General features: G+C 37.1%; 53 protein-coding genes (2 of these 53 cut by a window edge). 37 read left to right on the plus strand and 16 right to left on the minus strand.

What is annotated here, in order from left to right:
* A protein-coding gene (gene adhE / locus QV06_RS03080) for a bifunctional acetaldehyde-CoA/alcohol dehydrogenase (RefSeq protein WP_065236899.1) crosses the window boundary here: on the minus strand, positions 1-1462 show its 5' portion. The gene continues 1154 nt to the left of window position 1, outside the view; 1462 of the gene's 2616 nt are visible here — the first part of the coding sequence; it begins with the start codon at positions 1460-1462; its stop codon lies beyond the left edge, outside the window.
* Between the two features lie 245 nt (positions 1463-1707).
* On the opposite strand from adhE, the gene QV06_RS03085 reads away from it, so the two are divergent.
* The 5 genes from QV06_RS03085 (at position 1708) to aroE (ending at position 4471) form a co-directional block, all read left to right on the plus strand.
* Entirely contained in the window at positions 1708-2061 is a 354-nt protein-coding gene (locus QV06_RS03085) for a DUF4870 family protein (RefSeq protein WP_065236900.1), read from the plus strand.
* Between the two features lie 71 nt (positions 2062-2132).
* A complete protein-coding gene (rraB, locus tag QV06_RS03090) occupies positions 2133-2534 on the plus strand; it encodes a ribonuclease E inhibitor RraB (RefSeq protein ID WP_065235181.1) in 402 nt (133 codons plus the stop codon).
* A 2-nt stretch (positions 2535-2536) separates the two neighbouring features.
* Positions 2537-3091 carry a DNA topoisomerase family protein gene (locus QV06_RS03095; protein ID WP_065236901.1) on the plus strand — a complete coding sequence of 185 codons (555 nt, stop codon included), beginning with the start codon at positions 2537-2539 and terminating at the stop codon, positions 3089-3091.
* On the plus strand, positions 3075-3638 hold the full coding sequence (locus tag QV06_RS03100; RefSeq protein ID WP_065236902.1) for a Sua5/YciO/YrdC/YwlC family protein: 564 nt from the start codon (positions 3075-3077) through the stop codon (positions 3636-3638). The genes QV06_RS03095 and QV06_RS03100 overlap by 17 nt, the downstream gene beginning before the upstream one ends.
* An 8-nt stretch (positions 3639-3646) precedes the next feature.
* Positions 3647-4471 carry a shikimate dehydrogenase gene (aroE, locus tag QV06_RS03105; RefSeq protein ID WP_065236903.1) on the plus strand — a complete coding sequence of 275 codons (825 nt, stop codon included), beginning with the start codon at positions 3647-3649 and terminating at the stop codon, positions 4469-4471.
* A 111-nt stretch (positions 4472-4582) separates the two neighbouring features.
* Here aroE and QV06_RS03110 read toward each other — a convergent pair whose 3' ends face one another.
* Positions 4583-4873 carry a BrnA antitoxin family protein gene (locus QV06_RS03110; RefSeq protein WP_065236904.1) on the minus strand — a complete coding sequence of 97 codons (291 nt, stop codon included), beginning with the start codon at positions 4871-4873 and terminating at the stop codon, positions 4583-4585.
* A complete protein-coding gene (locus QV06_RS03115; RefSeq protein ID WP_065236905.1) occupies positions 4860-5126 on the minus strand; it encodes a BrnT family toxin in 267 nt (88 codons plus the stop codon). Before QV06_RS03115 ends, QV06_RS03110 begins: the two co-directional genes overlap by 14 nt.
* Positions 5127-5360: 234 nt before the next feature.
* On the opposite strand from QV06_RS03115, the gene QV06_RS03120 reads away from it, so the two are divergent.
* The 6 genes from QV06_RS03120 to QV06_RS03145 all read left to right on the plus strand — a co-directional run bounded on the left by QV06_RS03120 (position 5361) and on the right by QV06_RS03145 (position 17232).
* Positions 5361-7100: a ShlB/FhaC/HecB family hemolysin secretion/activation protein gene (locus QV06_RS03120; RefSeq protein ID WP_082985026.1), complete on the plus strand. Its 1740-nt coding sequence runs from the start codon at positions 5361-5363 to the stop codon at positions 7098-7100.
* A gap of 11 nt (positions 7101-7111) precedes the next feature.
* Complete coding sequence (locus QV06_RS03125; protein ID WP_065236906.1) at positions 7112-12427, plus strand: filamentous hemagglutinin N-terminal domain-containing protein; 5316 nt, start codon at positions 7112-7114, stop codon at positions 12425-12427.
* Between the two features lie 29 nt (positions 12428-12456).
* Entirely contained in the window at positions 12457-15798 is a 3342-nt protein-coding gene (locus QV06_RS03130; protein ID WP_065236907.1) for a hemagglutinin repeat-containing protein, read from the plus strand.
* Between the two features lies 1 nt (position 15799).
* Positions 15800-16162, plus strand: a complete 363-nt coding sequence (locus QV06_RS03135; RefSeq protein ID WP_065236908.1) for a hypothetical protein — start codon at positions 15800-15802, stop codon at positions 16160-16162.
* A 128-nt stretch (positions 16163-16290) separates the two neighbouring features.
* Positions 16291-16575, plus strand: a complete 285-nt coding sequence (locus QV06_RS03140; protein ID WP_156541933.1) for a hypothetical protein — start codon at positions 16291-16293, stop codon at positions 16573-16575.
* A gap of 288 nt (positions 16576-16863) precedes the next feature.
* A complete protein-coding gene (locus QV06_RS03145; RefSeq protein ID WP_065236910.1) occupies positions 16864-17232 on the plus strand; it encodes a hypothetical protein in 369 nt (122 codons plus the stop codon).
* Between the two features lie 551 nt (positions 17233-17783).
* Here QV06_RS03145 and QV06_RS03150 read toward each other — a convergent pair.
* From QV06_RS03150 to fmt, 6 genes are all read right to left on the minus strand, one after another.
* Positions 17784-18314, minus strand: coding sequence for a TIGR00645 family protein (locus tag QV06_RS03150; RefSeq protein WP_065236911.1), 531 nt, complete (start codon positions 18312-18314; stop codon positions 17784-17786).
* A 15-nt stretch (positions 18315-18329) separates the two neighbouring features.
* Positions 18330-18731, minus strand: coding sequence for a large-conductance mechanosensitive channel protein MscL (mscL, locus tag QV06_RS03155; RefSeq protein WP_065236912.1), 402 nt, complete (start codon positions 18729-18731; stop codon positions 18330-18332).
* A 96-nt stretch (positions 18732-18827) separates the two neighbouring features.
* On the minus strand, positions 18828-20270 hold the full coding sequence (locus QV06_RS03160) for a TrkH family potassium uptake protein (RefSeq protein WP_065236913.1): 1443 nt from the start codon (positions 20268-20270) through the stop codon (positions 18828-18830).
* Positions 20271-20284: 14 nt separating this feature from the next.
* Complete coding sequence (gene trkA / locus QV06_RS03165) at positions 20285-21661, minus strand: Trk system potassium transporter TrkA (protein WP_065236914.1); 1377 nt, start codon at positions 21659-21661, stop codon at positions 20285-20287.
* 11 nt (positions 21662-21672) lie between these two features.
* Complete coding sequence (gene rsmB, locus QV06_RS03170) at positions 21673-22992, minus strand: 16S rRNA (cytosine(967)-C(5))-methyltransferase RsmB (RefSeq protein WP_065236915.1); 1320 nt, start codon at positions 22990-22992, stop codon at positions 21673-21675.
* A gap of 2 nt (positions 22993-22994) precedes the next feature.
* Positions 22995-23954: a methionyl-tRNA formyltransferase gene (gene fmt, locus QV06_RS03175; RefSeq protein ID WP_065236916.1), complete on the minus strand. Its 960-nt coding sequence runs from the start codon at positions 23952-23954 to the stop codon at positions 22995-22997.
* A gap of 192 nt (positions 23955-24146) precedes the next feature.
* Here fmt and ftsB point away from each other — a divergent pair, with 192 nt between their 5' ends.
* The 24 genes from ftsB (at position 24147) to napF (ending at position 44750) form a co-directional block, all read left to right on the plus strand.
* Entirely contained in the window at positions 24147-24428 is a 282-nt protein-coding gene (ftsB, locus tag QV06_RS03180) for a cell division protein FtsB (protein WP_065234957.1), read from the plus strand.
* On the plus strand, positions 24425-25138 hold the full coding sequence (gene ispD / locus QV06_RS03185; protein ID WP_065236917.1) for a 2-C-methyl-D-erythritol 4-phosphate cytidylyltransferase: 714 nt from the start codon (positions 24425-24427) through the stop codon (positions 25136-25138). Before ftsB ends, ispD begins: the two co-directional genes overlap by 4 nt.
* A gap of 2 nt (positions 25139-25140) precedes the next feature.
* Positions 25141-25623 carry a 2-C-methyl-D-erythritol 2,4-cyclodiphosphate synthase gene (gene ispF, locus QV06_RS03190; protein WP_065236918.1) on the plus strand — a complete coding sequence of 161 codons (483 nt, stop codon included), beginning with the start codon at positions 25141-25143 and terminating at the stop codon, positions 25621-25623.
* 36 nt (positions 25624-25659) lie between these two features.
* Entirely contained in the window at positions 25660-26400 is a 741-nt protein-coding gene (gene surE, locus QV06_RS03195; RefSeq protein ID WP_065236919.1) for a 5'/3'-nucleotidase SurE, read from the plus strand.
* Between the two features lie 6 nt (positions 26401-26406).
* Positions 26407-27033: a protein-L-isoaspartate(D-aspartate) O-methyltransferase gene (locus QV06_RS03200; RefSeq protein ID WP_065234953.1), complete on the plus strand. Its 627-nt coding sequence runs from the start codon at positions 26407-26409 to the stop codon at positions 27031-27033.
* The gene (locus tag QV06_RS03205; protein ID WP_065236920.1) at positions 27030-27605 is read left to right on the plus strand and encodes a YqaA family protein; all 576 of its coding nucleotides are present in this window, start codon (positions 27030-27032) and stop codon (positions 27603-27605) included. The genes QV06_RS03200 and QV06_RS03205 overlap by 4 nt, the downstream gene beginning before the upstream one ends.
* Positions 27606-27624: 19 nt before the next feature.
* Entirely contained in the window at positions 27625-28827 is a 1203-nt protein-coding gene (gene nlpD, locus QV06_RS03210) for a murein hydrolase activator NlpD (protein ID WP_065236921.1), read from the plus strand.
* Between the two features lie 128 nt (positions 28828-28955).
* A complete protein-coding gene (gene mioC / locus QV06_RS03215; RefSeq protein WP_065236922.1) occupies positions 28956-29405 on the plus strand; it encodes an FMN-binding protein MioC in 450 nt (149 codons plus the stop codon).
* 384 nt (positions 29406-29789) lie between these two features.
* Complete coding sequence (gene mnmG, locus QV06_RS03220) at positions 29790-31679, plus strand: tRNA uridine-5-carboxymethylaminomethyl(34) synthesis enzyme MnmG (protein ID WP_065236923.1); 1890 nt, start codon at positions 29790-29792, stop codon at positions 31677-31679.
* Positions 31680-31686: 7 nt separating this feature from the next.
* Positions 31687-32316, plus strand: coding sequence for a 16S rRNA (guanine(527)-N(7))-methyltransferase RsmG (gene rsmG, locus QV06_RS03225; protein ID WP_065234948.1), 630 nt, complete (start codon positions 31687-31689; stop codon positions 32314-32316).
* A 217-nt stretch (positions 32317-32533) separates the two neighbouring features.
* Positions 32534-32869: an ATP synthase subunit I gene (locus QV06_RS03230; RefSeq protein WP_245174231.1), complete on the plus strand. Its 336-nt coding sequence runs from the start codon at positions 32534-32536 to the stop codon at positions 32867-32869.
* Between the two features lie 31 nt (positions 32870-32900).
* Positions 32901-33710: a F0F1 ATP synthase subunit A gene (gene atpB / locus QV06_RS03235; RefSeq protein ID WP_065234946.1), complete on the plus strand. Its 810-nt coding sequence runs from the start codon at positions 32901-32903 to the stop codon at positions 33708-33710.
* 55 nt (positions 33711-33765) lie between these two features.
* Positions 33766-34020: a F0F1 ATP synthase subunit C gene (gene atpE / locus QV06_RS03240; protein WP_013746002.1), complete on the plus strand. Its 255-nt coding sequence runs from the start codon at positions 33766-33768 to the stop codon at positions 34018-34020.
* Between the two features lie 57 nt (positions 34021-34077).
* Complete coding sequence (gene atpF / locus QV06_RS03245) at positions 34078-34548, plus strand: F0F1 ATP synthase subunit B (protein ID WP_065234945.1); 471 nt, start codon at positions 34078-34080, stop codon at positions 34546-34548.
* Positions 34549-34560: 12 nt separating this feature from the next.
* Positions 34561-35094, plus strand: a complete 534-nt coding sequence (gene atpH / locus QV06_RS03250) for a F0F1 ATP synthase subunit delta (protein ID WP_065234944.1) — start codon at positions 34561-34563, stop codon at positions 35092-35094.
* Positions 35095-35106: 12 nt separating this feature from the next.
* A complete protein-coding gene (atpA, locus tag QV06_RS03255) occupies positions 35107-36648 on the plus strand; it encodes a F0F1 ATP synthase subunit alpha (RefSeq protein ID WP_065236925.1) in 1542 nt (513 codons plus the stop codon).
* A gap of 27 nt (positions 36649-36675) precedes the next feature.
* The gene (gene atpG, locus QV06_RS03260; protein WP_065236926.1) at positions 36676-37542 is read left to right on the plus strand and encodes a F0F1 ATP synthase subunit gamma; all 867 of its coding nucleotides are present in this window, start codon (positions 36676-36678) and stop codon (positions 37540-37542) included.
* A 20-nt stretch (positions 37543-37562) separates the two neighbouring features.
* Positions 37563-38936 (plus strand): F0F1 ATP synthase subunit beta, encoded by a 1374-nt coding sequence (gene atpD / locus QV06_RS03265; protein ID WP_065234941.1) that lies wholly within the window; start codon positions 37563-37565, stop codon positions 38934-38936.
* Between the two features lie 38 nt (positions 38937-38974).
* Positions 38975-39400 (plus strand): F0F1 ATP synthase subunit epsilon, encoded by a 426-nt coding sequence (locus QV06_RS03270; protein WP_065234940.1) that lies wholly within the window; start codon positions 38975-38977, stop codon positions 39398-39400.
* 247 nt (positions 39401-39647) lie between these two features.
* Positions 39648-42083 carry a DMSO/selenate family reductase complex A subunit gene (locus QV06_RS03275; protein ID WP_065236927.1) on the plus strand — a complete coding sequence of 812 codons (2436 nt, stop codon included), beginning with the start codon at positions 39648-39650 and terminating at the stop codon, positions 42081-42083.
* Between the two features lie 10 nt (positions 42084-42093).
* A complete protein-coding gene (locus tag QV06_RS03280) occupies positions 42094-42711 on the plus strand; it encodes a DMSO/selenate family reductase complex B subunit (RefSeq protein WP_065236928.1) in 618 nt (205 codons plus the stop codon).
* Between the two features lies 1 nt (position 42712).
* Positions 42713-43534 (plus strand): DmsC/YnfH family molybdoenzyme membrane anchor subunit, encoded by an 822-nt coding sequence (locus QV06_RS03285; RefSeq protein ID WP_065236929.1) that lies wholly within the window; start codon positions 42713-42715, stop codon positions 43532-43534.
* A 61-nt stretch (positions 43535-43595) separates the two neighbouring features.
* Entirely contained in the window at positions 43596-44207 is a 612-nt protein-coding gene (gene dmsD / locus QV06_RS03290) for a Tat proofreading chaperone DmsD (protein WP_065236930.1), read from the plus strand.
* A 3-nt stretch (positions 44208-44210) separates the two neighbouring features.
* Positions 44211-44750, plus strand: a complete 540-nt coding sequence (gene napF / locus QV06_RS03295; RefSeq protein WP_065236931.1) for a ferredoxin-type protein NapF — start codon at positions 44211-44213, stop codon at positions 44748-44750.
* 65 nt (positions 44751-44815) lie between these two features.
* On the opposite strand, the gene QV06_RS03300 is transcribed toward napF, so the two are convergent.
* Genes QV06_RS03300 through ttrB form a run of 3 tightly spaced genes read right to left on the minus strand, consistent with a single transcriptional unit; the run spans position 44816 to position 49660 of the window.
* The gene (locus QV06_RS03300) at positions 44816-47905 is read right to left on the minus strand and encodes a tetrathionate reductase subunit A (protein ID WP_065236932.1); all 3090 of its coding nucleotides are present in this window, start codon (positions 47903-47905) and stop codon (positions 44816-44818) included.
* A complete protein-coding gene (nrfD, locus tag QV06_RS03305; protein ID WP_245174232.1) occupies positions 47898-48935 on the minus strand; it encodes an NrfD/PsrC family molybdoenzyme membrane anchor subunit in 1038 nt (345 codons plus the stop codon). The genes QV06_RS03300 and nrfD overlap by 8 nt, the downstream gene beginning before the upstream one ends.
* Complete coding sequence (gene ttrB / locus QV06_RS03310; RefSeq protein ID WP_065236933.1) at positions 48932-49660, minus strand: tetrathionate reductase subunit TtrB; 729 nt, start codon at positions 49658-49660, stop codon at positions 48932-48934. The genes nrfD and ttrB overlap by 4 nt, the downstream gene beginning before the upstream one ends.
* Positions 49661-49792: 132 nt before the next feature.
* On the opposite strand from ttrB, the gene QV06_RS03315 reads away from it, so the two are divergent.
* Positions 49793-51499: a sensor histidine kinase gene (locus QV06_RS03315; protein WP_065236934.1), complete on the plus strand. Its 1707-nt coding sequence runs from the start codon at positions 49793-49795 to the stop codon at positions 51497-51499.
* The gene (locus QV06_RS03320; RefSeq protein ID WP_065236935.1) at positions 51499-52080 is read left to right on the plus strand and encodes a response regulator; all 582 of its coding nucleotides are present in this window, start codon (positions 51499-51501) and stop codon (positions 52078-52080) included. The genes QV06_RS03315 and QV06_RS03320 overlap by 1 nt, the downstream gene beginning before the upstream one ends.
* A 268-nt stretch (positions 52081-52348) precedes the next feature.
* Here QV06_RS03320 and cysI read toward each other — a convergent pair whose 3' ends face one another.
* The 4 genes in view from cysI to cysD are tightly spaced (at most 27 nt apart) and all read right to left on the minus strand, a layout consistent with a single transcriptional unit that may run on beyond the window.
* A complete protein-coding gene (cysI, locus tag QV06_RS03325; RefSeq protein ID WP_065236936.1) occupies positions 52349-54106 on the minus strand; it encodes an assimilatory sulfite reductase (NADPH) hemoprotein subunit in 1758 nt (585 codons plus the stop codon).
* 14 nt (positions 54107-54120) lie between these two features.
* Entirely contained in the window at positions 54121-55929 is a 1809-nt protein-coding gene (gene cysJ, locus QV06_RS03330) for an NADPH-dependent assimilatory sulfite reductase flavoprotein subunit (protein ID WP_065236937.1), read from the minus strand.
* 12 nt (positions 55930-55941) lie between these two features.
* Positions 55942-57231, minus strand: a complete 1290-nt coding sequence (locus tag QV06_RS03335) for a sulfate adenylyltransferase subunit 1 (protein WP_065236938.1) — start codon at positions 57229-57231, stop codon at positions 55942-55944.
* Positions 57232-57258: 27 nt separating this feature from the next.
* Positions 57259-57671 carry the 3' end of a sulfate adenylyltransferase subunit CysD gene (gene cysD / locus QV06_RS03340; RefSeq protein WP_065236939.1) on the minus strand. 514 nt of this gene lie beyond the right edge of the window, so 413 of the gene's 927 nt are visible here — the last part of the coding sequence; the start codon falls outside the window, past its right edge — the gene reads right to left on this strand; the stop codon is at positions 57259-57261.

The following is a 57671-nucleotide window of genomic DNA, read 5'->3' on the forward strand; positions in this document are numbered from 1 at the left end:
CACCTTTCATTGATTGTAAATATTGGATTGAATCGCGTTCAAAATAGATTTTTGAAGGCACTTTGAACCATTGCATATTATTTCTCCGTCTGCCTACTCGTTTGATATTTAATAAATTCACCGCACTAACGTTGTTACCTACGGAGTTTTTACCGTATGAACCACAACCTAAGGTTAATGATGGTAAGAAAGAGTTATAAACATCACCAATACCACCAAATGTTGAAGGTGAATTCCATACCACACGAATCGCTTTCACACGTTCACCAAACGTTTTCGCTAATTCTGCATCAGAAGTATGAATTGCTGCTGAGTGTCCTAAACCGTGGAATTCCACCATTTGTTCTGATTTATTTAAACCATCTTCGACACTTTCTGCTTTTAATAACGCTAATACTGGAGAGAGTTTTTCACGAGTTAATGGCTCTTTTACGCCAACTTCTTTACATTCTACAAGAAGAATATTGGTATTTGCTGGAACACTGAATCCGGCTTGTTCTGCAATCCAAGCTGCTGGCTTACCAACTACTGCTGCATTTAATTTTGCTGATGCGCAGTTAGTACTATTTGCTTTCGCACCAAAGATATACTCTTCTAATAGTGCTTTCTCTTTTTTATTCACCAAATACACGCCATAAGATTGCATTTCTTTAACGAAATCATCATAGATTTCTTTATCAACAATCGCAGCTTGTTCACTGGCACAAATCATACCGTTATCAAATGATTTTGACATCACGATATCGTGTACTGCTTGTTTTAAATTAGCAGTTTTTTCTACATAAGCTGGCACGTTACCTGCTCCAACACCAAGTGCTGGTTTACCACAAGAATAAGCTGCTTCAACCATCGCATTACCCCCTGTTGCCAAAATAGTAGCAATTCCTGGGTGTTTCATTAATGCTTGGGTGCCTTCCATTGATGGGTGTTCAATCCATTGGATACAATTTGTTGGTGCGCCTGCTTTTACTGCTGCTTCATACACAACTCTAGCAGCGTGCGCTGAACTTTGTTGTGCTGAAGGGTGGAAAGCAAAAACAATTGGATTACGTGTTTTTAAAGCAATTAATGATTTGAAGATAGTGGTCGAGGTTGGGTTAGTGGTTGGGGTAATACCACAAACTACACCCACTGGATCTGCAATTTCAGTAATACCCGTTACATCATCTTCTTTAATTACACCAACTGTTTTTAAATGGCGCATATTATTGACGACATACTCACACGCAAATAAGTTTTTTGTCGCTTTATCCTCAAATACACCACGACCTGTTTCTTCATAAGCGTGCATCGCTAACACACCATGTTGATCAAGTGCAGCAACAGAGGCTTTTGCCACAATATAATCAACCTGTTCTTGATTTAATTGACGAAATTCTTCTAACGCCACTAAACCATTGGCAACAAGTTGATCCACTTCTGCTTGAGCTGGACTGACAGCAACTTCAGTTGTCTTATTCATAATGATTTCTCCAAAAATTAAAAATTATTTTAACTGATAAAATTATATCTTTTTGAAGCTACCTTTTTTTTGGTATTCCATCATTATCTGATCTAGCTCAATTTCTGTGTTATCCACTTGTTACAATCGTTTAGGATCTGTTGTTCTCTCGTTCTTAATTCTTGATAAATTACTAATTTTTGTGTGATCTTTGCCTTTTTTCGTTCTATATTAAGAATGAAATTAACTTGAATAAGGAAAATAAAATGGAACCGATGATCTATAATGTTGATAACACAAAAAAATGGGCAATGATTACGTACTGGCTCTACATTCTTTCCGTTCTTGTTGGTTTTTTAAGTATTGTTGGGATTGTAATTGCCTATATTTTTCGTGATGATGCTCGAGGTTCTTTTTTAGAAAGTCATTTTACCTACCAAATTAGAACTTTCTGGATTGGCTTGTTATACAGTGCGATCGGGGTAATTCTTTCTTTAATCTTTGTAGGTTATTTTATTCTTTTATTTACTTTAATTTGGCTTTTAGTTCGATCAATTAAAGGATTACGTTCTCTCAGTAGGAATGAAGCTATTTTAAATGAAAAAACCTGGTTATTTTGATCTGGTTGCTTGTAGAACAAGCTTTTAATCCCTAGAATACAATCTTTATCACGCAAAACGAGGCTTTAATTATGTCAGTACTTACTGCGCTACAACAAGAAACCCGAGAAATTATTGATCAACTGTTAAATGATGGTAGCGATCCAGATGCGTTATACATTATTGAGCACCATGTTTCTCATCACGATTTCGATAAACTTGAAAAAATTGCTGTAGATGCTTTTAAATTAGGCTATGAAGTATCTGAAGCAGAAGAATTAGAAAATGAAGACGGCGTTGAAGTCTATTGTTTTGATATTATTAGTGAAATTGAATTAAAAGCAGAGTTAATTGATGCGCAACAAGTAGAGTTACTCCCTCTTATCAAAAAACATCAAGGTACCTATGACGGCTGGGGAACTTATTTTGAAGATCCGAATGATGACGAAGATGAATATGGGGAAGATGGCGAATTTTTTGATGATGAAGACTAATTATGCGTGATACACTTTTTACAGCTCATAAATCTGTCGAAGAATGCCCGCAATGTGGGCATTTTTTACAATTAAGGCGTGGTAAAAAAGGGCTTTTTCTTGGTTGTTCCCAATATCCTCAATGTGATTATCTAAGACCATTGCAATCTCAAACTTTAGGCGAAGTCCTGAAAATATTGCCAGAACAATGTCCTGAATGTGAACACCCTTTAGTGTTGCGACGCGGGCAGTTTGGTCTATTTATTGGTTGCAGTAATTACCCTGAATGTCATTTTATTGTGAGTAATGAACCAGAAAAAAATGATTATCAGCCAGTGAGTTGTCCTGCTTGTAAACAAGGTAAACTTATGGCGAAACGTGGGGCTAGAGGAAAGCTCTTTTTTGCTTGTGATCATTACCCACAATGTCGTTTTAATGTGGCACAACAGCCGATAGCAAAAGCCTGCCCACACTGCCATTTTCCATTGGTCTATATAAAAAAAATGACCGATCAACAAATTAGTTATCAATGTTTAAATAAAAGCTGTAAACATACTTTTTATGAATCAAATGAATAACTTAGAAAATATTGTCGCCCATTTATTACAAGGCGATGTCATTGCTTATCCAACAGAAGCCGTATTTGGCTTAGGGTGCAATCCTTTTAATGATCAAGCGATACAAAAATTATTAGCTTTAAAACAACGTCCTGTGGAAAAAGGATTAATTTTAATTGCACCCACCTTAGATTTTTTCCAGGAGATTATTGCATTCAAGCAACTTTCTACAGAACAGCTACAACGTCTACAACAGGTGTATCCACGCCCAACAACCTGGATTGTTCCTGTGAAATCTACGGTTTCGCCTTTGCTTACTGGAAAATTCAACAGTATCGCAGTACGGTTATGTCGGCATCCTGCAGTAATTGCTTTATGTAAACAGGCGAAAATGCCAATTACCTCAACTAGTGCAAATTTAAGCGGACAGCCACCCTGCCACCATTTTCAAGAAGTTTTAACACAATTTGGTCAAGATTTTCCCGTATTACGGGCAGAAGTGGGATCAGCTAAAAATCCATCTGAAATCAGGGATCTTTTTACTAATAACATTGTTCGACAAGGATAATAGTCATTATGCAACAACATCATTATGCCGTTTGGGGAAACCCCATTGCTCAGAGTAAATCGCCTCTTATTCATCACCTTTTTTCTCAACAAACTGGAAAACAACTCACCTATGTTGCTGAACTAGGCGATTTAACCAAATTTGAACAACAACTTATTCAATTCTTTCAACAGGGTGCAAATGGCTGCAATATCACAGCACCATTTAAAGAACGAGCATTTCAATTAGCCCATCATCACAGTGAGCGTTGTCAGTTAGCTCAAGCGTGCAATACATTAAAACGAATGGAAGATGGTTCACTTTATGCCGATAATACCGATGGTGCTGGTTTAGTTACCCATCTCCAACAGTTAAATTGGCTGCAACCTAATCAACAGATTTTATTGCTTGGTGCGGGTGGCGCTACAAAAGGTGTACTGTACCCCTTACTACAAGCACAGCAAAAAATCACATTAGCAAATCGCACCTTAGAAAAGGCAATCCATTTAGCAGATAAATTCGCTCCGTTTGGAGAGATTACAGCTACCACACTGGAACAAATACCGAATCAAACGTTTGATTTAGTCATTAACGCCACTTCTAGCGGTTTACATGGTCAAGTAGCGCCTGTTGCCGATCATGTTTTACAACAATGTACTCACGTATATGATATGCAATATTCTGTAAACGGCGTAACACCATTCATTCAACATTGCCAAAATTTAAATATTCAGCAATACAGTGATGGCTTAGGGATGCTCGTTGCTCAAGCAGCTCACGCTTTCTTACTTTGGGAAGAGGTTATGCCTGAAATTTCACAATTACTGGCGAATAGAGAATGGTTGAAATCGTAATTTGAAGGGTATTTTACTTTTTAGCCGTTTCAATAATTAATATCAGCAGGGTCTGATAATTGACTTGTATTGTTATAAACAATATTTCAGACCCTAGTAATTTGGTAATGATTAAAGAGTTTTTTGTTCAATATATTTTACTAATACTTCATTAATTCTACTTTGCCAACCTTTCCCTGTTGCTTTAAAACTCTCAACAACTTCAGGTGAAAGTCTAATCGTTACTAATTGTTTAGTAGGCAACTTTTGTTTACCTCGAGTACGCTTCTTCTCCATTTCCTCTTGATGAGTGGTAACCATTTCCACAAACTCTGGCGACATAACTTGATTAAGAGGCTTAAATTGATTTAATTCTTTATCTGTTAATGAAATATCTTGTTGATTTAATTTATTTTTGTACATATCTTCTCACCTCTCGTTTATTTGCTTTCCTAAAACTGATTACTCTAATCCCATCTTCTATAGGTGTGAAACAAATAACATACACACGTTGTTCAATCTTACCTAACGCAATAAACCTTGGCTCAGGATAGAAAAAACGAGTATCTTGCCAAACCAATGCATTCTTCCAATCAAAATCGGACACTAAATCGAAAGAAAGATTACGTAATAAAAGATTCCTATTATTTTTATTTGGATCGTAGCTAATTTTCATCTAGAGGAAAAAACCTTCGTTGATTATATTGTATGTACAATTAAATTATCAATTTTTTTGTATTTACAATTAAAGTTATCTGTATTTAATACAAATAACACACAACATCTTTCTAAGATAAAAAAGAGTTTTAATCTCTCGACATAGATCCCAATTCTCTATTGCTAGGCTTTGCCTTTCCTGTGCTGTTTTTACAATCACATCACTTTTTTTATTTTCCTTAAGGTGGTGGTTATGTATAACAGAATAGGTCTAATTTTCAGTATCCAACTTCTTTTATTGTTTAAGATAACTGCTGTATCTGCTGTAATTTCACCAGAACAACTCTTTCAGCATCAACAACTTGAACAACAGCAAAAACTAGGACAACTTAAACAGACTCCCCACATTCGATTACAGACTGAACAAGCTACTACCACCCCATTAATCAAATCCACCACAGATAAGCAGTGTTTTCCAATTCGACAAATTAATTTTATCGACTATCAAACACAGTCAGAAACAGTTACACCAGGCATAACCTCACCGAGTCAATTTACCTCTCTATTAAAATCAAATATTGCCTTACCCTTATGTCTAAATGAAGCTAGCCTTAATCAATTACTTAACCAATGGCAAAATAGATTAATTGATAAAGGTTTTATTACCACCAGAGTTCGTGTTCAACCTCAAGATTTACGCCAAGGTATTCTTACCATCACGATTATTCCTGGCAAAATTAGTCATTTACAATTACAAGACCAAAGTCAATTTCCTAAAGCTACTAATGCAACACTTTGGTTTGCAATGCCAACTAAAGCAGGTGATTTACTCAATTTACGAGATTTAGAAACGGGATTAGAAAATTTAAGGCGTAACTCCTCCGTTACCGCAAATATTGAGTTATTTGCTAATCCCGAACAAATTGGTAGCACAGATGTGATTATTGCTTTTCAACAAAGTAATCCATTTGCTTTGACCTTATCCTTAGATGATGCAGGAACTAAAGCAACAGGACGTTTTCAAGCAAGTGCGGCACTTGCTGCAGAAAACCTATTTTCTTGGAATGATCTTTTATATGGCAGTATCTCCCACAGTATTAAAACAAACAATGACGAGACAAAAGGTGATCGAGGTAGTCAAAATCTTAACTTTTATTATGCGATTCCTTGGAAAAATTGGTTATTTACACTTTCACATTCCACCTTTCATTATCACCAAACTGTTCAAGGCGCATTTGAAGATATTGAATATTCCGGTAAAAGTATTCAATGGCAAGCCAATTTAAGTCGTTTGTTATATCGAGATACCCACCGTAAAACCACGCTATCTGCTGGTTTCTGGTCAAAGCGTTCTTTTAATTACGTTGATGGCGATGAATTGGCGATCCAACGCCGTCGTATGGCGGGTTGGCAAGCAAATCTTTCTCATATCGAATATATCGGTAATGCTACTTGGCAACTTTCCCTTGATTATAAACAAGGAACAGGCGCAGATCGCTCATTACCTGCACCAGAAGAACAATTTAATCAAGGCACATCCCGTCCGCAAATTATTACTACCAAAATCCAACTTGACTATCCTTTTTCACTCGGACAACAACCTTGGCGATTTCATAGTGCTTGGCAGGCTCAATGGAATAAAACACCTCTTATCCAACAAGATAAATTTAGTATTGGTGGTCGTTATACCGTGCGTGGATTTGATGGTGAGTTAACGCTATCTGGTAATCGTGGCTGGCTATGGCGTAATGAAATTGCTTGGAATATTGCTCATCAAGGACAAGAAATTTATTTAGGTATTGATCATGGCCGTGTGGCAGGTATCGGTACAGAAGAGTTATTAGGAAAACAATTAACCGGGGCTGTTCTAGGGCTTAAAGGACAATTACGAGGAATAAATTACGATCTTTTTGTAGGTATGCCACTGAAAAAACCACAAGGCTTTCAAACCTCTCGCATTACTAGTGGCTTCAATATTAGTTATCAGTTTTAAAGGAGAATTTTATGCACCGTTATCCTCTCACCCCTTTAGCTGTACATCTCTTTAGTATTTTAGGTTATTTATTCATTCTCCCCGCACAAGCTGAACAACTTGCGATTTTACCTGATAAAAATGCACCAATAGCACAAAGGCCAACCGTTTTAGCTACAGCAAACGGTATTCCACAGGTCAATATTCAAACACCAAATAAAAAAGGATTATCTCATAATCAATATCATCAATTTGATGTTGATCGAAAAGGCGTTATCTTAAATAACGCTCGCCAAAATAGCCAAACTCAACTTGCAGGTTGGGTACAAGCCAATCCCAATTTACTCGGTGGTGAAGCCAAAATTATTCTTAATGAAGTAAATAGCCAACGCCCTAGTGAATTAAAAGGCTATATTGAGGTAGCTGGTAAACGCGCTGAAGTTATTATTGCTAATCCTAACGGTTTACATTGCAATAGCTGTGGCACCATTAATGCTAGCCGAACAACTTTGACCACGGGCAAACCTTATCTTAACCAAGATAAAATTACACATTATCGTGTAAATCAAGGCAACATTACGATTTCAGGTAGAGGATTAGATAGTTCACAATCAGACTACACTGATATTATTGCCCACAATCTCAAAATTGATGCAGGTATCTGGGCAAAAGAACTCACTGTAATTACTGGCGATAACCGCGTAAATGCAAATATAACTGCTCAAAATGGCGTAATTTATCTTGGTCAATCCATATCAGACAAATCTCCTCACTTTTCTGTAGATGTCAGCCAATTAGGCGGAATGTATGCAGGACACATTCATCTTATTGATAAAGGAAATGGCTTAGGCGTTCGCAATGCAGGGCATATTGGTGCCGCCGCAGGTGAAGTAAAAATTACTACCGAAGGACAATTAGTCAATACAGGCTATCTCGGTGCCAAACAAGATATTACCCTACAAAGCCAACAGCAGATTGAAAATCAAACCGCTGGCGTGATCTATAGCCAACAAGGTCATCTGCAAGCAACGAGTAAACAGCAAGGGATTCAACAACAAGGCAGTTTAATTGCCAAAGGCAAAGCACAAGGGAAAGGCAATATTACCTTAAAAGCCAAAGAAACGATTAATCAATCTGGTGAGAGTTTGGCAGAGGGGAATATCACTTATCAAGCCCCAACAGTTTCTACCTCAACCTCTTCTCTTATCGTAGCAGGTACCGATATTCAAGAATCTTCAATAGGAGAAAAACACACACTTGAACCTTATTCAGAACAAGGTAAAACCCTCCTCATCACGACCACAGGCAAAACGAGTTTACAGGGAAAAAATCTTGCCTCAGGGAAGATGCAAGTAAATAGTGCAACAACCGATTTAAATCACAGCCATACGGCTGCATACACAATTAATATTAATGCCACACAAGGAAACATCCAAGCGAACCAAGCCACTTTTGTTGCACAACAAGATTTAGCGTTAAACACGCCGCATTTATTGTCAACCCAAGCAAGTTCTTTGACTGCAAAAAAGATAACGACAACACAACATTCATTAAATACCCAACACGCTGTGTGGGAACAACTAGGCAAGGAAGATTTTAGTTTAAATGTAGCTGATACCTTATACAATCAAGGTGGAACATTTAAAACACAAGGGGATTTTTTCATTAATGCGGAAGGATTAGATAATCAACAAGGACGTTTATTAACACAAGGTCAATTAATCCTCAATATGGGTAAAGGTAAACTGGATACGACAGAAGGCATGATCTTATCTCATCAGTCACTTTCAATTTTTTCAGGTGAACTAATCAATGATAAAGGGTTAATTCAATCTAACCAACGTATCAGCATCAATACCCAAGGACAAAGATTATCTAATCAACAAACACTTACCGCTACACAAGAGCAAGGTATCATCGCATTAGATAGATTAACCATCACATCAGGTCAGTTATTTAACCAACAAGGGCGGATAGTAAGTCATCATCAGCAACAACTTGACACTGCAACTCTTAATAATGAAAACGGTAAGATATGGGCGGAAAGAACGCTAACGATAAAGAGTAGAGAAATCAACAATAATTACGGTAATATTTTCTCCCAAGATCAAGGTGCAATCACCGCAACCACCCTTACTAACCATAAGGGTATATTGCAAAGTCACGATCAACTTAATATTAAAGTAACCGATTTATCCCAGCAAGCAGGCTTACTTTCAGCCAATGATCTTCGCCTTGTTGCTAATACATTAGTATCAAACCAACAAAGCAATATCGTTGCTAAACAACTTTCTCTCACCGCAGATACATTTGTGAATCAAAATAGCTCTCTACTTGCACAACAAAAGGCATTTATTGATGTACAACAAGGCATCCAAAATCAACAAGGGACGATTGCTAGTTTAGGTGATAATCTTACACTTAACACTCATAACTCTGAACTAAACAATACGGCAGGTACGCTTGCCGTACAAAACGGCACACTTACCTTACAAACAAACACGTTAGACAATACACAAGGACTGATCCTTGCAAAAACAGCTGACATCTACGCACAACAAACAATAGCTAATCGCAATACCCTCACACAGCCTATTCAAGGTATTATTGCCACTGATTTAATCTTAGAAACAAAACTTCTCGATAATCAATTTGGGCGAATTACTGCTTTTAATACAGCAACATTACACACTGAAGATCTACAAAATACCGTTGGTGAAATGTTATTTGCTCAAACGGGACAAATTAACACTCAGTACCTAAACAACCAAGCTGGAAAATTAGTGTCTCTTAATGCTGCGCTGAATATCACAACACAAACCACTTTAAATAACCAACAGGGCTTACTCAAGGCAGCCGATCGAGTAAATTTAACTACATTTGGTTTATCCAACCAGCAAGGTCATCTCTATGCAGGTAATGCTCTCTCGCTGGCAATTCAAACGGATATACACAATCAACAAGGGATTATCCAATCTGATGGGATATTGGTTTTAACTGCCACTACTCTTGAAAATCAAACAGGGATAATCAAGGCGAAAAACCAAGGAAATATTACCGCACAAACGATTCTCAATAATGCGATTCTTAATCATCAATCCTTAATCACCGGCGATTTATTAACCCTAACAACGCAGACACTTAATAATGACGGGACAAAAGCAACTAGCCTCATTCCGACACAAGGTATTCAAGGGAGAAATATTATCCTAAATGCCTTAACGCTAAATAACCAACAAGGTGAATTACTTGCATTAGATAGTATCATTCTCCAACATCGTGGTAATCTTACCGTGAACAATCAAGCTGGGTTAATTCAGGGAAATAATGCAATTCAGCTAGCGGCAAAACGCCTTATTGATGAAGGAAACATAAAAGCAGGAAAAGATCTTACGCTGGCACTACAAGATGATTTTACCCTAAATAATGCCTTTGTAGTCGGACACAACCTCACTTTAACCACGGAAGGTAACTTTACCAACAATGTGGCACAAAATATTAACCATAATCTGATGATTTCAGCGGCGAATATCATCAACCAACCAACGGCTGAACTATCTGCACAGGATACACACCTCATCAGCAACACTTTAACCAACCGAGGTTTAATTGATGGTCACACCACAACCATTAATAGTACCACTATCACGAACATAGGCACAGGATGCATTTATGGTAACCATTTAGCTTTACAAGCAAGCCAACTCAGTAATCTAGAAGAAAATCATTCTTCTGCAACCATTGGTGCAAGAACACGCCTAGATTTCGGTGTTGATCGCATACTTAATCGTTATGGCAGCACAATTATTAGTTTAGGCTCAATCCATTTTGGAAAAACACTAGATGAACAACAACATACCACTGGACAAGCTGATACAATACAAAACCATAATGCTGTGATTGAGGCACTTGGTCAGATAACCTTTAATGTCAAATCTCTCGAGAATTTGCATCATTTTGTCAAAATGGAGATACAAGAAACATCAAGAACCCCTATTTTTGAATATGGGTTTACCAATGAAGCACCTCGTTATAGTAAAAATACTCCAGGATTAATTAAAATCAAACGGGATGATAAAGGTAGTTTTAATAAGAAAGTTGAAAACTTATATGCCCTACGCTTACCTGATGGTAGAGAGAGTGAATCTTGGCGAGAGTATGATTATATTCGTACGATCAATGAATCTATGTTACTGCCTTCGCCTTATGCTGAAGCGAAAATTTTAAGTGGTGACAAAATAGATTTTTACCAAAGTCATATCAAAAATTACGACAGTAAAATAATTGCCCATACAGGTATTGAACTTCACCAAGGTGCGAGTATTGATAATCATGCCACACAAGGTGTTTTCATTACGACAGATAAAGGTAAGCTCACCTCTTTTTATAATGGTAGAGCTTGTGCGAAAAAGATTTTCGGTAAATGTATCGATTATTATCGAACAACAAAAAGCAATACCGTTGCTTATCAAGATGAAAAACGACAAACAAAACCTTTCGACCTTTGGGATTATGTCGAAAATAGCACAGAAACAACAGTTCTCAGCAATACTGTTGCCCAACCAACCGCTGGCAAAAACGTACAGTTATCCACTATCGCCATTACGGATGGAAAGGCAGCAAATCATTTAACAGAAACAACCTTACCTGAATTAAATCCACATCAGATTGCGATCACGCCAGAAGTGGATAATGTACTAAAAAACCAAATTGTGACTTCAGGTGAAGTTATACGTCCGCTCGCATTACCACCCGTTAAAACACACTTAACCACAATCCAATTACCGACCGCCAGTTTATACCAAATTAACCCGGAGGCGCCTCATGGTTATTTGATAGAAACTGATCCCAAATTTATTGACCGCAACCAATGGATCGGTGGCGATTATATGTTTAATGCGTTGCGTGCAGATCCACAACATATGTTAAAGCGACTTGGTGACGGCTTTTATGAACAACGTCTGATTAATAAACAAATTAACCAACTCACAGGACAACGTTATTTACCTGGTTATACTAACGATTTAGAACAATATAAAGCCTTAATGGATAATGGCGTGAAATATGCTAAACAATTTAACTTCTCTATTGGTGTAGGCTTAACAGCACAACAGATGTCAGAGTTAACCACCGATATAGTCTGGTTTGTTAACAAAGAAGTGAGTTTAGCCGATGGGCGAAAATTGACAGTATTAGTACCTCAAGTTTATCTCATCGCCCGACATAGTGATGTCACCACACAAGGGGGATTAATCTCGGCAAATACCATTATTGGACAGACAGACAACTTACAAAATAGTGGTGTCATTGCAGGAAGAGATCTTACCCACTCGATACGACACAACTGAAAAATCGTGGTGTTATTCTTGGACAAAGTGTGGCTTTATCAGCAAAACAACAGCTTGTTAATTTAGGCGGTAGAATTGAAGCGGTAGATAAACTATTACTTGCCGCAGGAAAACAACTTGAATTAAATAGTACATTATCTCAAAGTGAAAGTGATCAAGGGCGATTTGCTCACCAAACACTAGACCAATTAGGTGTAGTGAAGATCACTGGAAAAAATGGGACACTCAATTTATATAGTGATGGTGACCTCACGATTAAAGCAACTCAGGTTACTAGCCAAGGTACACTCTCTGCAATAGCAGACAAGAAATTAGCAATTAGTACACATCAAGTAAGTAATAAAGAACATTATAATGCAGATACGGATAACTATTACCGCCTCGATCAACAAGGCGAGAAAGGCAGTACACTTACAGCAAAAGAAAACATCACGATTATTGGCAAACAACAAGCCGAATTACGCCAGGCGACTATTCAAAGTACACAAGGTAATATTTTTGTTGGTTCACAAGGCGATATTACGTTAACAACAGGTCAACAACAAGAACAGGTAAGTTCAAGCCGAAAAGAGGTTTCCTCTGGGTTACTCAATAAAACCACAACTCTCACCAAACATATTCACGAAATAATAGAACAAAAAGGAAGTCAACTTGATGGACAACAGATTACCCTTGTTTCTAAACAAGGTAATCTCAGTGTCATAGGCAGCACCATGGTTGCTGATAACAATGTGAGCTTACAAGCTCAAGATATTCAGATCACTGCGGCTAAAAACACCAGACAAGAACATGATTTTTACTCAGAGAAGAAATCAGGTGTAATGAGTAGTAGGATGTCTGTTACCCTAGGTAATCGAAAAGAAGCGACAGATACTATCAATCGCCAACAAATAACACAAGGTAGTCAAATTGGATCATTACAAGGAGATATTCACTTAATCGCCCAAGAAAATTATCAACAACAAGGTAGCCGAGTAACAGCAGGTAATGGTGATATTACGATTGCGGCAAAGCAAATTGATATTACTGCGACAGAAGATAAAGCAACGACTGATTATCAACATTCATTTAAACAAAGTGGCGTCACGTTAGGCGTGAATATTCCTGTTGTGCAAGCCGTACAACAAGTGCAACAAACCAGTAAATCTATCAAACGTATTGGCGATGCAAAAGACAACCGCATTAATGCATTGGCAGCAATCAATGCAGCGTTTGATTTAGCCAATACAGCTGATGTTGTAGGTAATGTTGCAGACGCCATTGCAAATCAAGGGGTGCAAGGTTTAACGCAAAATATTGGTATTAGCCTAGGCTATGGTAAGCAGAAAAGCGAACAAACGATACATACGGAAACGACAACGGCAAGCCCAAGTAAAGTCAATGCAACAGGGAATGTTATGCTTTACACAACGGCAGATAAAGATACTGCACATATAGCAGTTAAAGGTTCGGAGATTGTGGGACAACAAGGAACAACGCTTACTACTGCTGGTGATCTCACGATTACTGCACAACAACAAACTCACCAAGAACGAAGTCATAACCAATCCAGTGGTTGGAATGCTGGTGTTGCCATAAATTATGGCAGTAATGGCGTTGCCTTTGGCATTACTGCTGGAGGAAATATAGGAAAAGGTTATGGAAATGACGATGAAACCACATGGACTAATAGTCGTATTGGTAATAAACAGAGTCAAACAACACTGGTTTCGGGTGAAGATCTCACGATTCAAGGCGGGCAAGTTATTGGTCAAGATGTAAACATTCAAGCAAATAACCTAAATATTACCAGTCTGCAAGATACCGCCACTTATCAAGGCAAACAAAAACAAATCTTTGCTCAAGCAACAGTAGGTTATGGTGCTTCTCTTTCGGGTAATTATAATCAGTCTAATATTAATGCCTACTATGCTAGTGCTACTCAACAATCAGGGATTTTAGCGGGTGATCAAGGCTTTAATGTTGAAGTTAATCAACATACTCAGTTAAAAGGTGGCTTAATTACCTCAACTGAACTCGCCGAACAGGAGAGTAAAAATCAATTTACTACGGGGACACTTACCGCAGAAGATATCCAAAACCATAGTAATTATAAAGGTACGGCTTTTGATATTGGCGGTTCGCTTGCGATGAATTTTGCCACACTTTTAGCTGAAAGTGGTGAAGTACAAAGCAATAAACAAGCCACTAATCAACAAGGTCAGCCTTTATATATTGATCCTCAAGGTAATGAAACTACTGCGAGCCATAATCCAGAAGGGCAAGCTAATCAAAAAAAATTAACCACAGGTTTGCGTTCTCTTACAGGCACAACCTCTATTGGACTGGGTTCAGATCAATCACAAGAAAGTACAACCACTCAATCAGGTATTGGGACTAATCATATTGTGATCAGTGATCTTGATGCACAACAAAAAACAGGATTATCTGCTGATCAGATTAGAGAAAAAATAAAAACCCCTATCACGACAGAAAATGCCGAAAAAAATAGTGGTGCATTAACAAATCATTTCAATAAAGAAAAGATCTTAAAAGAGTTAAATATTCAAGTAAAAGTTACACAAGATTTTCGTAAGAATGCGTTTAAGACAATTAATAATTATGTTTTACCAAAGCAAGCTAAATTAAGAGAACAGATCAAGCAAGCTAACACAGAAGCAGAAAAAACAGCTTTGTATAAAGAAATCTATAAATTACAGTATCAAAAACGTTTATTAGAAACCGTTGTTGGTATTGTTGCAGGTTCGCCTGATCTTGCGATTACTCAAGGAACATTACAACTTGCAGCGACTAAAATGCGTGAAGAGAGTCTTGCTAACTCAAGAAAATTTAAGGGAATTATTGACGCCAAAACAGGCACCATATTGCGCAATGATTCTTACGATAGTGGGTATTTTGATGGTGTTAAATTAGGTGGGGTGCGGATTGATATTAATGCTATTTGTAGCACAAATAGATGTATTATTGGTTCAGATGGTTCGATTACATATAAAGGAGACGAAAATTTTCCTAGGTTAGAAGATGCTATAGATCCTAGTAAAAATGAGCTTGCTAAAGATTTATATGGTGAAACTGGAGGATTCCAATCCATATCAGGAGAATGGAATTTACACTTTACTCGTATTCCTTATGGTATAGGTAGTATATCTGATCACTTAGTCGAATCTTATGCAGGTACACATGATTTACTCGGTGGACAGATTTGGGGCTGGTATGACCAGCAAGGTAACACATCTGAAAAAAATACTTTTCAAGATAAAGCAGCTAAAGCCACAACTATTGTTGCTATTCCTGTTGCAACACCTTTTGCAATGGCAGATCTGATGTCATCAGATTTTGTAGAAACCATATTTAAATTAAGTGGTAATTAATATGAAAAAAATTCTATTTTTAATAATTATCTCATTGTCTGGGTGTGTATATTATGATGGATGTATTAGTCCACTTATTAGTGTAGTTTCAAATAATTGTGAGAAAAATAAGAAAGGTACATTATTCCCATCTATAGCTCACTATCAAAAGATAAATTCTATTGGGAAAACAAATTCCAAAAAACGTTGGGAAGATGCTATTTCTTGTGGAGCAAAATATGGTGATGAACAACTACAAGAACTGCCAAATTCAGATTATGATTCATTTATAAAGTGTATGGAATCAAAAGGTTACAAAAGATTCTGGCCTGCAGAATGTGGCTATCAAGAACCTAAATATAATAAAGGAAAATGTAATTTATAAATAAAAATAACAGGAATAAATCCATAATGAAGTATATAGTTTTTATTATTTGTTTTTTATTATCAGGATGTTACCTAGCAAATGGTTCTCCCCACCTAAACAATTATTGGATAAAAAATGGAAAGAAAATGTCTATTGAAGATGATAATAGATGCAGTAGTAAAGTTTATCCAAATTTAGGAGAAAGATACATTTCTTTATCTAAAAAACAAGACAAACTTGGCTGGACTGAATTTTATAAGAATCAAACGGAATATAAAGAATTTTATTCTTACTTAGAAATAGCATCTAAACTAATGAGTAAATGTTACTATGACCTAGGCTACCGTTTTAAAGCTCCATTATATTGGTGCTTAGCCCAAGATGGCGATAATACTAGAGTTTGTATGGAAAATATGAAATATCGAAATTGATATGAAAACTTGCCTTGGAAAATATGGAGACAATATTGATTATAAAAAAATATATTTTATGACTTATATAAAAAGTATCCTAATCAAAATATAGTTCATGAATTTACTCTATGTATGGAACATAAGGGTTATATTTTCAACCCTACATATAAATAAAATACTCAATACAAAAACAGCTAGTCAAATAACAACTATTGTTGCTATTCCTATTGCTACACCATTTGCTATGGCGGATCTAATTTCAGCCGATTTTATTGAAATCCTATATCAATTAGGGAGTAATTAAATATGAAAGCCTTAATTTCATTATTATTTATTTTATTTTTACAAGGCTGTATTTATGCTGAAGGCTGTTGGATTAGTCCACAAATGGTTTCTTGTATAGATAAAGGAAAGACGTATCCTCTTATTGCAGGTTATCAAAAGCCTGAAACACTAGGAAAAACTGATCCAAATAAAAGATGGAATGATTGGGTAAGTTGTGGTGGGAAATATGGTGATATTAATATAGATTATTATCCTCAAAATTATAAATTAAATGGCAATTTTTATACTGGATTAGATCAATGTATGCTTGAAAAAGGATATATATTCTTACCACCAGCCCAATGCGGTTACCAAAATCCAAAATGGGATACAGGAAAATGTAATTTATAAATAAAAATAATAGGAATAAATCTATAATGAAGTATATAGTTTTTATTATTTGTTTCTTATTATCAGGATGTTATTTAGCAAATGGTTCTCCAGATTCAAGTAATTATTGGATTAAAGATGAAAAGAAAGTTTCATATAGTTTATTTAAAGAATGCAAAAATAATACTAAAAAAATATAAGTAAGCGTTATTTTTATTTACTAAATAAATTTAGAAATGATTATTCTAATTTGAGAAAAAATAAAATCAAATATAATGAGTTTTAGGAACTTGAATGGAAAAAACAGCACCTGATAGATAAATGTTTATATAATTTAGGCTACCGTTTTAAAGCTCCATTATATTGGCGCTTAGCCCAAGATGGTGACAACACTAAAGTTTGTATGGAAAATATGAAATACAGGAATTAATAAAGATAGCAGAATATTATTTAGCAATAAATTTCTCTTAAAACCTACCCTTTATTTAATTAATAAAATAAGCTTTTATCTTTTAACAAAAATAGTAGATAAAAAAATCCTCCGACTGAAGCAAGTACGGAGGATTTTTCTATTAATGATTTTTATGCGTCGTGCTATACAATATTTTATCCGTATAAGCGACTGCAAGTGCAGAAGCTAAGAAACCTAAATGGAGGAATAATTGCCACATAATTTGTTTTTCTGGCAAGTTCCCTGCATTAATAAAGGTTTGTAGCATATGAATAGATGAAATACTGATAATCGCCATTGATAATTTAATTTTTAATACTGAGGCATTAACGTGATCTAACCATTCTGGCTGATCTGGGTGATTATCTGTATTTAATTTGGATACAAAAGTTTCATATCCACCCACTAACACCATCACCAATAAATTTGCAATCATTACCACATCAATCAGATTTAACACTGCTAACATAATCGTGTTTTCATCCATTTGGTTAAGATTTACCACTAAATGCCATAATGATTTTAAAAATTTATAAGCATAAACAATTTGAACAATAATTAATCCTAAATAAATAGGTAATTGTACCCAACGGCTAGCAAAAATGATTTTTGCTATAAAATTTGGTTGTATTGATGGTTCTGTATTCTGCATAAAATCCTTAATTAATTATTTATTTTTTAATAAATCACGAATTTCAGTTAATAATTTTTCTTCTGCTGATGGTTCAGCTGGTTTTGGCTCTTCTGCTGGTTTTTCACGTTTTAATTTATTCATCGATTTAATCGCAACAAAAATAGCAAATGCAATAATTACGAAATCAAAAACAGTTTGAATAAACATACCATAATTTAATGTAACAGCTGGAATATCCCCAACTGGACCACGTAATATAATTTTCAAATCTTTAAAATCGACACCGCCCACTAATAATCCAATAATTGGCATTGCGATATCAGCAACTAATGAACTTACAATTTTACCAAATGCACCGCCGATGATAACCCCAACAGCCATATCAACCACATTGCCACGCATAGCAAATTCACGAAATTCTTTCAAAAAACTCATATTATTTCTCCTAAATCTCATAATAAAAAAGTGTGCTGATTATATTTTTAATATTAGACTCATACAAATTTTTTATAAAAATTTTTTGATGATATTTTATTTCTTCCAAAAATGTGGGAACAATAACACTAATATCGTCATAATTTCTAAACGCCCTAATAACATCCCTATAATCATCAACCATTTAGAAATAACAGGAATATTAGAAAAACTCCCTGATGCACCAACTTCATTACCAAATCCAGGACCAACATTACTAATAGCTGTTGCTGCCGAACTCCATGCACTTTGAAAATCCATTCCAGAGATTCCCATTAAAACAGCTAAAATCACCATAATCATAAAATAGCTAAAAATAAAACCAACAATACCGAATACAGTTTCACTCGAAACAACATGGCGATTGTAATGTACAGCAGAAATACTATTTGGATGGATTAATCGTAATATTTGATGTTTTAAAACTTGGAACATAATTTGGAAACGGAATATTTTTATTCCCCCCGTAGTTGAACCTGAACAGCCCCCTAAAATAAAAGCAACTGTAAACACCATTGTTGTTGTTGCAGTCCAAGTATCAAAATTTCCCAAGCTAAATCCACTAGTGGACATAATATTAATTAAATTAAAAAAAGCATAACGAAAACTATCTTGCCAATTAAAAACATCCTCATAATTTAACCATATAGCAGAAAATAAGCCGACCAATAACACAAAAATAGAAAATCCCATTAATTGTTGGTCACGAAATAAGACAAAAATATTACGACGATGAATCGATTGCACCATTAATAAAAACGGTAATGATCCTAAAAACATAAATAAAGTACAAATCCATTGCGTCGTACTATTAAATTCACTCATTGATCCGCTACGAGTAGAAAATCCCCCTGTAGAAAGGGTAGTAAAAGCGTGGTTAATTGCATCAAAAAAATCCATTTCTGACCACATATAAGCCAATAAACAGACTGCTGTCAGAAATACATAAATTTGAATAATACTTTTTGCCACATCTCGTGCTTGCGGCAAAATTTTATCGGATTTATCTGATGATTCTGTACGGAATAACGTCATTCCACCAACATTTAAAAATGGCAAAATCGCTACTGCCATCACAATAAACCCTAAGCCTCCCATCCACTGTAATGTTGAACGCCACATTAATAATGCAGGCGATGTATCACTCACATCCACAATAATGCTAGAACCTGTGGTTGTTAGCCCAGATACTGTTTCAAAATAAGCATCTGTAAAACTAAAATCACTAATAACAATGAAAGGCAATGCACTGAATACACAACTAATTAACCATATTAATGTTGTGAGTAATAGCATATCTTTAACACGTAACCGCATATCCTGTGGTTTTTTACGCGTTAAAATAAAGGAAACAAAATGTGTAATCCCAATACAAATTAAAAAACCGACTAAGCCTTCCCCATTGTGAAAAAAAGTCACAATTAATGGAATAATCATTAGCCAAGCAATTTTAGACAACACAGATCCTAAAATATAAAGTATAAATGGACGATTAAACATTGTTACATCCTACCTTAAATAAAGAATGGGCTTGGTTGGAACAGCTTCTCAATTTCAGCAATATTCTTTTTATCTTGTAAAAATAAGATCACATGATCCTCTTCTTGAATAGTTAAATCATGTGTTGCAATTAACACTTCACCATGGCGACAAACTGCCCCAATAATGACACCTTGTGGCAATTTTAAACGATTTAATGGTCGCCCAATAACTTGTGAAGTTTGTTCATTTCCATGTGCGATAATCTCGATTGCTTCTGATAAACCTCGGCGTAATACCGTAACATTCACGATATCCCCTTTTCGCACATAACTTAATAACGCAGAAATTGTTGCTTGTTGTGGCGAAATCGCAATATCAATGGTCCCGCCTTGCACCAAATGTAAATAGGCAATACGTTGAATTAATGAAATCGCTTTTTTGGTACCTAAACGTTTTGCCAATAAAGACGCCATAATATTGGCTTCATCATCACTGGTTAAAGCTATAAACGCATCAATATTCTCAATATGTTCTTCAAATAAAAAACTTTGATCTGAAGCATCAGCACAAAAAACAATTGTTTTTGAAAGTTTTTCAGCTAAAAATTCTGCCCGTTTTTGATTACGTTCAACCAATTTGACACTGTAATCATTTTCTAAAGTTTTAGCTAAACCAGACCCCACATTACCGCCACCAACAATCATAATCCGACGATAATTTTTCTCTAAACGTTGTAATTCACTCATTACCGCACGTAAATGTTGACTAGCACAAATAAACGTTACTTCATCACCTGCTTCAATAATGGTTGAACCTTGTGGACGAATGACTTTATCTTGTCGCCAAATTGACACTATACGTGCATCAATATGGGGTAAATGATCTTGTAAGGTTGAAATTGAATAACCGACTAATGGCCCACCATAGTAAGCTTTGACTACTGCCAAACTAACAAGATTATCGGCAAAATTTGCTACCTGTAATGTCCCCGGATAATTTACCAAACGAGCAATATCTTCAATGACTAACTGTTCTGGTGAAATAATATGATCAATAGGAATCACATCACTTTTAAATAACTTTTCTCTTTCGCGAATATATTCAGCATTACGAATACGAGCAATTTTAGTCGGAATTTTAAATAGGGTATAAGCGACCTCACAGGCAATCATATTCACTTCATCAGAACTGGTAACCGCGACTAGCATATCGGCATCTGTTGCCCCCGCTTCACGTAATGTTCTTGGTGAAGACGCATTACCATGCACTACACGCAAATCGTGTTTATCTTGCAGTTGATTCAAACGATCTGCATCATTATCAACCAGCGTAATTTCATTATCTTCACTGACTAAGTTTTCAGCTAATGTGCCACCAACTTGTCCTGCACCTAAAATGATAATTTTCACGATTTTTACCTTTAGCTTTGTTTAATAAGTTTTGCGTAAAAGAAACCATCACCACTCTTCTGTGCTGGGAAACACTGATAACCAAATCCAGTATCAATTCCCATTGTTTCTAAATGGAGAGGAACTAATTTTGCATCTGAATGTGTTGCTAAAAATTGTTGAATTTGCTGGCTATTTTCTTCTGGTAAAATAGAACAAGTTGCATATAACAAAACGCCGTTTACTTTTAAACGCTGCCATAGCGCATTTAAAATTTTCTGTTGCAATGCAACCAACTGTTCAATATCACTTTGTTGTCGTAACCATTTAATATCAGGATGACGGCGAATAACCCCCGTTGCCGAACAAGGTGCATCTAATAAAATACGATCAAAGAGTGTTCCTGCCTCTAACCACTGATCTGGCTGACTAGCATCACCACAAATAATCTCTGCTTGTTGATTTAAGCGTTTTAAGTTCTCTGATACGCGTTGTAAACGCCCTTGCTCTACATCCAAAGCAATAACATTTGCTGTTGGTGCCATTTCTAAAATATGTGTCGTTTTACCGCCCGGTGCCGCACAGGCATCCAAAATCAATTCACCATCTTTTGGTTCAAGTAACTCACCAGCCCATTGTGCATGGCGATCTTGTACACTTACCCAACCTTCTACAAAATGCGGTAACTGCTCGACGCTTACCGCTTTTTCTAAACAAAGTGCCATTTTTGGCAATACAATTTCACTCGCAATTTGTTGAGCATTTAATAACGCTTGATACTCGGTTTGTGTCGTATGTTGTTGATTAACCCGCAGCCACATTGGCGGTTTGAGATTATTCTCATCCACAATTTGTCGCCAATGTTCAGGATAATGTTGTTTTAATAAATTCACTAACCATTCAGGATGTAATGTTTGCCAATGCTTATCTACAACCGCCAAAATCGCCTCTTGCTCTCGTAAAAAACGCCGCATCACACCATTTACTAAACCGCGAAAACTATCTGCTTTTACTGATTTTGTGGCATTAACCACTTCATCCACCGCTGCATGGGCTGGAATGCGGGTATATAGCAACTGATATAACCCCACTAATAACAGACAGTGAACAATTCGCGTTTTACCTTTTAATGGTTTCGTCACTAATTGCTGAATAATACGTTCTAAACGGGGCAATACTCGGCAGACGCCAAAACAAACCTCTTGTAATAACGCAACATCTTGTGGTTTTACTTGCTGTTGCGCCATAGGTAATAAAGAAGAAAGTGATTTTCCTTGATCCAAAACTTGTAATATCACTTCCGCCATTACCGCACGTAATGTTACTTTTTTCCCTGAATTTTGTTGTTTCATCATTACTCACTTACCCGCTGACCAATGACAAACCACTCACTGCGTCCATTTAATAAATCTTGTGCCGACATTGGTTTCTTACCTGCTGGTTGTAACAAGGTTAAATTTAACACTCCCTCTGCAGTTGCAATTTGAATTCCTTGTTTATTTGCTTGAATAATTGTACCAGCTGCAACCTCTTGATGAGGCAGTACATTTGCTTGATAAACTTTTAATGTTTGTGTTTGTTGTTGGCTATCTTTGACTTCAAACCAACTAATAGGCCAAGGATTAAATGCTCGAATACAACGCTCTAATTGTGCTGCGGAAAGAGTCCAATCTAATTTCGCTTCTTCTTTACTTAATTTCTCCGCATAATTACTTAATTGATCTTGTTGAGCTTCTGGTGAATATTTGCCCTCTTCTAAATGATCCAACACTTCAATTAATGCTTGTGGCCCTAACTCAGCTAACTTGGCATATAAAGATGCTGACGTTTCATCCGTAGCTATTGGACAAGCAACTTTATATAACATATCACCTGTATCTAATCCTTCATCCATTTGCATAATGGTTACACCACTTTGTTGATCTCCAGCCCAAATTGCACGTTGAATTGGTGCTGCCCCACGCCAACGCGGCAATAAAGATCCATGTACATTTAAGCAACCTAAACGAGGCATTTCCAATACAGCCTTAGGTAAAATTAAGCCATACGCAACCACTACCATAACATCAGCATCAATTTGTTGGAGTTGTTGTTGAGCTTCTGCTTTACGTAATGATTTTGGTTGATATACCGGTAAATTGTGTGCTAACGCGAGTTGTTTTACAGGACTTGGTTGTAATTTTTTACCTCGACCAGCAGGTTTATCTGGTTGAGTATAAACAGCAACAACTTGATGTTGCGATGATAAAAGTGCTTGCAAATGTTGTGCAGCAAAATCTGGTGTTCCAGCAAAAATAATCTTCAACGGTTTCATAAATTCACAACCAATACTTAGAATAATTGAATAATAAACAAGCCAATTATCTTACCTTAGGGCTTGATCAAAGAAAAGTGAACAATCTGTACTCTGTTTTGTTCTAACACAAATTTAATAATAAATAGTTTGTTTTCTTTTATTTCAAGGTAAACTATGTGCCACTAAATTTTACTTAGGCTTTTATTTTTCATGCGTTTATTAGTTGTCGGTTTATTTTGCTTATTATTAATTGCTCTATATAACTTCTGGTTTGGCGATTCTGGTTATAGAACCTATCAACAAACTCAAGTAGAGATTGCTGAACAAAAAGTAAAAAATGAGAAACAAAGCCAATTAAACCAAGAAGCAAAAGCAGAAACCCAAGATTTAAAACAAGGTTTTTCTGCAGTTGAAGAAAGAGCAAGAATTAATTACGAGATGGTTAAACCAAACGAAACCTTTTATCGAATTTTAAAATCAGAAAAACAATGAGTACAGATTCATCCCAAATAACACGACGTATTTTTGCGATTGTGCCTGCTGCAGGTATTGGTACTCGTATGCAGTCTGATCGTCCCAAACAATATCTTTCCTTATTAGGAAAAACCATCTTACAACATACTTTAGAAAAATTATTAAATTACCCTGTAATTGAGAAAATTATTGTGGCAGTAGCAAAAGATGATCCCTATTTAACTCATTTTCCATTAAAAGATCATCAAAAAATTCAATGGGTTATTGGTGGACAAACTCGAGATCAATCTGTATTGAATGCATTAAACGCAATTACAGAACAAGATGTTTGGGTAATGGTTCATGATGCTGCAAGACCCTGTATTACCCATCAAGATTTAGATAAGTTATTACAAATTACTGATCAAAGTGGTGCAATTTTGGCGAAGCCTGTTGTTGATACAATAAAAAAAGCGTTTCCTACTACAACAGTCATCAAAAAAACAGAAGATCGGTCACAGTTATGGCACGCTCTCACACCACAATTTTTTCCTGCCGTACGATTAAAAAACGCATTAATCTCGGCAACACAGCAGGGGCTTACTGTTACTGATGAGGCTTCAGCGCTTGAATTAGTTGGTGAACATCCACGATTAGTTGCTGGACGAAGTGATAATCTAAAGATTACTCGTCCTGAAGATTTAGCCTTAGCTGAATTTTATCTACTTCAACAACAAAAAGAGTTTTAAACATGATAAGAATTGGACATGGTTTTGACGTTCATGCATTTACTGATGATGGTAAAGGCTTTGTGATCATTGGTGGGGTAAAAATTCCTTATCCAAAAAGTTTACTTGCCCATTCTGATGGCGATGTTGCTTTACACGCTTTAACTGATGCGTTATTAGGTGCCGCTGCATTAGGTGATATTGGAAAGCTTTTTCCTGATACTGATATGGCTTATAAAAACGCCAATAGCCGTCTTTTATTAATTGAAGCATTTCGCCAAATTCAACAACTGGGATACCAAATTGGTAATGTAGATATCACTATCATTGCTCAAGCACCAAAAATGCGTCCTTATATTGATCAAATGCGGGCGAATATTGCGGAAGATTTACAGTGCGATATTTCTCAAGTAAATGTTAAAGCAACGACAACTGAAAAATTAGGTTTTACTGGTCGAGGTGAAGGTATTGCTTGTGAAGCTGTTGCTCTAATCATTAAGCAATAACGTGTTCTATCCATAGAAATAATAGGAGCTGAAATAATGAATATTTTATTAAGTAATGATGATGGAATTCATGCTGAAGGCATTCAAACTTTAGCAACATATCTACGCAAAATCGCTAATGTCATTGTTGTGGCTCCCGATCGTAACCGTAGTGCCGCCTCTTCTTCTCTCACGTTAATAGAACCATTACGTCCAAGATTACTGGATAATGGGGATTATTGTGTTAATGGCACACCAGCGGATTGTGTTTATTTAGCAATGAATCATTTACTTTCAGGTAAGATTGATCTTGTCGTTTCAGGTATTAATGCTGGCGTGAATTTAGGTGATGATATTTTATATTCTGGTACTGTTGCCGCAGCTTTTGAAGGCCGCCATTTAGGATTACCTGCGATAGCCGTTTCACTTGATGGCAGACAGCATTACGAAACAGCAGCGCAAATTGTCTGTGAATTAATTCCTAAATTACATTCAAACATTTTGTCTAAAAGAGAGATCTTAAATATCAATGTGCCAGATATTCCTTACGATCAACTGAAGGGGATTAAAGTAACCACTTTAGGATACAGATCAAGCGAAGGCGAAATTATTAAACAAACTGATCCTCGAGGAGAATCAATTTATTGGTTAGGTTTATCGAGCCTACCAGAACATGCTGGTGACGGAACAGATTTCCATGCAGTTGCGAATGGATATGTTTCAATTACGCCTATCCAAGCTGATATGACGGCACATCATTCATTAAAAGCTATGCAAGATTGGTTAAATCTAGGATAAAACACTATGTCCGTTGAGCAACAACGCTTGGTAAATGAACTTTATCATCGAGGAATTACAGATGAGGCTGTTTTACGTGCAATGTATGAAATTCCTCGCCCATTCTTTGTTGAGGAAATTTTTAGTAAACATAGTTATGAAGATATGCCTTTACCGATTGGTGAAGGGCAAACCATTTCTCAACCTTATGTCGTCGCCAAAATGACTTGTTTACTCGCATTACAACCAACGGACAAAGTTTTAGAAATTGGTACAGGTAGCGGTTATCAAACCGCTATTTTAGCTAAACTGGTTCAGCACGTTTTTAGTATTGAAAGAATTAAAAAATTACAATGGCGTGCAATGCACCGCTTTAAAAAACTTGATCTACATAATATTCGTTTAAAACACGGTGATGGTTGGGAAGGGCTTAAAGGTCATGCTCCTTTCGATGCCATTATTGTTACTGCTGCACCTTCACAAGTTCCCCCAGCCTTATTAGAGCAACTCGCTGATGGTGGACGCCTAGTATTACCTGTTGGTGATGAAAATTACCAAGTATTACAACGTATTACTCGTATTAAAGACAAATATAAAGTCGAAAATATAGAGGAAATTAAATTTGTACCTCTAGTTAAGGGAGATATTCTATGAATTTGTTTGGTCGTTTATATGACAAAACAATGAAATGGTCAAAACACCAATTTGCATTTTATTGGTTATTATTTGTAAGTTTTATCGAAGCTATTTTTTTCCCAATTCCTCCTGACGTAATGTTAGTTCCTATGTCAATGTCAAAACCCAAAAAAGCATTACACTATGCAATTTATTGTGGTTTCGCTTCAACTATTGGTGGTATGTTAGGTTATGCAATAGGGCATTATGCTTTTGATTTAATTAAAGATTATATCACTACTTTAGGATACCAATCGCATTGGGATACTGCGGTTTCTTGGTTTGAACGCTGGGGAATTTTAGTGGTCTTTGTTGCGGGATTTTCGCCAATTCCATACAAAGTATTCACAATTTGTGCCGGTGTGATGAATATGGCTTTCCTACCTTTTGTTGCCACCGCATTCGTTTCTCGTACAGCAAGATTTATTCTTGTTGCCAAATTATCTGCTTGGGGTGGAGAACGTTTTGCTGCTCAATTACGCAATTATATTGAAATCATTGGCTGGGCCGTTGTAGTATTAGCAGTCTGTGCCTACTTCCTCTTGAAATAATCATTTAATAGGAATACTTATGAAACAATCTTTTTTACTTCTTCCTGTGCTTGCAGCCATTCTTGCTGGCTGTAGTAGTAATAATTCTGCACCTGTTGAAGATGCAGACGGAACCTTAACGCCGGGAATTATGCAATCTGTTGGAAATGACAGTAATTCAACTTGGGAACCACAAGTACAACAACAACAAATGCCAACAGATATGATGGCAACACCGGCAGCAACGCCAACCCAACAACAACCTGTAACTCAACAACCACAACCAACTTATCAACAACCTGCACCTGCCGCAGCACCAGTAGCTACACCAAAACCTGTAGCAACACCTGCTCCAGCTGCAAAACAACAAGTTTCTCAAGATTTTACAATTCCAAGAAATCCGCAAACTAATGCGCCTGACTACAGTAAAATTGATAAAGGATTCTATAAAGGTTCAACTTATACAGTCCGTAAAGGCGATACAATGTTCTTGATTGCTTATATCTCTGGTATGGATGTACGTGATCTTGCTGCATTAAATAATATTCCTGAACCTTACAAATTAAGTGTAGGACAAACATTAAAAGTTAATAATAGTACAGCAGCAACATCAGCTTCTGCACCTGCACCAACTCATTCAGCGCCAGCAGCTGCTACTCAACCACAGCAACCAGCAGTTACTTATACACCTGGTCCTAATGGTACTGCTTACGGCTCAGACGGTACTATTGTTGGTCCGATTAAATCAACTGCTGGTGTAGCACCTACAACCGCAACTAATTCTGTAAATACAGTTCCTGTTACTGCGGAACCAACAGCACCAGTAAGCCAACCAGTTACTACAATGCCAGCTGCAACCACTAATAATAGTAATATCACTTGGATCTGGCCAACCAAAGGTAATGTTATCCAAGGATTCTCTAACAGTGATGGTGGTAATAAAGGGATTGATATCGGCGGATCACGTGGACAAGCCGTTTATGCTGCTGCTCCGGGTCGTGTAGTTTATGCTGGTAATGCTTTAAGAGGTTATGGTAACTTGATCATTATTAAACATAATGATGATTATCTTAGTGCCTATGCTCACAACGAAACGATCTTAGTTAAAGATCAGCAACAAGTTACTGCTGGTCAACAGATCGCTAAAATGGGAAGCTCTGGAACTAATAGTGTAAAACTTCACTTTGAAATTCGTTATAAAGGTAAATCAGTTAATCCAACCACTTACTTACCAAGAAACTAATTTCTCATTTTTAAAACGGTATCTTCAAGATGCCGTTTTTTATGCCTTAATGAAATTCCTTTTACTTCTTTTCTACTTTTCCGCTACCATAGATTTATTCTTAGTATTATTAAATTTAAGGAACTCTTATGACGTCTATTTGTATTATTACAGGGAGCACTTTAGGCGGTGCTGAATACTTAGCTGAACATATCGATGATTGTTTACAACAACACGGCTTTTCTACTCGTATTTTTCATGGTCCTGAGTTAAATCAGGTGATCGAGGATAAAATTTGGTTAGTTGTTACCTCTACACATGGTGCTGGCGATTTACCAGATAATCTACAACCTTTATTTGAACAATTAGCTGAAGATCAACCTGGTTTAAGTACTTTACGTTTTGCTGTTGTTGGTTTGGGAAATAGTGACTACGACACTTTCTGTTTTGCAGTAGATCGTGTAGAAAAAAGCTTAATTGATCTAAAAGCAACTCAACTTTGCCCTTCATTAAGGATCGATGTTTTATCCACTAATGATCCAGATAAAGATGCTGAAATTTGGTTACCTTCACTACTAGATCAGCTTAAAAATGATTAAATAATCCACACGATCCTCTGTGGATAACTTGCTTATTTTCCGTTATAAAAACTGTTTTTTTCTTGAATATAATCTTGGATCTTTTTTAACCTGTGGATAACTAAGCATTTTATCCACAAGAAAGATCACTTTCATCTAGCTGATCTTAACAAACAAAAAAAGATCCTAACTCATTAAGATCTATTAAGAAAATGGATTTCTCCACAAGGATCTCGCGATCTATTAATAACAATAATAAAAAGATCTCTATATAAAGATCTTATATTACTTTTTGCGATCCTTTTTAAGATCCACCATAAAATTAACTTTTAACAGATCTTAATTTTTCGGTTAAAATAGCTCGATTTTTTTACCACTCTATAGATTTCAATTTTTAGGTTTTTTATGTTTTATCCAAATAACTATGATGTCATTGTTGTTGGAGGCGGACATGCGGGTACAGAAGCCGCTCTCGCACCAGCAAGAATGGGATTAAGAACATTATTAATTACACATAATATAGATACTTTAGGACAAATGTCTTGTAACCCTGCTATTGGTGGGATTGGTAAAGGCCACTTAGTAAAAGAGATCGATGCACTCGGTGGCTTGATGGCTCACGCTACTGATAAAGCTGGGATCCAATTCAGAACATTAAATAGCAGTAAAGGGCCTGCGGTACGTGCAACTCGTGCTCAAGCTGATCGTGTTTTATATCGCCAAGCAGTAAGAACAGCTCTTGAAAATCAACCTAATTTAGATCTTTTCCAACAAGAAGTAACAGATATTTTAATTGAAAATGGTCATGTTACAGGTGTTACAACTAAAATGGGTCTGACTTTCAAAGCAAAAGCGGTGGTATTAACAGCAGGGACTTTCTTAGCAGGTAAGATCCATATTGGTTTAGATAATTATGAAGGTGGTCGTGCTGGTGATCCTGCATCAGTACGTTTAGCAGAACGTTTACGAGATCTTGATTTACGTGTTGCTCGTTTAAAAACAGGAACACCTCCTCGTCTAGATGCGCGTACAATTGATTTTTCTGTATTAAAACAACAACATGGAGATGAAATTCTTCCTGTATTTTCTTATATGGGAAGTGTTGATGAGCATCCACAACAAGTACCTTGTTACATCACGCATACCAATTTAAAAACGCACGATATTATCCGATCTAACTTAGATCGCAGTCCAATGTATACTGGGATCATTGAAGGAGTAGGGCCTCGTTATTGTCCTTCGATCGAAGATAAAGTTATGCGGTTTGGTGATCGCAATGGGCATCAGATCTTTTTAGAGCCAGAAGGATTAACCAGTAATGAGATCTATCCAAATGGGATCTCAACAAGTTTGCCATTTGATGTACAAATGGGGATCGTAAATTCAATGCAAGGTTTAGAAAATGCAAGGATCGTGAAACCGGGTTATGCTATTGAGTACGATTACTTTGATCCAAGAGATCTCAAACCTTCATTAGAAACAAAAGCGATCAATGGTTTATTCTTTGCTGGTCAGATCAATGGTACAACAGGTTACGAGGAAGCTGCAGCACAAGGTATTTTAGCGGGATTAAATGCAGGGTTGCATGTCCAAGATAAAGAAGCTTGGTATCCTCGCCGTGATCAAGCTTATATCGGAGTTTTAGTTGATGATCTTTGTACACTTGGTACAAAAGAACCTTATCGTGTCTTTACCTCTCGTGCTGAATATCGTTTATTGTTACGTGAAGATAATGCAGATATTCGTTTAACAGCGATAGGTAGAGAATTAGGTTTGGTTGATGATGCGCGTTGGGCGAGATTTAATCAAAAATTAGAAAATATTGAATTAGAGCGTCAACGTTTAAGACAGATTTGGATTCATCCACGTTCAGAATATTTAGCAGAAGTTAATGCGGCATTAAATTCACCATTAATGCGAGAAGCTAGTGGTGAGGATCTTTTACGTCGTCCAGAAATGACTTATGAGAAATTATGTTCTTTAACGCCATTCCAACCTGCGATGGCAGATAAAGAAGCGGTAGAACAAGTAGAAATTTCAATTAAGTATCAAGGCTATATTGAACATCAAAATGAAGAAATTGAGCGTCATAAACGCCATGAAAATACTTTAATTCCAGCACATTTTGATTATTCTGCGGTAATTGGCTTATCAAATGAAGTAAGAGCGAAGCTTGAACAACATAAACCAGTATCGATTGGACAAGCTTCTCGTATTTCTGGAATTACGCCCGCTGCGATTTCAATTTTATTAGTTTATTTGAAGAAGCAAGGTATGCTTAAGCGTGGAGAATAACAACAGTATGTTACTTGGCAAATTAACTCAATTATTGGCACAAGCTAACATTTCTCTACCCGATCAGCAAAAAGCTCAACTAGTGAAGCTAGTTGAGCTTTTACATAAATGGAATAAGGCTTATAACCTGACTTCTGTGCGTGATCCTGAAGAGATGTTGGTTAAACATATTTTAGATAGTTTAGTGGTTAGCCCTTATTTACAAGGTGAACGATTTATTGATGTTGGTACAGGTCCTGGCTTACCTGGCTTACCTTTAGCGATTATCAATCCAGATAAACAATTTTATTTATTAGATAGTTTAGGTAAAAGAATTCGTTTTATCCGTAATGCAATTCGAGAATTAGGATTAACGAATGTAGAACCTGTTCTAAGTCGAGTGGAAGAGTATCAACCAGAACAAAAATTTGATGGTGTCTTAAGTCGGGCATTTGCATCTTTACAGGATATGGCGGAGTGGTGTCAGCATTTACCAAGTGAAAAAGGTATTTTTTATGCTTTAAAAGGACAATACCAAGAAGATGAAGTAAAAATGTTAAATGATAATTTTCAAATTATTGATGTTATTAAATTAACTGTGCCTGAACTGGTGGGTGAAAGACACTTAATTTGCTTAAAATCTGTAGCAAAAATTTAACAAAAAAGTACATAGCGGCTCAAAAGTTAAATTTTTTCTTAAAAATGTTAAGTTTGTAACACTTTTATAGTATTAAATTGATTGCATAAAATAGAACACCTCGTATAATTGATGGTGTTTGAAAGGGCTATGGCCCTTGTATTTAGTAGTAAGTGTCTAAAATATGTCAATATGGTTTAACCATACTAAAACATTATATAAAAAGGTTTTCATAATAATGGCAGTTTTTATTGCCATTGTTTTTGTTGGATTATATCCATTTCAATCTGTTTATGCTTGGCCTTTTCTATTTGGTGCACTAATTGGCTTAATTCCACAAATCTTATTTGTTGGCTTTTTGCTGTTTAGAGGATTAAATACGCCTCAAGCAAACAAGATTAAAGTGTTATATCAAGCAGAAATTTTTAAAGTTTGTATAACAATTTTGTTTTTTGTGATGTTGTTTGTCATAGATAAAACAATTTCACCATTAGGTCTATTCGGTGGTTATTTTGGTGTAATCATTTTGAATAACCTATTGCTATTTATTTTGAGAAATAGCAATTTAACTTAATCAGCATTTTAACAAATCAGTAGGAACAAATATGTCTGCAGAAGGTTCAACTCTCACTTCTATGGAATATATAAACCACCACCTAGGTAATTTAAAAGCGGGTGAAGGTTTCTGGTCATTCCATTTCGATACCCTTTTATTTTCTGTTATTTGCGGTGTAGCATTTTTATATATTTTTTATCGTGTTGCACAAAACGTTACTACAGGAAAACCAACGAAATTACAAGCTGCTGTAGAGATTTTGGTTGAATGGATCAACGGTATTGTGACAGAAAACTTTCATGGTAGCCGTAATGTAGTCGCACCATTAGCATTAAGTATTTTTGTATGGGTATTCTTAATGAATACTATCGACTTAGTTCCTGTTGATTATTTACCTAAATTAGCTGCGATTTTATCTGGAGACGATCATATTCATCTTCGTGCAGTACCTACAACAGATATGAACTTAACTTTTGCTTTAGCATTAGGTGTTTTTGTTCTGATTATTTATTACACAATCAAGTCTAAAGGTGTAAGTGGTTTTGTTAAAGAATACACAATGCATCCATTTAATCATTGGGCTTTAATCCCGGTTAACCTTATTCTTGAGTCTGTAACCTTACTTTCTAAACCAGTATCGTTATCTTTGCGTTTATTCGGAAATATGTATGCTGGTGAATTAATCTTTATTTTGATTGCTGTGATGTATTCAGCCAATATGGTAGTTGCTGCAATGGGGATTCCATTACAAATTATTTGGGCAATTTTCCACATTTTAGTTGTTACATTACAAGCATTTATATTCATGATGTTAACCGTGGTTTATTTAAGTATTGCTTATAATAAATCTGAACATTAATTTTTTTTTAACCTCAGCATTTTTGCTGTTATCTTTAACCAAACTGGAGAAAAATATGGAAACTGTAATTAGTGCAACAATTATCGCTGCATCTATCATGTTCGCTTTTGCTGCTTTAGGTACTGCTATTGGTTTCGGTATCTTAGGGGGTAAATACTTAGAATCAGCAGCTCGTCAACCTGAGTTAGCAAACTCTTTATTGACCAAAATGTTCATTGTTGCTGGTTTACTTGATGCGATTGCGATGATTGCGGTAGGTATCGGTTTATACTTTGCGTTCGCAAACCCATTCGTTTCATTGTTAGGTTAATACATAACGGATTACTCTGTTATAGAGTAAATCACCAACTTCAATAGGAGGTCCGTTGTGAATATCAACGCAACATTAATTGGACAAACAATAGCCTTTATCATCTTTGTATGGTTTTGTGTGAAATATGTTTGGCCACCAATTATTAAAGCTATCGAAGAACGCCAAACTCAAATTGCGAATGCATTGGCAGCAGCTGAAGTAGCGAAAAAAGAACAAGCTGATACTAAAGCATTAATTGAACAAGAAGTAAATGCGGCAAAAACACAAGCTCAATCAATTATTGATGCAGCAAATCGTCGTCGTAATGAAATCTTGGCAGAAGTGCAAACAGAAGCGGAAGCTTTAAAAGCTAAAATTGTTGAACAAGGTTATGCACAAATTGAAGCAGAACGTAAACGTGTTCAAGAAGAATTACGTGTTAAAGTTGCTTCATTAGCCGTTGCGGGAGCTGAAAAAATTGTTGCTCGTAATATTGATGAAGCGGCTAATAATGACATCATTGATAAACTCGTGTCTGAATTATAAGGAAGGTAGGCTATGTCAGAATTTACTACAGTAGCTCGTCCTTATGCGAAAGCGGCTTTTGATTTTGCAATTGAACATGATCAATTAGCTCAGTGGCAAACAATGTTAGGTTTTGCGGCGGCTGTAGTTACTGATGATAGAATGCAAAATCTATTAGTCAGCGATTTATCAGCAACAAAAATTGCCGATGTGATCATTAAAATTTGTGGTGATCAGTTAGATCAATACGGTGAAAATTTCATTCGTATTATGGCTGAAAATAAACGTTTAAATGTATTACCAGCCGTTTTAGCACAATTTAAAGAGTATGTGGATGATTACCAATCAATCACAGAAGTTAATGTTACCTCCGCTTTTCCATTAAGTGATAAGCAACAACAAAATATTATTGCTGCAATGGAAAAAAGGCTTGCTCGTAAAGTTAAATTAAATTGCAATGTGGACAGTACATTAATTGCAGGTGCAGTTATTCGTACCGATGAGTTTGTCATTGATGGAAGTAGTCGTGGTCAAATTGCTCGTTTAGCTAATGAGTTGCAATTGTAAGAGGAAAAAAAGATGCAACTAAATTCTACAGAAATTAGTGAACTGATTAAAAAACGTATTGCCCAGTTTGAAGTCGTTAGCGAAGCACGCAATACTGGCACAATCGTTTCCGTGAATGACGGTATCATCCGTATTCATGGTTTAACTGAAGTAATGCAAGGTGAAATGATTGCATTACCAGATAACCGTTATGCAATCGCATTAAACTTAGAAAGAGATTCAGTTGGTGCGGTGGTAATGGGACCTTATGCAGATTTAGCAGAAGGTATGGAAGTTCAATGTACAGGTCGTATTTTAGAAGTTCCAGTTGGTCGTGGTTTATTAGGTCGTGTTGTTAATACATTAGGCCAACCAATTGATGGAAAAGGTGAAATTGAACATGATGGTTTCTCACCAGTAGAAGTGATTGCACCAGGTGTAATCGATCGTAAATCTGTTGATCAACCTGTACAAACTGGTTATAAAGCTGTTGACTCAATGATTCCAATTGGTCGTGGTCAACGTGAGTTAATTATCGGTGACCGTCAAACCGGTAAAACAGCATTAGCTATTGATGCTATCATTAATCAACGTGATTCAGGTATTAAATGTGTTTACGTTGCTATTGGTCAAAAAGCATCAACTATTGCTAACGTAGTACGTAAATTAGAAGAACATGGTGCATTAGCAAATACAATTGTTGTTGTTGCATCAGCAGCAGAATCAGCTGCATTACAATATCTTGCGCCATATGCAGGTTGTGCAATGGGTGAATATTTCCGTAATCGTGGTGAAGATGCCTTAATCGTATATGATGATTTATCAAAACAAGCAGTAGCTTATCGTCAAATTTCATTATTATTACGTCGTCCACCTGGACGTGAAGCATTCCCTGGTGATGTGTTCTATTTACACTCTCGTTTACTTGAGCGTGCAGCACGTGTTAATGCTGATTTCGTTGAACGTTTTACTAATGGTGAAGTTAAAGGTAAAACAGGTTCATTAACAGCATTACCAATTATTGAAACACAAGCAGGGGACGTTTCTGCGTTCGTTCCGACAAACGTAATTTCGATTACCGATGGTCAAATCTTCCTTGAAACAAACCTCTTTAACTCAGGTATCCGTCCTGCGGTAAACCCAGGTATTTCTGTTTCTCGTGTAGGTGGTGCAGCACAAACTAAAGTAATGAAGAAATTGTCAGGGGGTATTCGTACTGCTCTTGCACAATATCGTGAGTTAGCAGCGTTTGCACAATTTGCATCAGACTTAGATGATGCAACACGTAAACAACTTTCTCATGGTCAAAAGGTAACTGAATTATTGAAACAAAAACAATATTCACCAATGACCGTTGCTCAACAGTCTTTAGTGTTATTTGCTGTTGAATTTGGTTATTTAGATGATGTAGAGCTTAACCGTATCGGTTCTTTTGAGTCTGCATTATTAGAATATGCTGAAAACAATTACAGTGAATTTATGCAAGAGTTAACAAAGACTGGTAACTATGATGATGCTGTAAAAGATACCTTAAAGGCAATTTTAGACTCATTTAAACAAAACGGTGCATGGTAATTACCAAAGACGTCACGGAGAGATGAAATGGCAGGTGCGAAAGAGATAAGAACCAAAATCGCCAGTGTACAAAGTACACAGAAAATTACTAAGGCGATGGAAATGGTTGCTGCCTCCAAAATGCGTAAAACGCAAGAACGCATGTCTTCTTCACGTCCGTATTCTGACACAATACGTTACGTAATTAGCCATGTATCAAAAGGTAGCATTGGATATAAACACCCTTTCTTAGTCGAAAGAGAAGTAAAGAATGTTGGTTACATTATCGTTTCAACGGATCGTGGATTATGTGGCGGTTTAAATATCAACTTATTTAAACGCGTTATGAATGAAATGAAAACGTTTAGTGATAAGGGTGTCGGTGTTCAGCTAAGTTTGATCGGTGCTAAAGGTATTAATTTCTTCCAATCAATGGGCGTAGCTAAAGTGGTTTCTCAAACTTCTGGTATTGGTGATACGCCTTCTGTGGAAGAACTTATCGGTACTGTAAATACAATGGTTGAAGCTTATCGAAATGGAGAGGTTGATGCGGTTTATTTCGTATTTAATAAATTTATTAATACGATGTCGCAAAAACCGACTTTAGAGAGATTACTTCCATTACCTTCATTGGAAAACGATCGTTTACAAAGTGGTATTTGGGATTATATCTATGAGCCAGATCCAAAAGTATTACTTGATAGTTTATTGATTCGTTATATTGAATCACAAGTATATCAAGCAGCAGTAGAAAACTTAGCATCTGAGCAAGCGGCGAGAATGGTAGCAATGAAAGCTGCGACAGATAATGCAGGTAACTTAATTAAAGAGTTACAACTTATCTATAACAAAGCTCGTCAAGCAAGCATCACAAATGAATTAAATGAAATTGTCGCTGGTGCGGCTGCAATTTAAAGTAGATTAGAGGAATGATAATGGCAACTGGAAAAATTGTACAAATCATCGGTGCCGTCATTGACGTTGAGTTTCCACAAGATACAGTGCCAAGAGTGCACGAAGCCTTAAATGTTGAAACAGGGCTTGTACTTGAAGTACAACAACAATTAGGTGGTGGTGTTGTACGTTGTATTGCAATGGGATCTTCAGACGGATTAAAACGTGGATTAACTGTAACTAACACAGGCAGTCCAATTTCTGTACCAGTAGGAACAGAAACATTAGGACGTATTATGAACGTACTTGGTGAACCTATTGATGAAAGGGGTCCAATTGGTGAAAAAGAACGTTGGTCTATCCACCGTGCAGCACCAAGTTATGAAGAACAAGCAAATAGTACAGAATTATTAGAAACAGGTATCAAAGTTATCGACTTAGTTTGCCCATTCGCAAAAGGGGGTAAAGTCGGATTATTCGGTGGTGCTGGTGTAGGTAAGACCGTTAATATGATGGAACTTATCCGTAACATTGCGATTGAGCACTCTGGTTATTCTGTATTCGCTGGGGTAGGTGAACGTACTCGTGAAGGGAACGACTTCTACCACGAAATGCAAGAATCTAACGTATTAGATAAAGTATCTTTGGTTTACGGTCAGATGAATGAGCCACCAGGTAACCGTTTACGTGTTGCGTTAACAGGTTTGACTATGGCGGAAAAATTCCGTGATGAAGGCCGTGATGTACTTTTCTTCGTAGATAATATTTATCGTTATACCCTTGCTGGTACTGAAGTATCTGCGTTGCTTGGACGTATGCCTTCTGCGGTAGGTTATCAACCAACACTTGCAGAAGAAATGGGGGTATTACAAGAACGTATTACTTCAACTAAGACTGGTTCTATCACCTCTATCCAAGCAGTATATGTTCCTGCGGATGACTTAACTGACCCATCTCCAGCAACAACCTTTGCTCACTTGGATGCGACAGTGGTATTAAGCCGTCAAATTGCATCATTAGGGATTTACCCAGCGGTTGACCCATTAGATTCAACTTCACGTCAACTTGATCCACAAGTAGTTGGTCAAGAACACTATGAAGTAGCTCGTGGCGTACAATCAATTTTACAACGCTATAAAGAGTTGAAAGATATTATCGCAATCCTTGGTATGGATGAACTTTCAGAAGAAGATAAATTAGTGGTAGCGCGTGCTCGTAAGATCGAACGTTTCTTATCACAACCATTCTTCGTTGCTGAAGTCTTTACAGGATCACCAGGTAAATATGTGCCATTAAAAGAAACAATTCGTGGCTTCAAAGGTATTTTAAGCGGTGAATATGACCATATTCCAGAACAAGCGTTCTATATGGTTGGTTCAATCGATGAAGTATTAGAAAAAGCGAAGAAAATGTAATTGCTCCTAAGGCAAATCACTCGCTAAGGAGATAAATAATGGCAACTTTTAATTTAACTGTTGTAAGTGCGGAACAAAAAATATTTTCAGGTGTTGTTGAAAGTATTCAAGTAACAGGGAGCGAAGGGGAATTAGGAATTCTCGCGGGTCATACTCCATTGTTAACTTCAATTAAGCCGGGTATTGTAAAAATTATGCAACAAGGCAAAGAAGAAGTTATCTATGTGTCTGGTGGTTTCCTTGAAGTTCAACCTGGAAATGTGATTGTATTGGCGGATACTGCTATTCGAGGAGAAGATCTTGATAAAGAACGTATCCTTGCAGCGAAACGTCGTGCAGAAGAAAATATTCGCAGTTCGCATAAAGATGGTAATTATGAGCTTATGGCTTCTAAACTATCGAGAGAACTTGCAAAATTACGTGCTTATGAATTAACAGAAAAAGCAGTGAAAAATAAACGCTAGGTTTAGATATTAGCTTCAAGAAAAGCCAGTTATGTAAATACATAACTGGCTTTTTATTATACAAATTGTACAAAAATCTTACCAAAAGAGCTGAAAATAATTCTCATTAATTGTAACTTATTGATTTATATCATATTTGTTACGCTATTTTCTCTTATATAAAAACTAACTCTATATAATTACCTCGTTGTAAGTATAAAAATAAGTTTAATTTTATTAAGCATATTTTATAAATAATGGAGTTTATATGGAGAAGTCGATTATCAATCCTACTGTTAACAGACGGAGTTTTCTTAAAGCTTCATCTGGGGTTGCAGCAGCGTTAGCCGCAACAGAACTCACTTTGCCTTTTAGCGCAGTTGCAGCGGATCAAAAAACAGCTGAAACCAGTAAAAATGAAGAAAAAATCGTTTGGAGTGCATGTACAGTAAACTGTGGTAGCCGTTGTGCGTTAAGAATGCATGTTAAAGACGATAAGATTACATATGTTGAAACAGATAACACAGGAACAGAAACCTATAATCTTGATCATCAAGTAAGGGCTTGTTTGCGTGGGCGCTCAATGCGTCGTCGTGTATATAATCCAGATCGTTTGAAATATCCAATGAAACGTGTTGGTAAACGTGGTGAAGGTAAATTTAAACGAATTAGTTGGGATGAAGCGTTAACTGAAATAGCACAATCATTACAAAAGAATATTCAACAATATGGTAATGAGTCTATTTATCTTAATTATGGTACAGGAACATTAGGTGGAACAGTAACAAAATCTTGGCCACCAGGATCTACTCTTGTTGCACGGTTAATGAATTGTATTGGTGGCTATTTAAATCATTACGGTGATTATAGTACAGCACAAATTACTGTTGGTTTAGATTATACCTATGGTGGTGGTTGGGCTTATGGGAATGGTATTGCAGATGTTGAAAATACCAAACTTATCGTACTATTTGGTAATAACCCAGCTGAAACCAGAATGAGCGGTGGTGGCTTAACTTATAGTATTCAACAAGCAAAAGAAAAATTGAATGCCAGAATGATCATTATTGATCCTCGCTATAACGATACTGGTGTAGGTCGTGAAGATGAATGGATCCCGATTCGTCCAGGTACAGATGCAGCTTTAGTGTCTGCGTTAGCCTATGTGATGATTACAGAAGATTTAGTTGATCAGGCTTTCTTAGATAAATATTGTGTTGGTTATGATGAGAAAACCTTACCCGCATCGGCACCAAAAAATGGGCATTATAAAGCGTATATCTTAGGTCAAGGCGAAGATGGTTTTGCGAAAACGCCTGAATGGGCATCTAAAATTACCGGTATCCCAGCGACTCGTATTATCAAGTTAGCAAGAGAAATTGCACAAACTAAGCCTGCTTTTATCACACAAGGATGGGGACCGCAACGTCGTAGTAATGGGGAATTAATTTCTCGTGCGATTGCGATGTTACCAATTTTAACAGGAAATGTTGGTATTAATGGAGGTAATACTGGGGCTAGAGAAAGTGCTTATAGTATTCCGTTTGTGCGGATGCCAACCTTAACTAATCCAGTTGAAGCAAGTATTCCAATGTTCTTATGGACAGATGCGATTGTTCGTGGTCCAGAAATGACAGCAACTGCAGATGGGATTCGTGGTGTAGAAAAATTAAAAGCACCGATTAAATTTATTTGGAACTATGCGAGTAACTGTTTGATTAACCAACATGCAGAGATCAATCGTACTCATGATATTTTGCAAGATGAATCGAAATGCGAAATGATCGTAACTATCGATAACCATATGACATCAACAGCAAAATATAGCGATATTTTATTGCCTGACTGCACCACATCAGAACAAATGGATTTCTGTTTAGATGCTTTCGTTTCAAATATGGCATATATCATTTTTGCTGACCAAGCGGTTAAACCACCGTTTGAATGTAAAAATATTTATGACATGATGTCAGCACTAGCAGAAAAACTAGGGGTTAAGGAACAATTTACCGAAGGACGTACACAAGAAGAATGGTTACGTCACCTCTATGAACAATCTAGAGCTAATTTACCAGAATTACCAACCTTTGAAGAATTTAGAAAACAAGGTATTTTCAAAAAAGTTGATCCAAAAGGATTCTATGTTGCTTACAAAGAATTCCGTGAAGATCCAGAAAAAAATCCACTACAAACACCATCAGGAAAAATTGAAATCTATTCTGAACGTTTAGCAGAAATTGCGAAAACCTGGGAATTAGATAAAGATGAAGTGATTCATCCATTACCAATCCATGTTGATAGCTTTGAACATTATGGTGATCCATTAATGGAGAAATATCCATTACAACTTAGTGGTTTCCATTACAAAGCGCGTACTCACTCAACTTACGGTAATGTGGATGTGATTAAAGAAGCAAATCCGCAAGAAATGTGGATTAATCCAATTGATGCTGAACCACGAGGAATTAAAAATGGTGATCTAATTCGCGTATTTAATGATCGTGGTGAAGTTCAAATCCATGCCAAAGTTACACCAAGAATTATTCCGGGGGTTGTTGCTTTAGGAGAAGGAGCTTGGTACGCACCAGATAGCAATCGTGTTGATCATTCTGGTTGTATCAATGTTTTGACGACTCAAAGACCATCACCATTGGCAAAAGGAAATCCACAACATTCTAATTTAGTACAAGTTGAGAAAGCCTAAGGAGTAATTTATGGAACAATATGGATTTTATTTTGATTCAGAACGTTGTACAGGCTGTAAAACTTGCGAGTTAGCTTGTAAAGATTACAAAGACCTTGGTACAGACGTTAATTTCCGCCGTATTTATGAATATGCTGGAGGAAACTGGAATGTACAGCCAGATGGCACATTCCAACAAGATGTTTTTGCTTATTATCTCTCTATCTCTTGTAATCATTGCGAAAATCCTGCATGTACAAAAGTTTGTCCAACAGGGGCAATGCACAAAAATGAAGATGGTTTTGTGATTGTAAATGAAGAGATTTGCATTGGTTGCCGTTATTGCCATATGGCGTGTCCATATGATGCACCGCAATATGATGCGAAAAAAGGACATATGACGAAATGTGATGGTTGTTACTCACGGGTAAAAGCGGAGCAAAAACCAATTTGTGTTGAAGCTTGTCCATTAAGAGCTTTAGATTTTGCACCAATCAAAGAGTTACGTGAAAAATATGGTGAAGAAGCTTCGATTGCACCTTTACCACCAGCAGAATTTACGCAGCCAAACTTGGTGGTAAAACCAAATAAAAATGCTCGTCCGAGCGGTGATACAACTGGTTTCCTAGCAAATCCAAGAGAGGTGTAAGATGAATGCAGGATTACATGAATTACCATTAGTCTTTTTTACAGTATTAGCTCAAGCAGCAGTAGGATCGTTGTGGGTTTTTGCTTATGTTTTGTTTCAAAAAGATGCAGAAGCTAAACAAAGCTATATCCATAAATTGATGTTGTTACCATTAGTTTTACTTGGTATTGGTTTTATTGCTTCTATTCTCCATTTAGGATCACCTATGCGCGCATTTAATTCGTTAAATCGTATTGGTGAATCTATGCTTAGTAATGAAATTGCAAGTGGAGCAATCTTTTTTGCTGTTGCAGGTTTGTATTGGTTAATTGCGATTACTGGCAAAATGTCAGTAGGATTAGGACGAATTTGGCTAATTGTGATGGCGTTGTGTGGTGCTGTCTTTATGTACATGATGAATAATGTTTATCATATTAGCACTGTACCAACATGGGATAACGCAATAACATCTTGGCAATTTTATTTAACCGTTGTGTTAATAGGTTGTGCGTTAGGTTATACCTTATTGCATCAAGTCACCTCATTATGTGGCTTACGCTGGCTATTTGGCTTAGCGTTAGTAGCGAGTGTGGCTGTGGTGATTTATCAAGGTTTCTCTTTATCAGGAATCGAAAGTTCTGTTCAACAAGCGGTCGCTTTAGTGCCTGATTATGCTTGGGTAAGTATTATCCATTTATTTTGTTTAGTGTTAGCAAATATTTTGTTATGTAAAAGTCACTATCAGGCTGGCTTAGTTTTAGCAGTGATGTTAGTATTCGGTGGTGAAGTTTTAGGAAGAATTTTATTCTACGGTTTACACATGACTGTTGGCATGGCAGTTTAATCATAACCCAACACTGTACTTGTAATAACCAAGTACAGTGTATCTTTTAAGGAGAGGGCACATGGAACAAGAACAGGATGCATTTTTGACTTGGGTATCAATGAGTGGTGGTTTTTTAGGATCACTTTTTTATTTTGAACCAACACATCCTAAAGCATCAGGTTTAGTTGATGCAATTAAACAAATTAATTGGCAGCAAGATTGGCGCCCTATCATTAAACCAGATTTCAAAATTAAGAACCTATTAACACAAACCAAAGACATTTCTGAACAATTTCAACGACAATTTATTGGCCCAAATGCGCTGCCTGCGCCACCTTGGGGTTCAGTTTATTTAGATAAAGAAGCGGTCATTTTTGGTGATTCTCTACTGCAATTACGTGATTTTATGCGTAAATATGGGATCAAAGCGGAACTTAATGAAAATGTTCCAGAAGATCATATTGGCTTAATGTTGATGTTTGCTGCCTATATTGCAGATACTAGACCAGATATTTTACCGGAATATTTATCTAAACATCTGTTCTCTTGGGTATGGCGTTATTTGGAATTATTGTCAGAACAACAAGATTCACCTTTTTATCAAGGTCTTGCGTTAGTGACGAAGCAAACGCTCGAACTATGGGAAGAAGAGTTAGGCATTGTACCTGCGAATGTGCCATTGTATTTTTAATAAATGGAAAAAGACGAACGTTATTACTCTGCGTATTTAGCGCATAATCAGATTTCTCGCCGAGGATTATTACGTAGTCTTTTTACTGCACCGCAACCACAACATATATCTGAGAAAAGACAAGCGAATAGACCGCCTTTTGCTGCGAAAGAGAGTCTATTTCTTGCTGTGTGTACTGGTTGTGGTGAGTGTGTAAAAGCTTGTCCTTATGGTCTGATTGAACTGCAACAACATTATCCTGTGTTGGATTTACAATTTTCCGCATGTGATTTTTGTCAGGCTTGTGTCGAAGCTTGTCCTACCAAAGCCTTACATCCAGCATTTAAAGCTGATACGGAGTTACGACCTCAGTTTTTATCCACTTGTGTTTATCAGCAAGGGCAACGTTGTACAACGTGTATTGATGTTTGCTCAACGCAGGCAATTCAATTTAATCCAGCAGAGCAGCTATTACAGTTAAATGCTGAACGTTGTAATGGATGTGGTGAATGTAAGATCGGTTGTTTTATGCAGGCGATTGAATTGGAGAATCAATTCACATAAGAGAGATTAAGATCTAAAAAATAAGGTGCATCCATGCACCTTATTTATTTTATGTGGGGTAAGAATTAAATTTTGCGTAATTTTGCTGGTAAGCCTTGTCTTACCGCAGAACCACAAACCCAATCCACCCATGGGGAAGTGATTTGTTTAGTATTATCTAATAAACCAAGATCATTAATATTAATGCCTTGTTGAATTTGCTTATTCCCTGCAATCAACTTGCCATCAATCTCATAACTTGCAGCACCAAGCTGTTTATGACCATAACCGTGTTCAATCGCAATCGTACCCGGCATTACGCCATCAAGCACCATTACTTGAACATTTGCTTTACCGCCCGGTGTTGCTAATTCCACTAAATCACCGTGAGTGAAACCAAATTTTGTTGCATCTTGACTATTCATAGCCACGATACCTGTCGGTTTAATACTATGCAATCTAAGTAATGGTGCAGTGATACTGCTCATTAAATTAGATTTAAATGAAATAAGTTCAAACGGCCACTCTTTCTTTGGATAACGACTTTCTACGGTGCTATTGTCAGAAAATTGCGGTGCAAAATATTTTGGACAACCATGATAGTGTTTACCATCGTGATGATGGCGTGCTTTTGCCACAATTGGATTCCAAATTTGTAAGCAGTTTTTCCATTTTGCAGCCATATTGTCACCATCCCAAGCACTGTTATATGGTGCGAAACGACCGCCTTTACAGAAGATAGTGGCTGCTTTTAAGACCTCTTCTTCTTTTAAGGTTTTGCTAAGTAACGGCATAATACGTTCTACCCCAGAAAGCAAACGATCTTCGGTAGAAGCATCATTGACAGGCTGTTTACCATCAAAGGCAATGTTTGCTGCGGCACGTAAGAAATAATCTTCGCTGCAATTTAATGGATAAGTTTGTTGCTGGTTATCTGTAATCGCATTATCTCCAAAGCCCGGTAATCCCATTGCTTTAGCAACATGGATAATAAAACTTTCCATACAGATTGTTTCACCTTGAGCATTTTTTGCATTGGCAGATTTAATTACTGGCCAACGAGCGGTACTGGTTTTAGTCGGTACGCCAGCCCAAGGCGTACTAAAGCCCCAGCTTTCAAAATTATGGGTATCTGGAACAATATAATCTGCTAGTGCTGTGGTTTCATTCATAAAAGCATCAATCGCAATAAATAACGGTAATACTTTCGGATCACGTAATTTTTCTTCTGCGATATGATGGATACCGGTCATACCATATAAAGAGTTGGTCATATAGCTAATCCACGCTTTTAATGAATAAGGATAACCTTGTAATGCTGAAGTGATCATTTCTGACATTTGACCGCCGACAAATGGATACCAAGCCGCGCGTGCTGGATATGGTGAACCTTCAGCGGCACGACGTTTAAACTCACTTGAGTTTTCGTAAGCTTTCTTACTGCGTGCGAGATTGGTACCTTTTGGTTTTACCATATTTGGGAATGTAGCAAGGTTATAACGAGGACCTGGGGCAAAATCTTTAAATTTACCGCCACTAACACTCATACCACCTTTTTTATTCATATTCCCGATCATAACATTCAACAACAAGATAGCCCATGCAGTATAGAAGCCATTACTTTGCATTGTGCCACCATGGGTGATTGCGGCAGCTTTATGACCATGAGAAGTAAATTTATCAGCAAGTGCAGTAATTGTTTTCACAGGCACGCCAGATAAAGCAGAGTACTCTTCAAGAGTATGTTCTAAGCAAGATTCTTTTAATAAAGTAAGAGAAGATTTCACTGCAACAGTGGAACCATCTTTTAACGTAATGGTTTCATCTACCCACAATAAAGCTTTCGCAGAAGATTTTGCCGCAATAAATTGGTTATCTTCAGCGTTTTTCACAATATTGTAGTTTTCCAACACTTTGTCATCAGGGTTTGGTACGATATCGAATAGATCTTGCTCAGTAATCGGTTGGCCGAAACGAGGATGTGTTGGATCGCTAACAAATAGATGTGTTGCATTACAATAGCTAGCAGCTCCCGCTTGTTGCATCGCAAATTCACTTGGTAAGGCAAGATAATCTGCATTGTAGCGTTCATTTTCAATAATCCAGCGCAACATAGCGAGAGCTAATGCGAGGTCGCCGCCCGGTAATACAGGTACCCATCGATTATTTTGTGTCGCATGAGTTGAAGTTAACTCTAAACGTGGGGAAACGACAACATAATCAAAATCCGATTCAGCACGTTTTTTCGCGAGTTGACGTGCTTGTCGTTTAAATGGGTTACCTGATTGGGCAGGCGATGTTCCCATAAATAGGATAAATTCACAATTATCCCAATCTGGTTTTGCGTGAGCGTTGTTATTAAGGTCGTTCATTACCGCGCCTGAACCAGCACGATAAGATAAACCACAATAAGAACCATGAGAGGCAAAATTGATAGTACCAAAACTGCCATTAGCAAAACGCTGTAATAAAGGTTGACGACCTTCTGGGCCAGCAAAGGTTACAAAAAGTTGGTTAGCTTTTGGTCCGAAATCTGGATTTTGTTGATCAACCGGTGTGGTTAAATCACGAATAGCTTTTAAGCCATCAATATGGCCTTCACCAAATAGATCACCGCCATTTACAACTTCTTCAATGAGCTGTTCAAAACTAATAGTTTTCCATTTTCCTTCACCTCGTTTACCAACACGTTTAAGCGGTTGGGTAATACGATAAGGACTAGAAACACCCTCCATAAATGCTGCACCACGAGCACAAGCTGTTGAGCGATTTTCTAAACCAGATTCACCGGCAACACTAAGTTCCGCTTGTTGTAACGAACTGTTATAGCTGAGATATTCATCAGCAGAAAGAGGATGGTAAGGGTTGCCACTAATACGAATAACTTTATTCTGTTTGAGATCCACCCTTGCACGTAATCCACAAAGTGTCCAACATCCCATACATTGCGTGTTACATACAATTTGATCGGCATTTGGAATAATTTTATCTTGAGTAACTTGATATTCTGGAGCGAGAGAGTTGCCATGTAAATTATGTTGTGTTTTTTCGCCAGAAGTACCATTTAATACGCCATGAGCAATCTCTTTTACTTTTGGTGAATAACCAGCAACAAAGGTTGCTGCACCACCAACAACTAAACCACCTTTTAGTAAATTACGACGTTTATTATCCATGATGGTACTCCTTATTAATTAATGTGAAGATTTGCCATAAGATGACACTAACAGCAACCCATAACCCGAGGACAGACAACATACCTAAAGCACCATCTACACCCCAATTAAAATGATATGGATTCATTAAAGCGTTATATTTCGCCACAGTTTGTACTTCGAGAAGTAATACCCAACGAACCATTGCAGTGAGAATTAAAGAAGCAATTAATAATAGGCATTGAATTATTGTGTTACGACCGCTAATTAAAGCTAACACTAAAGTGATAATACCAATGCCTAAAGTAAAGCTGACTGATGGGCGATGTTGCCAAAGTAGTGCTAAATCGTATTGTGCTTCTGGTGAAGATGCGTTGATAGCAAAGATAGTGACTGCAAGTAGCACTAAACTAACTAACATTAATGGTTTCATTAAGACTGGGCGAGTTTCATTAGTAGCAAAACGAATAGCAAAATGAACTAACATTAAAGCACTTGGTAACGCACTAAAGATAATTAATGGAATTAACCAAGGTTGATGCCATAACGGACGTGCTGCTACGTTATAAACTTCCATTGAAGTATAAAGCAGAATTAAAACACTGCTAACAACAGTTAAGAAGCGGAAGATATGACACCAGAGTACATTGTTAAAATTACCTAGGTATAACCAAGAAAGCCATTTTTGGCTTGGACGATTTGGTAATTGGCGTAATAAAAATAGAATATAGCCAACTAAACTTAACATAAAAATTGGTAAGAAAATGGAACCCCATGCCATCCAAGACCAAGACGCAAGATAGGCATAAAAATGCCAAACACGACCAGGTTGGTGTAAATCTGCGGTCAAAGCAACAGGAGCAACAATAGCGAAGCTTAAGGCCACAATTAAAGCAATGAGTTCTGCTTGCATTTGATAAGGTTTAACAAAAAAGCGTAAGCAAAGAGCAGTTAAAATGGCACATAGCGCAATACCAATATAAAAGAAATAACTGACTGCCCAAGGAAGCCAAGCAATAGCTTGCGGTTCAACTAATACTTCTCGAATCATAATGTTTCCTCCCCTTGCCAAAGCATAGGTTGACCATTAACGCGACTAACGAATGCTTCATCTAAACCTAAATAGAACACATGCGGTTGTGTTCCAGCTTCTGGTTTTAATACTTTTAATTCATTAACGTGTGCGTCAAAAAGTTTTTTGATTTGGCTATTTGGATCAGCAAGATCACCAATAATACGAGCCCCGCCCACACAGCTTTCGACACAAGCTGGTAATAAGCCTACTTCTAAGCGATGCGAGCAGAAGGTGCATTTATCTGCGGTTTTGGTTTCTTCATTAATAAAACGTGCATCATAAGGACAAGCCTGAACGCAATAAGCGCAACCTACACAACGTTCATTATCGATAACCACAATGCCATCTTTTTGTTGATAAGTTGCTTGTACCGGGCAAACAGGTACACACGGCGGATTATCACAATGGTTACACAAGCGAGGTAATAACACATTATTTACCGTTTGTTTGCCATCTGTGATCTCATATTGACGTACAGTAGTACGGAATTCACCGATTGGTGTTTGATTCTCAATATTGCAACTCACTGTACAAGATTGACAACCAATACAACGACGTAAGTCAATAATCATTGCATAGCGATGTTTTTGATCACCACCTCGTCTTGGTGGTTGAAACGCAACACTTTGCAGTGGTACCAAGCTAGCACCAAAAGTCAGCGCAGTGAGCGTTTTTAGTGTTGTGCGTTTACAACTATCCATAATTTTCCCCACAATTAGCGTTTTATGTTATTGTTCTAGCGTATTGTTAATTACCCAACTTTTGGTAGCTATTGTGGTTTTCCACATAAATAGTATGGGTATTGATCTGAGTCAAAGAAACAGGAGGAGATTTTGCGAAAGTTAGCAGCAATTTGCCGTTTTAGCTTAGTGCTATTGGCGGTAATTCCTCAATTGGTGATGGCGGAAAATTGGAAAATCGGGGTGTTAGCACAACGTGGCGAAAGTTATGCTTCGCAACAATGGCAACCATGGATTAATTGGTTAAATCAACAATTACCACAACAGCATTTTCAATTAGTCCCTTTGCAACTGGATGAACTATCAAAAGATAAAGCAAAAAATGTCGATTTTGTGTTAACCAATCAATCACAATTCTTTTATCTGAATAATAGTACAGTGCGCTGGTTAGCTACATTGCAGTCACCAAGACAAAAACATTCGGAAAGTGGCAAAGTAGGTAGTGCTATTTTAGTTAAAGCTGATAGCCCATATCATCAGCTCACAGATTTAAAAGGGAAAACCTTAAGTGCAGTCGGCGCTAATGCCTTTGGTGGTTTTTTGCTTGGTTATAATGTGTTATATCAAGCTGGGCTGGAAGAAAATCAGGACATCTTTTTCCGGTTTAGTGGCTTTCCTGCGGATAACACCGTGCTGTGGTTACAACAGAGCAAAGTTGATGGTGCAATTGCACCTGTTTGTATTTTGGAAGATTTAGCCGCAGAAGGCAAAGTGGATATCCGTGATTTTCGTGTATTAGCCTCACGTACTAATGATATTGGATGTTGGTCAAGTACCGATCTATTACCTAACTGGTCATTAGCGGCGATGCCACAAGTGCCAGAATCGTTAGTAAAAAAATTAATGACGATTTTACTGGGGGATATCCCGGTAGATTTGCCGCAATGGAATGCACCTTATTCAGATCAACAAGCAGACAATATTCTGCGTAATCTTTATCGTCACCCTCAACAGCAGAGTTTATGGCAAGATGTTAAATATTGGTTGGTGCAACATAAGTGGCAGTTATTGGCAGGACTGTTATTTATCTTATTGAACTATTTGTGGATTACATATCAAGTTCATCGAAAAAGTAAAGCGTTAACCCAAGCCCATCATGAAATGCGTTTGTATGAACGCCAATTAATGAAAGCAGATCGATTAAGTATTTTAGGTGAAATGAGCGCAGGAATTGCCCACGAAATTAACCAACCATTAACCGCAATAGGAATGTATAGCGAAGGATTGAAACATCAATTAAAACAACGATCTGACGCAAAAAAAGAATTAGAAATCCTTGATAAAATTCAAACACAAGTTGATCGTAGTCGGCAAATTATGCGTAATTTGACAGGATGGGTGAAAGGGAAAGAAGATGAAGAGATTCAGCTATTGGAATTAAAACCACATCTTGAAAAAGCAATCGACTTTGTGAATAAACATTACGGAGCACAAGCGAAGATTAGATTAATTTGCCGGCAAAAATGGCAAGTTAAAATAAAAAAGACAATGTTAGAACAAGTTATCTGTAACTGTTTATTAAATGCCTTACAAGCACAAGCGGATAAAATTGTCGTTAATGTTGCGGAGAGACAGGCTCAAATACAAATTACACTGATTGATAATGGTATCGGGTTTTCTGATGCTGAATTAGAATTCCCTTTTGTGCCATTTAGAAGCCGGAAAAAAGAAGGGCTAGGATTAGGTCTAACCTTATGTCAGCGGTTGATGCATTCTATGTCTGGCGATATTCATTTTCATAATCGCCAAGATAAAAAGGGCGCTGTAGTGGTTTTAGAATTACCCTTGGAGAAACAATAATGAAAGTGCATGTTGTTGATGATGATCCAACAATCTTAGATGCGGCAACATTTATGTTAACGCAGGCAGGTTATGATGTCGTAAGTTGGTCAGACAGTAAAACATTTATCGAACAGATTGATCCGTTTGAACCAGGAGTAGTGTTATTAGATATGCGTATGCCACACTTCGATGGACGACAAGTGCACCGTTTATTGAAACAACAAAATAGTTTGTTGCAAGTTATTATTATGACTGCGTTTGCTGACGTTCAAATGGCGGTAAATGAGTTAAAAGCAGGAGCAGTTGATTTCTTACAGAAACCTGTTGCCTTTGATCAATTAAAAGTTGCACTGGATACAGCGATTAAACGTAGTGAAAAACGCTATCAACAATATTTAATTGAACAATGCTACCAACAGCTAAGCGAAAAAGAAAAGGATGTTTTAGCCTTAGTGTTGAATGGCAAAATTAATAAACAGATAGCAGAAGAGTTAAATATTGCAGTGCGTACTGTTGAAGTTCATCGCTCGCATATTATGGAGAAGATGAAAGCGAAAAATTTAGCTGAGCTAGTGCGTAAGGTGGATTTATTATCTTAGAAAAAAACTATCAAGGACTGCATCTCCCCTAGCCCCTCTTCAAGTCTGAAGTGGGGAACCGTTCTGTGAAATAGGTAAGGTTAGTGATTTTTGATTTGCCTGTATTAAGTATTTTGGTTAATTGATGTTTATATTTTAGTCAATCAAGGTTAATTATTTTTGAGCTATTTATTCGTGCCAAAATGTACTGAAAGCTATTCAAGTGCTGAGTGATCACTCCTCTTCATTTATGAAGAGGAGTAAGGAGGAGATGTAGCGATTTACGAAATTAAGCAATCTTCACTTCCCAAAAATCCTCTGGTGCATTGGTAACAGGTTTAACAATTCCGGTACGAATAGCGAAATCACCAATACCTTCATTAGCATGGCGATTTTTCGCCCAATCGCCAATCCAACTATCAAGAATTTGTAAGATTTCTGCTTCCTCAATATTTTCTTTAAATAAACGTGGGATACGGCTACCTTCGCGATTACCACCGATATAAAGGTTATAACGACCAATCGCACGACCAACTAAGCCTATTTCAGCTAACATAGCTCGACCACAACCATTAGGGCATCCAGTAACACGTAATACAATGCCTTCTTTTTCCATCCCATGTTTTGCCATTAAGAGGTCTACTTTATCGATAAATTGAGGAAGAAAACGTTCAGCCTCTGCCATCGCAAGTGGACAAGTTGGCAATGCAACACAAGACATACTTTGCTGACGTAGAGGGGTAATACTGTCATCAATTAACTTATATTCACGAGCAAGTTTCTCAATTTTAGCCTTATCTTTTTGCACTACCCCAGCCACAATTAAATTTTGGTTAGCGGTAAGACGAAAATCCCCTTTATGGATTTTCGCAATTTCACGTAAGCCAGTTTTTAATGGTCGATCAGGATAATCTAGCAATCGACCATTTTCGATAAATAAAGTAAGGTGCCATTTTTTATCCTCACCTTTTACCCAACCAATACGATCACCTCGTTCAGTGAAATGATAAGGACGAAGTGGCTTTAAAGTAATACCAGTACGTTTTTCTACTTCTGCTTTAAAGACATCTAAGCCTACGCGTTCAAGGGTGTAACGTAATTTCGCATTTTTACGATCACTACGGTTACCCCAATCTCGTTGAGTCGTAACCACTGCTTCTGCGCAAGCTAATACCTCATCTAACGTAACAAAACCAAGCTCTTGTGCAATATTTGGGTAAGTTTTATGGTTGGCGAAATCCATAGATAAGCCACCACCGATAAGAACATTAAAACCAACTAATTGCCCTTGTTCTGCAATAGCAATAAAGTTAAGGTCATTTGCGTGTAGATCCACATCATTCAATGGTGGCACCACAACAGTCGTTTTAAATTTTCGAGGTAAATAGGTTTTCCCTAAAATAGGTTCAACTGGATCGCTGGATTCTTTTAATAACGGTTTGGTTGTTTCGCTTTCAAAGACTTTCTCACCATCTAGCCAAACATCGGCATAAGCCGTGGTTCTTGGTAATAAATGTTCAGAAATTTTCTTCGCCCACTCATAAGCTTGTTGATGTAATTCACTTTCTACCGGATTAGGTGTACAGAGAACATTGCGGTTTACATCACCGGCAGTTGCAATCGAATCTAAACCAAGTTGATGTAACCATTGATGCATTGGTTTAATATCACGCTTTAAAACCCCGTGAAATTGGAATGTTTGGCGATTGGTTAAACGGATACTGCCGTAATAAGTATGTTGTGTAGCAAACTCGTCAATACCTAGCCACTGTTTTGGGGTGATGATTCCACCCGGTAAACGGCAGCGTAACATGACGTTCTTATTAGGTTCTAATTTTTGGGCTTGGCGTTCTGCTCGGATATCGCGGTCATCTTGCTCATACATACCGTGGAAACGGATTAATTGGAAATTATCTTTATTAAAGCCACCTGTTAATTGTTCATTCAGATCTGCGGCAATTGTGCCATGTAAATAATCACTTTCACCTTTTAGGCGTTCATTATCGGCTAAAGGAAATTTTTTCCATTCAGTTGCTTTATCACTCATTGTTTCACTCCTGTTTAATACACATCACGCTGATAACGTTTTTGTTCTCTTAATTCAGCAAGATAATCTTCGGCTTGTTCTTGGTCTAAATTGCCTTGTTGGCTAATCACATCGAGTAAGGCTTTTTCTACATCTTTTGCCATTTTATTGGCGTCCCCACAAACGTAGATGTAAGCACCAGCCTGTAACCATTGCCATAACTCTTGGGCTTGTTCACGAATTTTGTCTTGCACATAAACTTTTTGTTGTTGATCTCGTGACCAAGCAAAGTGATAGCGATGTAATAAGCCTTGTTTAGCAAACTCTTGCCACTCTTGTTGATAAAGGAAGTCTTCGGTAAAGGTTTGATTGCCAAAGAATAACCAGTTTCGACCTTCAGCTTCATCAACTGCACGTTGCTGCATAAAGGCACGGAACGGCGCAACTCCAGTACCCGCACCAATCATAATGACATCGGCTTGGGAATTGGTTGGGAGGCGGAAATGTGGATTGGTTTCAACAAAGACATTTACTTGTTGATCTTCAGCTAATCGTTCACTGAGGAAACCTGATGCACCACCGGTATAGGTTTTATCATTAAATTGATAGCGAACTACACCAACTGTTAAATGGACTTCTTCTCCAACTTCACTTTGTGCAGAAGCAATAGAGTAAAGACGCGGAGTAAGCGGACGTAATAAACCAAGTAATTGGGTTGCAGTTAGCGTTGTTGGATACTCTTGCAAGACACCGATTAATGGTGTTTGTTGCACATATTGTTGTAGCTGTTGACGATCAGCAACTAAGGCGGTTAATGCCGGTTGTGAATTGATTTCAGCATAGTTTTGTACGAATTTTGCATTATTTTGTGTTAATTCAAATTGAGTGGTTAATGCCTCACGTAAACTTAATGTTTGTTGATTGTGAGTAACAGATTCATCACCAGATAAACCAACTGCTTGTAACACTTCGCTGACTAAATCTGAGTCATTACTAAACCAAACACCTAATGCATCACCCACTTGATAGGTTAAACCTGAACCTGATAAATCAATTTCAATATGTTCTACATCCTTATTAGAGTGGCGACCAGTAATTTTTTGGCGAACACTTAAAGTCGCTGGAAACGGATGTTCACGGGTATATTGATTAGCCGTATTTTCTTGAGCTGCGGTGACAGTGGCGGTTTGTGGTGTGGTGGTGTTAGCTGCACCGCTATTATGTTGATCTAAGTAATGTGCAATTTTTTCAATCCAAGCATCAGCAGTGGCTTGGTAGTCTAAATCACATTCCGTTAATGGTTGTAAACGGTTAGCACCTAATTCAGCAAGGCGTTGATCAAAATCTTTACCAGCTTGGCAGAAATTTGGGTAAGAGCTATCGCCTAGACCAAGAACAGCAAATTCAACACCCGCTAATGAAGGTGCTTTTTTGCCGAATAAGAAACGGTGTAAGTTTAAGGCTTCTTCTGGCGGTTCGCCATCACCTTGAGTTGAGGTAACTAACAGTAAAATCTGTTCTTGGTTGATTTTTTTCGCCTTATATTCACCCGCACTGATTAAGTTTACGGCATGAGCCACACTCAATTTTGTTTTCAGTTGTTCAGCGACTTTACGTGCATTACCAGTCTGTGAAGCGGAGATAATTGTAATAGTGCGAGCGGCAGGAGTAGCTGTAACAGTATCAGGTGTTGTTCCTAACGTAGGAACAACATCAGTAGCTACTGTTTGTTGACTAACTTGTCCCCAGCAATAACCAGAGAGCCAAGCAAGTTGTAATTGATCTAATTGTCCTAATTTCTCTGCAAGTTCGGCGGAGATAGGTAATTTTGTTTGATTTTGCATCCTATTTTCTCCTTATGCTGCAGATAAAATCATACCAGCAGCAACAGTGTGATAAGTTGCTTCATCAATCAAAATAAATGCACCAGTACCAATATTTTGTTGGTAGGTGGTGGCACAAATTGGTTTTTGTAAACTAATTTGTACCTGCCCAAGATCGTTTAATTGGAATGTTTCTGCCGCTTGTTGTTTGCTTAAGGTTTTTACATCAAGTAAATGATCGATATGTTTAATCCGAGCAAATACATTTTGAGTTGTATGTTTTAATAGATACTTACGAGCCGTATTTAATGGACGTTGATCAAACCAACAGAGGGTTGCAGTAAGTTGCTGTTGTGATTGAATTGGATTATCGACAGCAACAAAGGTATCGCCACGGGAAATATCAATATCGTCTGTTAAGCAAAGCGTTACTTGTTCGCCAGCATTCGCTTGCTGCACTTTACCGGATACAGCATAAATTTCACGGATAGTTGAGGTGTAACCAGCTGGCTCAATGCGAATTTGATCGCCAACAGCAATACTACCAGCTTCAATTCTGCCTTGATAACCGCGGAAATCGTCTTGTTTGTCGCTATCTAAGCGTAATACCAGTTGTACTGGAAAATGGAATTGTGCTTTATCTAACGAAATATGTTTCTGATTCGGTAATGACTCTAATAAGCTGAGTAGTGGCTCGCCTTGATACCATGGCATATTCTCGCTTAAGTAAACAATATTATCGCCGTTTAATGCCGAAATTGGCACAAATTGTACTGACGTTAAGCCCAGTTGAGCAGCTAGATCACGATATGCAGCACAAATAGCCTCAAATTTTGCTTGGTCAAAATTGAGTAAGTCCATTTTGTTTACTGCAACAATAATTTGTGGGCAAGCGAGTTGCTGTAAAATTGCAGAATGGCGTTTGGTTTGTGGTAACAACTGTAAGGGTTGTTGGCTAAAATCTAATTGGCTTGCATCAACTAAGACCACTGCCGCGTCTGCGGTTGACGCACCAGTCACCATATTACGGGTATATTGTTCATGTCCCGGTGTATCGGCAATAATAAATTTACGTTTTGCCGTAGAGAAATAACGATAGGCGACATCAATAGTAATACCTTGTTCACGTTCTGCGGCTAAGCCATCAGTTAAAATTGAAAAATCAATGCCAGTCGCACTATTTTTCGCACGATTTAGATGTTGTAATTGATCACTTAATAATGCTTTGCTGTCATATAATAAACGACCGATTAAGGTACTTTTCCCATCATCAACACTACCAGCAGTAATAAAGCGTAAAGGGGCATTTTGATTAATATTCATCTCACATTCCTTTTTTATTGTTCTTAATTAGAAGTAACCTTGTTTTTTACGTTGTTCCATTGCAGCTTCGCTTACCTGATCATCTAAGCGAGTAGCGCTGCGTTCTGAAATATCAACGACAGCAGTTTCGGCAATGATGGCTTGTGGAGTAGTAGCAGTACTTGCTACTGGGCAGGTACAGCTAATATCACCTACTGTACGGAAACGTACTGATAACACTTCGCTCTCTTCATTAGCTGCTTTTGGGGTTAGATAGGTAACAGGGACTAATAAACCTTTACGGCGAACGACTTCACGTTGATGAGCATAATAAATACTTGGTAATTCAAGGTTTTCCCGGGAGATATATTGCCAAATATCCAACTCTGTCCAGTTTGAAATTGGGAATACTCGCATATTCTCTCCTTGATGCATTTTTGCATTGTAAAGTGACCAAAGTT

Origin of the sequence: Gallibacterium genomosp. 3 (assembly GCF_001678475.1) — a bacterium.
In the GTDB taxonomy this organism is placed as follows: Bacteria; Pseudomonadota; Gammaproteobacteria; order Enterobacterales; family Pasteurellaceae; genus Gallibacterium; species Gallibacterium faecale.

Coding starts and splice junctions, on each gene's coding strand:
- nlpD (WP_065236921.1), top strand. CDS start 27,625: ATGAAACAATCTTTTTTACTTCTTCCTGTGCTTGCAGCCATTCTTGCT.
- ftsB (WP_065234957.1), top strand. CDS start 24,147: ATGCGTTTATTAGTTGTCGGTTTATTTTGCTTATTATTAATTGCTCTA.
- QV06_RS03285 (WP_065236929.1), top strand. CDS start 42,713: ATGAATGCAGGATTACATGAATTACCATTAGTCTTTTTTACAGTATTA.
- mnmG (WP_065236923.1), top strand. CDS start 29,790: ATGTTTTATCCAAATAACTATGATGTCATTGTTGTTGGAGGCGGACAT.
- QV06_RS03085 (WP_065236900.1), top strand. CDS start 1,708: ATGGAACCGATGATCTATAATGTTGATAACACAAAAAAATGGGCAATG.
- atpB (WP_065234946.1), top strand. CDS start 32,901: ATGTCTGCAGAAGGTTCAACTCTCACTTCTATGGAATATATAAACCAC.
- QV06_RS03280 (WP_065236928.1), top strand. CDS start 42,094: ATGGAACAATATGGATTTTATTTTGATTCAGAACGTTGTACAGGCTGT.
- QV06_RS03120 (WP_082985026.1), top strand. CDS start 5,361: ATGTATAACAGAATAGGTCTAATTTTCAGTATCCAACTTCTTTTATTG.
- QV06_RS03270 (WP_065234940.1), top strand. CDS start 38,975: ATGGCAACTTTTAATTTAACTGTTGTAAGTGCGGAACAAAAAATATTT.
- mioC (WP_065236922.1), top strand. CDS start 28,956: ATGACGTCTATTTGTATTATTACAGGGAGCACTTTAGGCGGTGCTGAA.
- QV06_RS03200 (WP_065234953.1), top strand. CDS start 26,407: ATGTCCGTTGAGCAACAACGCTTGGTAAATGAACTTTATCATCGAGGA.
- QV06_RS03095 (WP_065236901.1), top strand. CDS start 2,537: ATGCGTGATACACTTTTTACAGCTCATAAATCTGTCGAAGAATGCCCG.
- napF (WP_065236931.1), top strand. CDS start 44,211: ATGGAAAAAGACGAACGTTATTACTCTGCGTATTTAGCGCATAATCAG.
- QV06_RS03160 (WP_065236913.1), bottom strand. CDS start 20,270: ATGTTTAATCGTCCATTTATACTTTATATTTTAGGATCTGTGTTGTCT.
- atpG (WP_065236926.1), top strand. CDS start 36,676: ATGGCAGGTGCGAAAGAGATAAGAACCAAAATCGCCAGTGTACAAAGT.
- QV06_RS03135 (WP_065236908.1), top strand. CDS start 15,800: ATGAAAAAAATTCTATTTTTAATAATTATCTCATTGTCTGGGTGTGTA.
- QV06_RS03125 (WP_065236906.1), top strand. CDS start 7,112: ATGCACCGTTATCCTCTCACCCCTTTAGCTGTACATCTCTTTAGTATT.
- atpE (WP_013746002.1), top strand. CDS start 33,766: ATGGAAACTGTAATTAGTGCAACAATTATCGCTGCATCTATCATGTTC.
- QV06_RS03100 (WP_065236902.1), top strand. CDS start 3,075: ATGAATCAAATGAATAACTTAGAAAATATTGTCGCCCATTTATTACAA.
- aroE (WP_065236903.1), top strand. CDS start 3,647: ATGCAACAACATCATTATGCCGTTTGGGGAAACCCCATTGCTCAGAGT.
- rsmB (WP_065236915.1), bottom strand. CDS start 22,992: ATGAAACAACAAAATTCAGGGAAAAAAGTAACATTACGTGCGGTAATG.
- atpH (WP_065234944.1), top strand. CDS start 34,561: ATGTCAGAATTTACTACAGTAGCTCGTCCTTATGCGAAAGCGGCTTTT.
- QV06_RS03150 (WP_065236911.1), bottom strand. CDS start 18,314: ATGCAGAATACAGAACCATCAATACAACCAAATTTTATAGCAAAAATC.
- cysI (WP_065236936.1), bottom strand. CDS start 54,106: ATGAGTGATAAAGCAACTGAATGGAAAAAATTTCCTTTAGCCGATAAT.
- QV06_RS03140 (WP_156541933.1), top strand. CDS start 16,291: ATGTCTATTGAAGATGATAATAGATGCAGTAGTAAAGTTTATCCAAAT.
- surE (WP_065236919.1), top strand. CDS start 25,660: ATGAATATTTTATTAAGTAATGATGATGGAATTCATGCTGAAGGCATT.
- QV06_RS03275 (WP_065236927.1), top strand. CDS start 39,648: ATGGAGAAGTCGATTATCAATCCTACTGTTAACAGACGGAGTTTTCTT.
- mscL (WP_065236912.1), bottom strand. CDS start 18,731: ATGAGTTTTTTGAAAGAATTTCGTGAATTTGCTATGCGTGGCAATGTG.
- QV06_RS03335 (WP_065236938.1), bottom strand. CDS start 57,231: ATGAATATTAATCAAAATGCCCCTTTACGCTTTATTACTGCTGGTAGT.
- cysJ (WP_065236937.1), bottom strand. CDS start 55,929: ATGCAAAATCAAACAAAATTACCTATCTCCGCCGAACTTGCAGAGAAA.
- QV06_RS03320 (WP_065236935.1), top strand. CDS start 51,499: ATGAAAGTGCATGTTGTTGATGATGATCCAACAATCTTAGATGCGGCA.
- QV06_RS03300 (WP_065236932.1), bottom strand. CDS start 47,905: ATGGATAATAAACGTCGTAATTTACTAAAAGGTGGTTTAGTTGTTGGT.
- nrfD (WP_245174232.1), bottom strand. CDS start 48,935: ATGATTCGAGAAGTATTAGTTGAACCGCAAGCTATTGCTTGGCTTCCT.
- dmsD (WP_065236930.1), top strand. CDS start 43,596: ATGGAACAAGAACAGGATGCATTTTTGACTTGGGTATCAATGAGTGGT.
- atpA (WP_065236925.1), top strand. CDS start 35,107: ATGCAACTAAATTCTACAGAAATTAGTGAACTGATTAAAAAACGTATT.
- ttrB (WP_065236933.1), bottom strand. CDS start 49,660: ATGGATAGTTGTAAACGCACAACACTAAAAACGCTCACTGCGCTGACT.
- atpD (WP_065234941.1), top strand. CDS start 37,563: ATGGCAACTGGAAAAATTGTACAAATCATCGGTGCCGTCATTGACGTT.
- rsmG (WP_065234948.1), top strand. CDS start 31,687: ATGTTACTTGGCAAATTAACTCAATTATTGGCACAAGCTAACATTTCT.
- QV06_RS03115 (WP_065236905.1), bottom strand. CDS start 5,126: ATGAAAATTAGCTACGATCCAAATAAAAATAATAGGAATCTTTTATTA.
- QV06_RS03230 (WP_245174231.1), top strand. CDS start 32,534: ATGGCAGTTTTTATTGCCATTGTTTTTGTTGGATTATATCCATTTCAA.
- QV06_RS03205 (WP_065236920.1), top strand. CDS start 27,030: ATGAATTTGTTTGGTCGTTTATATGACAAAACAATGAAATGGTCAAAA.
- rraB (WP_065235181.1), top strand. CDS start 2,133: ATGTCAGTACTTACTGCGCTACAACAAGAAACCCGAGAAATTATTGAT.
- fmt (WP_065236916.1), bottom strand. CDS start 23,954: ATGAAACCGTTGAAGATTATTTTTGCTGGAACACCAGATTTTGCTGCA.
- QV06_RS03110 (WP_065236904.1), bottom strand. CDS start 4,873: ATGTACAAAAATAAATTAAATCAACAAGATATTTCATTAACAGATAAA.
- ispF (WP_065236918.1), top strand. CDS start 25,141: ATGATAAGAATTGGACATGGTTTTGACGTTCATGCATTTACTGATGAT.
- QV06_RS03145 (WP_065236910.1), top strand. CDS start 16,864: ATGAAAGCCTTAATTTCATTATTATTTATTTTATTTTTACAAGGCTGT.
- ispD (WP_065236917.1), top strand. CDS start 24,425: ATGAGTACAGATTCATCCCAAATAACACGACGTATTTTTGCGATTGTG.